At 62.2% G+C, this 52294-nt stretch carries 55 protein-coding genes and 4 pseudogenes; 35 read left to right on the top strand and 24 right to left on the bottom strand.

The window, feature by feature from the left end:
* Window positions 1–242: 242 nt before the first annotated feature.
* On the bottom strand, window positions 243–467 hold the full coding sequence (locus tag MKK60_RS19320; RefSeq protein WP_243988228.1) for a hypothetical protein: 225 nt from the start codon (window positions 465–467) through the stop codon (window positions 243–245).
* Between MKK60_RS19320 and MKK60_RS19315 the strand changes: the two genes are divergently transcribed.
* Together MKK60_RS19315 and MKK60_RS19310 are read left to right on the top strand one after the other, a co-directional pair.
* Entirely contained in the window at window positions 466–648 is a 183-nt protein-coding gene (locus tag MKK60_RS19315) for a hypothetical protein (RefSeq protein WP_243988227.1), read from the top strand. The genes MKK60_RS19320 and MKK60_RS19315 overlap by 2 nt on opposite strands.
* Window positions 649–673: 25 nt before the next feature.
* Complete coding sequence (locus MKK60_RS19310; RefSeq protein WP_243988226.1) at window positions 674–1204, top strand: MucR family transcriptional regulator; 531 nt, start codon at window positions 674–676, stop codon at window positions 1202–1204.
* 435 nt (window positions 1205–1639) lie between these two features.
* On the opposite strand, the pseudogene MKK60_RS19305 reads toward MKK60_RS19310, so the two are convergent.
* Together MKK60_RS19305 and MKK60_RS19300 are read right to left on the bottom strand one after the other, a co-directional pair.
* A pseudogene (locus MKK60_RS19305) lies at window positions 1640–1888 on the bottom strand (hypothetical protein); the annotation flags it as partial.
* Between the two features lie 11 nt (window positions 1889–1899).
* Entirely contained in the window at window positions 1900–2151 is a 252-nt protein-coding gene (locus MKK60_RS19300) for a DUF6894 family protein (protein ID WP_243988225.1), read from the bottom strand.
* 123 nt (window positions 2152–2274) lie between these two features.
* On the opposite strand from MKK60_RS19300, the gene MKK60_RS19295 reads away from it, so the two are divergent.
* The 6 genes from MKK60_RS19295 to MKK60_RS19270 all read left to right on the top strand — a co-directional run bounded on the left by MKK60_RS19295 (window position 2275) and on the right by MKK60_RS19270 (window position 6610).
* The gene (locus MKK60_RS19295) at window positions 2275–2502 is read left to right on the top strand and encodes a hypothetical protein (protein WP_243988224.1); all 228 of its coding nucleotides are present in this window, start codon (window positions 2275–2277) and stop codon (window positions 2500–2502) included.
* The gene (locus MKK60_RS19290) at window positions 2499–2951 is read left to right on the top strand and encodes a LexA family protein (RefSeq protein WP_243988223.1); all 453 of its coding nucleotides are present in this window, start codon (window positions 2499–2501) and stop codon (window positions 2949–2951) included. The genes MKK60_RS19295 and MKK60_RS19290 overlap by 4 nt, the downstream gene beginning before the upstream one ends.
* A gap of 223 nt (window positions 2952–3174) precedes the next feature.
* Entirely contained in the window at window positions 3175–3366 is a 192-nt protein-coding gene (locus tag MKK60_RS19285; protein WP_243988222.1) for a hypothetical protein, read from the top strand.
* Entirely contained in the window at window positions 3347–4036 is a 690-nt protein-coding gene (locus MKK60_RS19280) for a Fic family protein (RefSeq protein WP_243988221.1), read from the top strand. The genes MKK60_RS19285 and MKK60_RS19280 overlap by 20 nt, the downstream gene beginning before the upstream one ends.
* 966 nt (window positions 4037–5002) lie before the next feature.
* On the top strand, window positions 5003–5239 hold the full coding sequence (locus tag MKK60_RS19275) for a hypothetical protein (RefSeq protein WP_243988220.1): 237 nt from the start codon (window positions 5003–5005) through the stop codon (window positions 5237–5239).
* 1194 nt (window positions 5240–6433) lie between these two features.
* Window positions 6434–6610 carry a hypothetical protein gene (locus tag MKK60_RS19270; protein WP_243988219.1) on the top strand — a complete coding sequence of 59 codons (177 nt, stop codon included), beginning with the start codon at window positions 6434–6436 and terminating at the stop codon, window positions 6608–6610.
* 165 nt (window positions 6611–6775) lie between these two features.
* Here the strand turns inward: MKK60_RS19270 and MKK60_RS19265 are convergent, their stop codons facing one another.
* The 3 genes from MKK60_RS19265 to MKK60_RS19255 all read right to left on the bottom strand — a co-directional run bounded on the left by MKK60_RS19265 (window position 6776) and on the right by MKK60_RS19255 (window position 11304).
* The gene (locus MKK60_RS19265; protein WP_243988218.1) at window positions 6776–9364 is read right to left on the bottom strand and encodes an ATP-binding protein; all 2589 of its coding nucleotides are present in this window, start codon (window positions 9362–9364) and stop codon (window positions 6776–6778) included.
* Window positions 9351–9551 carry a type II toxin-antitoxin system ParD family antitoxin gene (locus MKK60_RS19260; protein WP_243933574.1) on the bottom strand — a complete coding sequence of 67 codons (201 nt, stop codon included), beginning with the start codon at window positions 9549–9551 and terminating at the stop codon, window positions 9351–9353. Before MKK60_RS19260 ends, MKK60_RS19265 begins: the two co-directional genes overlap by 14 nt.
* Window positions 9552–9921: 370 nt before the next feature.
* A complete protein-coding gene (locus MKK60_RS19255; RefSeq protein WP_243988217.1) occupies window positions 9922–11304 on the bottom strand; it encodes a pilus assembly protein TadG-related protein in 1383 nt (460 codons plus the stop codon).
* Between the two features lie 316 nt (window positions 11305–11620).
* Here MKK60_RS19255 and MKK60_RS19250 point away from each other — a divergent pair, with 316 nt between their 5' ends.
* Entirely contained in the window at window positions 11621–12772 is a 1152-nt protein-coding gene (locus tag MKK60_RS19250) for a TadE/TadG family type IV pilus assembly protein (RefSeq protein ID WP_243988216.1), read from the top strand.
* A 310-nt stretch (window positions 12773–13082) separates the two neighbouring features.
* Here MKK60_RS19250 and MKK60_RS19245 read toward each other — a convergent pair whose 3' ends face one another.
* Window positions 13083–13238: a hypothetical protein gene (locus tag MKK60_RS19245; protein ID WP_243988215.1), complete on the bottom strand. Its 156-nt coding sequence runs from the start codon at window positions 13236–13238 to the stop codon at window positions 13083–13085.
* 102 nt (window positions 13239–13340) lie between these two features.
* Here MKK60_RS19245 and MKK60_RS19240 point away from each other — a divergent pair, with 102 nt between their 5' ends.
* Window positions 13341–14144 (top strand): TIR domain-containing protein, encoded by an 804-nt coding sequence (locus MKK60_RS19240; protein WP_243988214.1) that lies wholly within the window; start codon window positions 13341–13343, stop codon window positions 14142–14144.
* Window positions 14145–14254: 110 nt separating this feature from the next.
* Here MKK60_RS19240 and MKK60_RS19235 read toward each other — a convergent pair whose 3' ends face one another.
* From MKK60_RS19235 to MKK60_RS19210, 6 genes are read right to left on the bottom strand one after another with little or no spacing between them, the layout of a single operon-like run.
* On the bottom strand, window positions 14255–14518 hold the full coding sequence (locus tag MKK60_RS19235) for a hypothetical protein (protein ID WP_243988213.1): 264 nt from the start codon (window positions 14516–14518) through the stop codon (window positions 14255–14257).
* Complete coding sequence (locus tag MKK60_RS19230) at window positions 14515–14766, bottom strand: hypothetical protein (protein ID WP_243988212.1); 252 nt, start codon at window positions 14764–14766, stop codon at window positions 14515–14517. The genes MKK60_RS19235 and MKK60_RS19230 overlap by 4 nt, the downstream gene beginning before the upstream one ends.
* Window positions 14763–15041, bottom strand: coding sequence for a hypothetical protein (locus MKK60_RS19225; RefSeq protein WP_243988211.1), 279 nt, complete (start codon window positions 15039–15041; stop codon window positions 14763–14765). The genes MKK60_RS19230 and MKK60_RS19225 overlap by 4 nt, the downstream gene beginning before the upstream one ends.
* A 2-nt stretch (window positions 15042–15043) precedes the next feature.
* Window positions 15044–16216 (bottom strand): DNA polymerase III subunit beta, encoded by a 1173-nt coding sequence (gene dnaN, locus MKK60_RS19220; protein WP_243988210.1) that lies wholly within the window; start codon window positions 16214–16216, stop codon window positions 15044–15046.
* 1 nt (window position 16217) lies between these two features.
* Window positions 16218–16580, bottom strand: coding sequence for a hypothetical protein (locus tag MKK60_RS19215; RefSeq protein WP_243988209.1), 363 nt, complete (start codon window positions 16578–16580; stop codon window positions 16218–16220).
* Between the two features lie 60 nt (window positions 16581–16640).
* Window positions 16641–17096 (bottom strand): hypothetical protein, encoded by a 456-nt coding sequence (locus MKK60_RS19210; protein ID WP_243988208.1) that lies wholly within the window; start codon window positions 17094–17096, stop codon window positions 16641–16643.
* Window positions 17097–17146: 50 nt separating this feature from the next.
* On the opposite strand from MKK60_RS19210, the pseudogene MKK60_RS19205 reads away from it, so the two are divergent.
* The 9 genes and pseudogenes from MKK60_RS19205 to MKK60_RS19165 form a co-directional block, all read left to right on the top strand.
* Window positions 17147–17647, top strand: a pseudogene (locus MKK60_RS19205) (DUF1833 family protein); the annotation flags it as partial.
* Window positions 17644–18054, top strand: a complete 411-nt coding sequence (locus tag MKK60_RS19200; RefSeq protein WP_243988206.1) for a glycoside hydrolase — start codon at window positions 17644–17646, stop codon at window positions 18052–18054. The pseudogene MKK60_RS19205 and the gene MKK60_RS19200, both read left to right, overlap by 4 nt.
* Window positions 18055–18123: 69 nt before the next feature.
* The gene (locus MKK60_RS19195) at window positions 18124–22158 is read left to right on the top strand and encodes a host specificity factor TipJ family phage tail protein (RefSeq protein WP_243988205.1); all 4035 of its coding nucleotides are present in this window, start codon (window positions 18124–18126) and stop codon (window positions 22156–22158) included.
* Window positions 22159–22165: 7 nt separating this feature from the next.
* Window positions 22166–22486, top strand: coding sequence for a hypothetical protein (locus MKK60_RS19190; RefSeq protein ID WP_243988204.1), 321 nt, complete (start codon window positions 22166–22168; stop codon window positions 22484–22486).
* Window positions 22483–22692 (top strand): hypothetical protein, encoded by a 210-nt coding sequence (locus MKK60_RS19185; RefSeq protein WP_243988203.1) that lies wholly within the window; start codon window positions 22483–22485, stop codon window positions 22690–22692. Before MKK60_RS19190 ends, MKK60_RS19185 begins: the two co-directional genes overlap by 4 nt.
* Before the next feature lie 123 nt (window positions 22693–22815).
* Window positions 22816–23649, top strand: coding sequence for a hypothetical protein (locus MKK60_RS19180; RefSeq protein ID WP_243988202.1), 834 nt, complete (start codon window positions 22816–22818; stop codon window positions 23647–23649).
* 13 nt (window positions 23650–23662) lie between these two features.
* Complete coding sequence (locus MKK60_RS19175) at window positions 23663–25198, top strand: hypothetical protein (protein ID WP_243988201.1); 1536 nt, start codon at window positions 23663–23665, stop codon at window positions 25196–25198.
* A gap of 145 nt (window positions 25199–25343) precedes the next feature.
* Complete coding sequence (locus MKK60_RS19170) at window positions 25344–25592, top strand: hypothetical protein (protein WP_243988200.1); 249 nt, start codon at window positions 25344–25346, stop codon at window positions 25590–25592.
* A 391-nt stretch (window positions 25593–25983) separates the two neighbouring features.
* The gene (locus tag MKK60_RS19165) at window positions 25984–26280 is read left to right on the top strand and encodes a hypothetical protein (protein WP_243988199.1); all 297 of its coding nucleotides are present in this window, start codon (window positions 25984–25986) and stop codon (window positions 26278–26280) included.
* A 207-nt stretch (window positions 26281–26487) separates the two neighbouring features.
* Here MKK60_RS19165 and MKK60_RS19160 read toward each other — a convergent pair whose 3' ends face one another.
* Both MKK60_RS19160 and MKK60_RS19155 read right to left on the bottom strand, forming a co-directional pair.
* Window positions 26488–26832 carry a hypothetical protein gene (locus MKK60_RS19160; protein WP_243988198.1) on the bottom strand — a complete coding sequence of 115 codons (345 nt, stop codon included), beginning with the start codon at window positions 26830–26832 and terminating at the stop codon, window positions 26488–26490.
* Window positions 26829–27461, bottom strand: a complete 633-nt coding sequence (locus tag MKK60_RS19155) for a plasmid partitioning-family protein (protein WP_243988197.1) — start codon at window positions 27459–27461, stop codon at window positions 26829–26831. The genes MKK60_RS19160 and MKK60_RS19155 overlap by 4 nt, the downstream gene beginning before the upstream one ends.
* Before the next feature lie 742 nt (window positions 27462–28203).
* Here MKK60_RS19155 and MKK60_RS19150 point away from each other — a divergent pair.
* Window positions 28204–28959: a hypothetical protein gene (locus MKK60_RS19150; RefSeq protein ID WP_243988196.1), complete on the top strand. Its 756-nt coding sequence runs from the start codon at window positions 28204–28206 to the stop codon at window positions 28957–28959.
* On the opposite strand, the gene MKK60_RS19145 is transcribed toward MKK60_RS19150, so the two are convergent.
* The gene (locus MKK60_RS19145) at window positions 28956–29384 is read right to left on the bottom strand and encodes a hypothetical protein (protein WP_243988195.1); all 429 of its coding nucleotides are present in this window, start codon (window positions 29382–29384) and stop codon (window positions 28956–28958) included. The two genes, MKK60_RS19150 and MKK60_RS19145, sit on opposite strands and share 4 nt — an antisense overlap.
* Before the next feature lie 203 nt (window positions 29385–29587).
* Entirely contained in the window at window positions 29588–29905 is a 318-nt protein-coding gene (locus tag MKK60_RS19140) for a hypothetical protein (RefSeq protein ID WP_243988194.1), read from the bottom strand.
* 208 nt (window positions 29906–30113) lie between these two features.
* Between MKK60_RS19140 and MKK60_RS19135 the strand changes: the two genes are divergently transcribed.
* Window positions 30114–30632: a hypothetical protein gene (locus tag MKK60_RS19135; RefSeq protein WP_243988193.1), complete on the top strand. Its 519-nt coding sequence runs from the start codon at window positions 30114–30116 to the stop codon at window positions 30630–30632.
* A 460-nt stretch (window positions 30633–31092) separates the two neighbouring features.
* On the opposite strand, the gene MKK60_RS19130 is transcribed toward MKK60_RS19135, so the two are convergent.
* The 3 genes from MKK60_RS19130 to MKK60_RS19120 all read right to left on the bottom strand — a co-directional run bounded on the left by MKK60_RS19130 (window position 31093) and on the right by MKK60_RS19120 (window position 35453).
* A complete protein-coding gene (locus MKK60_RS19130; RefSeq protein WP_243988192.1) occupies window positions 31093–33900 on the bottom strand; it encodes a PAS domain-containing protein in 2808 nt (935 codons plus the stop codon).
* Between the two features lie 427 nt (window positions 33901–34327).
* Window positions 34328–34810 (bottom strand): hypothetical protein, encoded by a 483-nt coding sequence (locus MKK60_RS19125; RefSeq protein ID WP_243988191.1) that lies wholly within the window; start codon window positions 34808–34810, stop codon window positions 34328–34330.
* A gap of 208 nt (window positions 34811–35018) precedes the next feature.
* Window positions 35019–35453 carry a winged helix-turn-helix transcriptional regulator gene (locus tag MKK60_RS19120; protein WP_243988190.1) on the bottom strand — a complete coding sequence of 145 codons (435 nt, stop codon included), beginning with the start codon at window positions 35451–35453 and terminating at the stop codon, window positions 35019–35021.
* A gap of 102 nt (window positions 35454–35555) precedes the next feature.
* Between MKK60_RS19120 and MKK60_RS19115 the strand changes: the two genes are divergently transcribed.
* Entirely contained in the window at window positions 35556–36326 is a 771-nt protein-coding gene (locus MKK60_RS19115) for an SDR family oxidoreductase (protein ID WP_243988189.1), read from the top strand.
* Window positions 36327–36654: 328 nt separating this feature from the next.
* Window positions 36655–36930 carry a hypothetical protein gene (locus tag MKK60_RS19110; protein ID WP_243988188.1) on the top strand — a complete coding sequence of 92 codons (276 nt, stop codon included), beginning with the start codon at window positions 36655–36657 and terminating at the stop codon, window positions 36928–36930.
* Between the two features lie 22 nt (window positions 36931–36952).
* Here the strand turns inward: MKK60_RS19110 and MKK60_RS19105 are convergent.
* Window positions 36953–37123, bottom strand: a pseudogene (locus MKK60_RS19105) (IS630 family transposase); the annotation flags it as partial.
* A gap of 266 nt (window positions 37124–37389) precedes the next feature.
* Here MKK60_RS19105 and MKK60_RS19100 point away from each other — a divergent pair.
* Together MKK60_RS19100 and MKK60_RS19095 are read left to right on the top strand one after the other, a co-directional pair.
* Window positions 37390–38865 carry a PAS domain S-box protein gene (locus tag MKK60_RS19100; RefSeq protein WP_243988187.1) on the top strand — a complete coding sequence of 492 codons (1476 nt, stop codon included), beginning with the start codon at window positions 37390–37392 and terminating at the stop codon, window positions 38863–38865.
* A gap of 25 nt (window positions 38866–38890) precedes the next feature.
* The gene (locus MKK60_RS19095; RefSeq protein WP_243988186.1) at window positions 38891–39226 is read left to right on the top strand and encodes a hypothetical protein; all 336 of its coding nucleotides are present in this window, start codon (window positions 38891–38893) and stop codon (window positions 39224–39226) included.
* Between the two features lie 94 nt (window positions 39227–39320).
* Here the strand turns inward: MKK60_RS19095 and MKK60_RS19090 are convergent, their stop codons facing one another.
* Entirely contained in the window at window positions 39321–39536 is a 216-nt protein-coding gene (locus MKK60_RS19090; protein WP_243988185.1) for a hypothetical protein, read from the bottom strand.
* A 543-nt stretch (window positions 39537–40079) separates the two neighbouring features.
* On the opposite strand from MKK60_RS19090, the gene MKK60_RS19085 reads away from it, so the two are divergent.
* From MKK60_RS19085 to MKK60_RS19075, 4 genes are all read left to right on the top strand, one after another.
* Window positions 40080–40379 (top strand): tyrosine-type recombinase/integrase, encoded by a 300-nt coding sequence (locus MKK60_RS19085; RefSeq protein ID WP_313901135.1) that lies wholly within the window; start codon window positions 40080–40082, stop codon window positions 40377–40379.
* Between the two features lie 542 nt (window positions 40380–40921).
* A complete protein-coding gene (locus MKK60_RS19080) occupies window positions 40922–41188 on the top strand; it encodes a hypothetical protein (RefSeq protein WP_243988184.1) in 267 nt (88 codons plus the stop codon).
* A gap of 30 nt (window positions 41189–41218) precedes the next feature.
* Window positions 41219–41764: a curlin repeat-containing protein gene (locus tag MKK60_RS28725; RefSeq protein ID WP_409567426.1), complete on the top strand. Its 546-nt coding sequence runs from the start codon at window positions 41219–41221 to the stop codon at window positions 41762–41764.
* Between the two features lie 225 nt (window positions 41765–41989).
* Entirely contained in the window at window positions 41990–42343 is a 354-nt protein-coding gene (locus MKK60_RS19075; protein WP_243988183.1) for a hypothetical protein, read from the top strand.
* 20 nt (window positions 42344–42363) lie between these two features.
* Here MKK60_RS19075 and MKK60_RS19070 read toward each other — a convergent pair whose 3' ends face one another.
* Window positions 42364–43530, bottom strand: a complete 1167-nt coding sequence (locus tag MKK60_RS19070) for a CsgG/HfaB family protein (RefSeq protein WP_243988182.1) — start codon at window positions 43528–43530, stop codon at window positions 42364–42366.
* A gap of 521 nt (window positions 43531–44051) precedes the next feature.
* Between MKK60_RS19070 and MKK60_RS19065 the strand changes: the two genes are divergently transcribed.
* The 6 genes and pseudogenes from MKK60_RS19065 to MKK60_RS19040 all read left to right on the top strand — a co-directional run bounded on the left by MKK60_RS19065 (window position 44052) and on the right by MKK60_RS19040 (window position 51684).
* Entirely contained in the window at window positions 44052–44471 is a 420-nt protein-coding gene (locus MKK60_RS19065) for a hypothetical protein (protein WP_243988181.1), read from the top strand.
* Between the two features lie 1141 nt (window positions 44472–45612).
* Window positions 45613–45957, top strand: a complete 345-nt coding sequence (locus tag MKK60_RS19060; RefSeq protein WP_243988180.1) for a PilZ domain-containing protein — start codon at window positions 45613–45615, stop codon at window positions 45955–45957.
* A complete protein-coding gene (locus tag MKK60_RS19055) occupies window positions 45954–48626 on the top strand; it encodes an EAL domain-containing protein (RefSeq protein WP_243988179.1) in 2673 nt (890 codons plus the stop codon). Before MKK60_RS19060 ends, MKK60_RS19055 begins: the two co-directional genes overlap by 4 nt.
* A complete protein-coding gene (locus MKK60_RS19050; protein WP_243988178.1) occupies window positions 48623–49234 on the top strand; it encodes a pilus assembly protein PilZ in 612 nt (203 codons plus the stop codon). Before MKK60_RS19055 ends, MKK60_RS19050 begins: the two co-directional genes overlap by 4 nt.
* Window positions 49235–49525: 291 nt before the next feature.
* Window positions 49526–49636 (top strand): annotated as a pseudogene (locus tag MKK60_RS19045) (IS6 family transposase); the annotation flags it as partial.
* Window positions 49637–51318: 1682 nt separating this feature from the next.
* Window positions 51319–51684, top strand: coding sequence for a response regulator (locus MKK60_RS19040; protein WP_243988177.1), 366 nt, complete (start codon window positions 51319–51321; stop codon window positions 51682–51684).
* A gap of 49 nt (window positions 51685–51733) precedes the next feature.
* Here MKK60_RS19040 and MKK60_RS19035 read toward each other — a convergent pair whose 3' ends face one another.
* Window positions 51734–52171, bottom strand: coding sequence for a MucR family transcriptional regulator (locus MKK60_RS19035; RefSeq protein ID WP_243988176.1), 438 nt, complete (start codon window positions 52169–52171; stop codon window positions 51734–51736).
* Window positions 52172–52294: the final 123 nt, after the last annotated feature.

Genomic DNA, 52294 nt, shown 5'->3' with positions numbered 1-52294 from the left:
CCGGTTTTCTTCAGTCACTTAGGTTGTCCTATGAATACCCCTCCCGCGTGAGATCTACCGATCCGTGATTTAAATCAACCCATGATCCACACAGGTTCGGACGTGCATGCCGTCCCTACATGCACGTCCGAAGAAGCTGCTTCTGAGCGCATACCGTTGCATAGGTACTGTGTGAACGGCCCCGGCCGCCCAAGCGGCCCGGGGCTCCTTGCTCGATTAGGCAGATCGATACACCCGTCCGCTCAGCGGTGATGCCGGCGGTGATGACGCCGCATCATCCGCATGCCACCGGTCCGACGGCTCATCATGCTGCCGGCGCGGGCATTGCGGTGCATGGCGGCCTGATTGCTGTTGCCGGTCGACGAGGCGTTGGGGTCGAGACCGTCACCCGGCGCTGCCACGCCGGCTGTGTTCGCGCTGAGCAGGAGGCCGAGTGTCAGGGTCGTGCCGAGGATGGGCTTGTTCATGGACAAAGCCTTCCACGGCGTGATGCCGTCGAACCGAGACAGAGACAGAGATAGAGTAGTCAAGTTCCTGCGTGAACGCGCCTTGGGGGTGTTCTCGCGGATTTATGAGGACACCAGATTGGCTTCAGTATTTTCCGCCAAGCTATCACTTGACGATCCGGCGGAACGCGTAGAGCAGTAGGCCTGCTCTTGTGGAGGAGACGACCTTGGACGAACAAGTCGAAACTCAATCGACCGATTTCATCGAACTCGCCGCCGACCTCGTGGCGGCCTACGTGTCGAACAACAACGTGCCGGTGTCCGAACTGCCGAACGTGATCGCTTCGGTTCACGCGGCCTTTGCCGGTCTTGCGAACGGGGTGCCTGCCGAGCCCGCTGGCCCGGAGAAGCCGACGCCGGCACAGGTCCGCAAGTCGATCACGCCGGACGCGCTGATCTCCTTCATCGACGGAAAGGGGTATAAGACTCTGAAGCGGCACGTTACCAAGGCCGGCCTGACGATGGAGACCTACCGCGCGCGCTACGGCCTGCCGTCGGACTACCCGTCGACTGCGGCGAGCTACTCCGCTCAACGGTCCGAGCTGGCGCGTTCGCTTGGTCTCGGCCAGCAGCGGCGCAAGGCGGCCCCCATGGCCTCGGCAGTGGACGAGACAGTCTCTGAGGCGCCGAAGACCGCCAAGGGTAAGCCGAAGGCCGCTAAGGCCTCCGAGGCAGCCCCTAAGGCGCGCGGGCGGTAAGAAGGCCGCTGAGACGGCCTGAGGCCGCTCAGCAGCCCGTTCCGGCACACTACGGCATCCGGTGCGGTGACATGTCCCTAACGCTGTCTTGCCATCCTGCATCCGAGCCAAGTTGCGTATCGGCCGAGCTGGTGAGATCCGGGGTTCCCCCGCCGCGTGAGCAGATCGCGGCGGGGCCGAACCGTGCGGGGTGCTAGGCCAGGTCGTTCTGCTCTTCGGGGTCTTCCGGCAAGCGTTCCGCCGGGTCGACGGTCTCCTGCGTGTGGCTTCCCTCGATCTTCGGGGTCGGAGCCTTCACCTCAGCGGTGCGGACGGTGGTGTGAGTGCCTTCGGCCTCTGGCTCGTTTTTGTCGGGCATGGGCGTTCCTCCGTGTCGCGGACCCGTCCATGTGGTGCCCAGGAGGAGCCGGGCAATGAGGCTCCCCACCCATAGGGGGCCCTCAACCGCCCTGCAAAATCGTCCGGCACCTCGCCGAACTGCCCGAGGATCGTCGCGCTTTCCAGCTCGCCGGTCTCATCGTCGGCGACGATCTTGAGCGCGGCAGTTCCGGGCATCCGACCGGCCATGGCTTCGGCCTTCTTCAGCGCACCATTCTCCGTCGGCGCTACCTCGCGGTCGCCGGGCACCAGGCGCTTCCGCTTGATGATGAAGGTCTGCACCACGAACGTCGTCTTCATGCCCATGGTGCGTCCCCTCAGCCTTGTTTCGCCGGTCGATTGTCGAGCACATCGGTGAACGGCTTTGACAGCACGTGCCGGCCCGTTCCGTCGTAGACCTCAACCGTCCAAGTCGACCAATCGCGTCGCGTGCTGCCAAACATCACGTCCAGGGCGACGCGCTCGGCGTGGGAGCGCATCAGCGCCCAGGTCGGCAGCCGCTTGCCCAGCCGATCGGCGATGAGGTCATGCCCGTCTGTGCAGTGGAAGCGGTAAAGCGGTGTCGGCATTGGCCTTCTACCCCGCCGTCCACACCATCTCACCGCTTCGCGCCTGGCTGTGGTCGCCATAGTTGAACCGTCGGCCTGCTTGCTATTTGTTCCTTGTATGTTCTTGGACAACTCGGAGCGCCGATGTACCCCCAGCCGCACGAACCGCTTGTGGAGATCCGGCCGATCGAGGCTGAGGCGATCGCATGGGCCTACCGGCTGGTCGCATGCGGCGACCCATGGGGCGCGCTCGTGCGGGCGATCGAGGATGCGCTTGCCGACCTGGCGGAGGCGGAGCGCCGGTCGCTGAGACGAGATCGCTTCGTCTCGTGTGGCTACGTCCGCGGCGGCCTACCTGGGGCGGATGCGTGAGCCCCTACGCCGTTGACGAATTGATCCTCGGCAGCACGGATGCCGTCCGCGTCCCGGTCATCGGGCAAGCGCTGTGCGCCGGCTTTCCGTCGCCGGCTGACGACTTCATGGAAGGCGCGCTCGAACTGCCGCGCTGGCTCGTGCCGAACCCGCCGGCCACCTTCTTGATGCAGATCCGGGGCGAGAGCATGCGCGGCGCCGGCATCCATGATCGCGACCTCGCCTGCATCGACCGCAGCCTCCGGGCGGAGGATGGCTCTGTCGTCGTCGCGGTGGTCGACGGGCAGCTCTCATGCAAGCGCTACCGGATAGCGGGCAACCGGGCCCGCCTCGACTTCGACAACCCGGAGATGCCGGCGTTCGCCATCGATGAGTACGGCGAGGTCGAGATCTGGGGCGTGCTGCGCTTCTCAATCCGCTGGCACCTCGCCCGCGGGCGGCTGTCATGAGCGGCCCGGCGCCGCGCCTGCGCGAGTGGATCGACGGCAACATCGCTACACGACCCAGTTCGGCGAGCTGCCGATCGCGCTGGCTGGGTAACCAGAGATATCTGTGTAAGGTTGAGGTATCTCGGGTATCGGTGGTGACGCACGGAGGCGTACGGTCCCTGCCCGCTTCCGCCGACCTGTGGGGTAGCGGACCGAGAGCGAATGGGTCTATCGAGGACTGGACATGACAGACGCTCTGCATCAGCTTCTAGAGGCCGCGAGGCACGCTCAGCCAACCCCGGAACACCGGGAGGAGCAGCGCCGCAGTTTTGCCTATGGCAACACGGCTTTCGAAAACCGGCTCATCACACGCGAGATGGTCGATCAAGAAGCCGAGAAGCTCGCTAAGGAGCAGGATGAGCGTCGAGGAGCCTGAGAAGCGCGACAGTCGAGCGCTTGACGCTGAACTCATCACTGACCCAGTAGAGCGGGCGGCCGCTGAGGCACGCAACGGTCTTCGTCAGATTGATGCGGGCCTTGGAGTAGTTCAGACAGCTCAGGATCGCAGTTGGGAGTTTAAGCTCCGCCCTTCTTTGATACTATCTCTCCACCGCGAGGCCCTGAGTGGTATCAGCATGTATGCTGGTAACTATAGGCCGGGCGGCGTAGAGATAGGCGGTAGTAGACATACTCCGCCCGGCGCACATCTTGTTCCAGAACACATAGAGGACATGTGCGAGTACGTAAACGAGAATTGGGATAGGTCTACGCCTCTCCATTTAGCATCGTATATAATGTGGCGCCTTAATTGGGTGCATCCGTTTGCAGACGGAAATGGTCGCACGTCAAGAGTAACCTCATACGTTGTGCTATCTATCAAAGCGAAAAGCCAATTGCCGGGCACGCCAACCATTCCCGATCAAATCGTTGACAATCGCAAGCCATATTTCGCAGCTCTCGATGCAGCGGATGCAGCTTGGGCAAATGGACAACTCGATCTTTCTGTGATGGACCAACTGCTTGGCCGCCTTTTGGCTAATCAGCTTGCTAAGTTCTATCAGCAAGTCGGAGGGCAACTACCAAGCGAGCCGGCAGGAACAGCGTAGATACTACGAAAATCTCCAGAAGCCGTTAGGTTGTGCCCCTACTTCGCATCAGCCACGCCGACCATCCGCACGGTCGCGCCAAGCCGGCTACGATCGAGCCCCCTTTCCGACGAAGCGCTCATCCACCCGGACAACCTGTACCGGCGCTGGGGCACGCTCTAGGAACGTCGGATCGCCCCGCACGGCCTGTTCGAGCTGAGACCGCACCGCGCCATCCGCCAGCACCGCAAGGCCTCCCACGGTCGCTACAACGAGGACGCTGCGGGTGATGATCGAGGTGAGGGTGAGCATTGGGAGGCACCTAAAGGATGCCTGATGGTAGCCGAAGGGCTCTAAGAAGGCTGCTACGCCTGCCCCTCAGCCGGCACAAAAAGCGAACAGGCTTACCGGATGGTGAGCCTGTTCGCGGGCTTCAATAGGCGCGCGACCGGGGCGGCGGAGGCGGACCATCATCGTCGTCATCGTCGGGCGGAGGCGGTCCACGGTGATGCGGCGGAGGTGGGGGCCTGTCGTCATCGAAGTCCGGCGGGGGCGGCCGGTAGCGGTGGGGTGGCGGCGGTGGCCTATCGAAGTCTCCATCCGGTGGGGGCGGAGGGCGCCGATCGTCATAGGGCTGAGCCGAAGCGCCAGCCGCCGCGAGGATGAACAAGGCAGCGCCGGCGAGAAGTACGCGCATGAGGTCTCCATAGACAAGCGCAGGGAGCGCTGTCGCGTATAAACGACCAGCCAAGCCGCTAGGTTCGCTCAGGAGGCGCCTTCAGCCGCGAGATCGTGCTGTGCGAGACGTTGTAGCTCCGACCGATCTCCGCGCAGCTCTCGCTGGCCTCTCGCCGTGCCAGGGCCTCCGTTGCTGGTTGAGCGTGAGCTTGTGCATTGGGCCGGAGCGGATGCATGCGTCGCGATAAATGCCATGCTACGACGAGCCGGGCGCAGTCGTTGGAGCCTGCACCGCAGCGGGGTGGAAGTGTGACGAACCAGAGCCACCCCTACGTCGTTCGAGGCGTTTCGAAGAACAATACCATCACCTACAACTGCCCGACGCCGGAATGGGCTGTGCGCAAGCATCGTGACCTGATCGAGAGCAAGCTGTCGGACGTGACAATCATGGGACCGGATAGACAGGCGCTGAGCCTCGCGGAACTCGAAGCCGTGTCGAATGAGGCGGCCGTTCCCAAGCGCAATGCTCAGGCCTCCCGAGGCTAACCAAGGCTGCCCCGTTTAATTCCACAGCACCGGTGCTCTCCTATACCAGCGTTCAGCTTGACCGGGGAACCTACGGTCGCCGACATACCGATTGTGCATAGCGGTCGTGCACGAATAATGAAGCGCAATCTCGGCAGCTTGGCTTGCGTGCACAATCCCTGGACCGTGCACACCATACTGGCGCTTATGTGAATGGCCGGCGCACGTAGACGGGCCGTCGCGACGCTCAATCTGGCTCCTGTGTCGTATCCAAGGAGTTTGACGGGTTCGCGCCACTGCGCAGAACGACCAGCGCCCGCATCCGGGTCGGCCTATCCTCGGTCGCCATCCAAAGCGTCAGGAGCTCAAGGGTCTCGCTCAGTTCGTGAGAACCTTGATTGAAGAATGCCTCAGGCGAACAGCCAAGCGACTCGGCAAGGCGGTTCATAAGGGGGAGCGGCCCTGGATCAGTCATTCGTTATGTCCGCTTAACCTATGTTATTGTGCGTTAATCTAAAGGTGCCCGATCTCATCAAATGATGATTTTAGATCAGAGCCTTGTATTCAAAATACATTAATACTTCGGGGCGGGGGCGTATGCGGGTGGGTGAGACTGATCAAATCGAAGTGATCGCACGAGCTTGATCGAGGCTAACGGCCTAATCCAGGAAAGCGGTACGGACATGATGAAGACGATCATGCGGGTGCTGCTGTTCGAGATCGGCCAAGAAATTGCCCGCCAGCAAGCTGACTTGCAGGAAGAATCTGACCGCGTCTGAGGCGGAGTTCCCGTAAAACGCCTTAGGCGAATGGATGGCGCACGCACATCAGGTTTTATGGAGCACGATCAGGCGGCCGCATCGCACGCGCCAAGCCCTTATCCGACGCACCAGTCCCGCTCACTCCCTCGCGCAGGACTTCGAGGATCCATCTCCGGTGTAGCTTATCCTTTGTCGCCATCCAGAGCGTGAGAAGCTCCAGCATTTCCGTCAACTCGTTCGGGCTTTGCCCGAAGAACACCTCGGGGGAGCAGCCGAGCGACGCGGCTAGGCGGTCGAGTAGCGATGACGGTGTGGCAGCAGACATTTCCACCTCATTCTATCATATGTTATTTTTTGCTACTTGTGATTGTGTACGTATTTGATAACCTATGATACACGCCATGCCCCGAATCGATCCTGGATAGTAATACAGTCTAGCAAGTGAGGCGTTCGCGTGACCGACTATGAAAAAATTGATGCGATCGCTGAAGACTGCTTAAAATTGAATAACTTAATTGAAGAGCACGGCACGGACATGATGAGGGCGGTCATGCGCGTGCTGCTCTTTGAAGTAGCCCAACAAATTGCGCACAAGCAAGCTGAGGCGGAGTCTTCGTCTGCTACTGAATGACGCCGGAGGGGGCTAGAACATCCCTTACGCAAATTTGCTTCGTGCGCAGGCGGGGTCCGTTATGGGTGGACAGCGGAAGTTGCAGGACGCCGAAAGGAGTGTCCGTTATGGAGTTTCAAACGGACGGACGATCGTGCCACCCGGGCGCTCCTCACGTGATGAGCCCTACCGCTTCGCTTCCTTGACTGCTTCGATCAGCGACCGGATGCGGGCAGCCATGGCGTCCATCGCGAACGGTTTGGTCAGCACCGACATGCCAGGTGCGAGATGGCCGTGGCCGAGCACCGCATTCTCCGCGTAACCGGTGATGAACAGCACCTTGAGGTCCGGGCGCTTCACCCGTCCGGCGTCTGCCATCTGCCGGCCGTTCATTCCGCCTGGCAGGCCTACATCCGTCACCAGGAGGTCGATGGGCACGTCCGATTGCAGGATCTTCAGCCCCGCCGCGCTGTCACCAGCCTCGATGGCAAGGTAGCCGAGGTCTTCGAGGATATCGCTGACGAGCATGCGCACGGTCGGCTCATCGTCCACGATCAGCACCGTTGCCTCCTGCTCCGAGCGGGGCAACGCATCGAGTTTGATCGTGTCGAATTCATCGGCTGCCTCGCCGTGGTGGCGGGGCAGGTAGATGCAGATGGTCGAACCCTGACCGACCTCGGAGTAGATCCGGACCTGCCCACCAGACTGCTTGGCGAAGCCGTAAATCATCGACAGGCCCAGGCCCGTGCCTTCTCCGGTGGGCTTCGTCGTGAAGAACGGCTCGAACACCCGCGCGATTACTTCCGGCGGCATGCCGGTACCAGTGTCGGTGACGCACATCGACAGGTACTGACCTTCCGGAAGGTCGAGCTTGCTGGAGGCGCGTTCGTCGATCCACTTGTTGTGGGTCTCGACCGTGATGCGTCCCCCGTTCGGCATCGCGTCGCGGGCGTTGATGCACAGGTTGAGCAGGGCGTTCTCAAGCTGCGACGGGTCCACCAGTGCGGGCCATAGGTCCGACGCCCCGACCACCTCGACCGGGATGCCTGGGCCGACCGTGCGCTGGATCATCTCATGCATGCCGCCAACCAGGCGGTTCACGTCGGTGGGCTTCGGGTCGAGGGTCTGGCGGCGGGAGAAGGCGAGGAGGCGGTGGGTCAGCGCCGCGGCGCGCTTCGAGGCTCCCTGTGCGGCCACCATGTACTTGTCCACGTCCTTGAGGCGGCCCTGCTGCATCCGGTTCTGCATCAGTTCCAGTGACCCGGAGATGCCCGCGAGCAGGTTGTTGAAGTCGTGCGCCAGCCCCCCGGTGAGTTGGCCCACCGCCTCCATCTTCTGGGATTGCCGAAGCGCCTCCTCGGCGCGCATCAGTTCAGTTGTCCGCTCGGCGACTCGCTGTTCCAGGGTCTCGTTGAGAGTGCGCAACGCTGCCGCTGCCCGGTCGCGCTCCTCCAGGATGGCGCGGCGCTCCTCCACGTCGATGAGTACGCCGGGGAAGCTCGATGGGGTGCCGTCCTCAGCGCGGTCAACGCGCCCGTTGGCCTCGATCCAGTAGTAGCGTCCGTCCGTCCGGCGCACGCGATACTGGTGCGCGTAGGCGCCGCCCCGCTGAATGGCGTCGTTGATCGCCTTGGCGAGTCCCGCTTGGTCGTCGGGGTGGACGGTCGCGACGATCTGAGCGAGCGGTATGCCGGTCGTGCCGAGGGCTGGGTCGAGGCCGAAGCTGCCGGCGAAGCCCTCGTCAACGGTGAACCGGTCGGTCGGTAGGTCCCAGTGCCACGTCCCGAGGATGGCACCCGCGCCAAGGGCAAGTTGCACGCGCTCGGCATCGGCGTGCGCCCTCACCTCCCGATGCCGTGCCTGATCCCGCTCGGCGCGTAACGCGGCCTCGGCACGCACGCGCGCCGTGACCTCATGACCACCCACAAGAATGCCATTGATCGGGCCATTCTGTTCGCGGATCGGCTGGAACAGGAAGTCGATGTACCGGTCCTCGTCCTCATCCACGAACCGGATCGGCGTGTCCTGAGCCGAGAACGGGACACCGGTGGCGTACACCTCGTCCAGCAGTTCGAAGAAACCCTGCCCTTCGAGTTCGGGGAATACGTCGCGCACAGTCCGGCCGAGGTAGCCGCGCGCACCGGCCGTCGCCACGTAAGCGTCATTGACGTACGCATAGACGAGGTCCGGCCCTTCGAGCACGGCGACGAAGCCCGGTATCTGCTGTAACAGGCTTCGCTGGCGCCGGTTGCTGGCGCGAAGGCTGTCCTCCAGCGCCTTGCGCTTCGTGGTCTCGGTCAAGATGGAGATGACCCCGCCGATGCCGTTGGGCGCGGTATCGTCATCGATTGGGCTGAGCCCATAGGTCCAGTAGGCATCCTCGACCCGGCCCTCGCGCAAGATCGGGACGTGCTGGTCCTCGTACCAGGTATGCCCGCCGCCGTTGCGGACCTTGGCGACCTCGAAGCCAATCACCGGCCAGATTTCACCCCAGCTTTCGGATGCCGGACGGCCGAGCGCGGAGGGATGGCGCTCCGGTCCCGCCGAGGGGACAAAGGGGTCGTTGTAGAAGAACGTCGCCTCCAGCCCCCAGAAGATGTGCATGGGGTGATGGCTGTTGAGTAGCAGGCGCACCGCCGTGCGCAGGCCGGAGGGCCAACCCTCGGGCTTGCCGAGCGGCGTCGTGGTCCAGTCGTAGGCGCGCATCAGCGTCGCCATCTCGCCCGCCCCGGCAAGGAAGTCGCAGCTACCCGACATCGGATCAGGCGCGGTCATGAGGGGGAGGAGACTGCTGCACCATCGCTTGCTGGGTGATCGGGGCCTTCCCCATCTCGGCCCTTTCAAACTCCCGTAGGGCGGCCCGCACGACCTCGCTGATGCTGCTGTAGCGGCCGGTGGCAACGCACCCTTGCAGGAACACCCGCAGTTCCGGGGGCACGGAGATGGTGATGGTTTCGCGCACAGCCATATCGGATCGGTAACACGTCCACACACTGTCTTACACGTGACACATGCGTGATCCGGTTGCGGTCCCTATGCCGTCTGCTTCCCGGCAGGATCGGACGTTGGACGGTGCCTACACCAACGTCCAAGTAGGGTCGATAGCAACCTGAACGACGTGTCGGCAGTCCGAACGTTTTCCGCACATAGGCAGTCGGTGGTTCTCGACCGAACCCCGTCGCTTGGTTCGCCACAGGCGCTTCCAGCAAGCGGCCATTCATCGACTGTTCAGCGACTTCAACTCGGGGAATAGGCCGAAGCGCGGGCGACGTCCGAAGGTGGACATCAAATTTCGCTTATTAACCAAACATTATATTTCGTTTCTGGAATTATCACTGGGTGAGTAGGAGCTTGCCTGAAATCGGACCAACGCCTTTAGGCACCGGCACGCTGGTAGCGTCGTAGTTTGCGTTGAGGTACAGGTTCGGTCCCTCATAGAGGTTGACTTGTGCGGCGACGATTACGGTGTAGGCGGACTGATCAGCCACAGGCTTGTCCGCGTCGATCACCAGCCGGCCAACCGGTAGGTAGATCGTCCCCAGCATGGTCCGCGCGTCGTTACTGATGATGCGGTAGGTACGCAGAGGGCGCGTCACACCTAGGGGCTGAGGTGTCGGCGACGGGGCCGGGGAAAGAGGAGAGAGCAAAGCGCCTACGAAGCTGATGATTGCGGTCGTCGGGTCGACAGGACTGCTGACAGTTCGATCTTCGGCCATCAACAGGCCGGCCATGATACCCGTGGTTGGAGCCGCTAAGCTGATTGTAGACTTTTTGTCGAACAGCAAACCAGCCTGATCTCCGGCAAAAAACAGGCCGACATCCGTACCTGTCAGTGAGCCCTTCTGATCCACCACGAGCGGCCCATCCTTCATAACGTAGATGCCAGATCGAAGAGTGACGTTCGCCTTCTTCGTGATGTGCAAGCCGCCGCAGTAAGTGCCGGGATCAAGGGTAATGCTCTGGTCGACAAGGTTCTGACTGGTATCACCCTTGCTGTTGGCCGAAGCCGGGATCGGCATGCAACTGCCCGGTACGGGTAGAGAGCGATCCTTGAGCGGATCACCCAGCGTCGGACAGCCCGTTTGCGGTGGGGGTGCGAAGTTAGCTCGCGCTCCACTGTAGCCGCCCGCCGAGCAGATGGTCTGAGCTTTTGCCATGGCGCTGTCGCCGCCAACCATGCCTTTGACGTTGGATGAATTTGAATAAAGCGAGCACCCATCTGCGGTGACCTCGGCCCTCTTCTGCAGGTTGAAGGCGCCGGGTGCGCTCTGGTCGAGGGTGAGCATGCACAGGCGCATTTTGCCAACGACGTTGGCTCGCGCTTGTACCGCCACCACCGTCGTACGAATGCCTACGAAGGCGCCGAAAGCCAGCCTCACCGTTTCCTCAGCCCGAGCGAACACACTTGTCTTATCGCTAGCTACAGTGACGGTGAGCGTGAATGGGCGATCCGGTAACAAATGGGCGCTGTCTCGAACCGTCTGTTCGGTCACGCCTTTGACTGACTCAACGGTCGACGATGCGAGCTTGAGGGTATTACCGCCAGCAAGGGTTCCCGCATCGATAGCACTCTGAAGTTGGGTGCGGCGGTACGAGAGGCGGGCATAGTCGACGCCGCCGCCGACGAGGCCAAGCAGTAAAGTTGCACTTAGACCGAAAATGATTGCGACACCGCCCCGGCAATCAACCCAGAAGCCATCTCGGCGACTTAGCATACTAGGTACTTCGAAGCACGGCTCACCGACCGCCTTTGCAAGAGGGACAACCTTCACCTTTGGTGGATGAAAGAGGGATCGCATGGCACTTTGAATGACTGAAGAAAATCAAAATAGTCTTAAAGACGCGCAGAGACTGATGAATGCGTCAAGCGATTGCCGGATAAGAAGCGTGTTGTGACGAGGCGTCTTAACCCTATTAAGCAAAAATTACTTTTTAGAAAATAATATAAATTATTTATTAGCAATAGAACGTCTGAATGTAAATTTCGGTGTTAGATGAATATAACTTATTATTAAGGCTGGTTGTATATGTATGCCTCGTATGCTGCACGGTTTGTCTGGTTTTAAGCGGCGGCTACGTTGGGAGGTGCCCATGCAGCGGGGTAGGCAGCGTCGATTGGCTTCCTTTGTCAGGTCCGAAAGCGGCAATGTCATAGTGATTTTTGGGCTCACCCTGCCCCTCCTCGTCGGTGCGAGCGGCCTCGCGATTGACTATGGCAATGCTGTGCGTATCCGCGCTGTCGAAGCCAGCGTGGCCGATGCGACCGCCCTGTTGGTTGCCAACGCTGACACCGTCGCCGCTGCCACCGAGGGCTTGCGCCTGGCCAGTGCTCAGCTCACCTCGCAACTGGGTTCGGTCAAAACGACCAACGGCTTCCAAGTTAATGGTACGTGGGTTGATGGCGCGAACTACCGGGTGACAATCTCGACGACGGTGAAGACGAGCCTCCTGCACCTTCTACCCGGCATGCCAAGGCAGATTACAGTCGGGACTGCTACGACCGTCAATCGAGTTGCCCCTGTCTACCAGACCAGCCCGCCAACGTTTAGCCAGCTGTCGCCTGAGGCTGCTGACTACAACCGTATCTACATGTACTGCTACTCGTCCGATCCAAAGCGACAAGCCCAGGCCGACAAGGGTCGCCGAGGCATAGTCGCCATTGCCGACAATGGCACGCCTTCGACAGATTACTCTAAGGCCACGTTGCCCACCTGTGGCGCCAACGAAGCGCCAAGCTATATGCTGCATAACGTTCGAAATGCTCGCAGCAACAAATCCGCATGGAACGATACGAATCAAGAAACTTACGAGTATTATACCGATATGACCATTGATACGGGAACACGCGTACAGTCGGTGAGTATGAAGGGTTATCGCGTGTACAACGGAACCACTCTGTCTCCGATTAACATGGTCTCAAATCCAATTTTGGAGACGATTGTCTGCGACACCCTGAGCCAATGCAAGAGTAAGTCGGACGGGGGCATCTTGCCGAATAGCCATACGACCCACAATCCCGCCACAGCGACCGCGAGTTGTAGCGATAACAAGTACATGTATTACGGCTGGGAAGATCGACCGCCGAACGCTGGTAGCGACATGGACTATGACGATATTCGAGTCATCGTATCCTGTCCGACATTGGTAAAGGTCTCTGACAAGAAATTACGAATCGTTGAATAGCTTGAATATATGTAGATTGGTCACGTTGCTTGTGCGGCCGCTTCTTATGATCTTTATCTCATGGAGGCCGGCTCGCCTATTGCATATTTGGGTACCTCCTGCTCGTCGCCTGGCTAGCGCCCCGGAAGGCGTTATCCGACCGTTTTCCAGGCACTCAAATCGTCTGCTTCGAAGTTAGTCACCAAGCCGGCGTTTCGTGTCGGGATTGCGTGCCTGGAAATCTAATGTCGCGATAACGGTTGAAACCAATCCCGACAGAGATTGCCTAACGGTCGTTGTAGAAGTCGCTGCGCTTGACCCGCTCCAGCGCCTAAGCGAGTGCGGTGGCCGGTGTCGCCGCATTGACGTAGACTTGCAGCTCGACCTCCGGTGTGTCGCCGCATTCCCAGATACGGGCCTGATAATCCTCGCCAGGGACGCACGCGAACAGGCTCAATGCCCATCCCAGCAGCTCGGCCTCAATCATGAGGACCCTCAGTCTATCGCATCACAGCGGATCCAGTTAGGGCTAAGCAAACGCTTGCCCGGTGGTCTGATTAAGCCTCACGGGAAATGAGGGCTAGAAGATATGAAAGTATTTATAAGCTGGTCGGGCGCAACAAGTAACAATATTGCGAAGGCACTTGCCGGATGGCTGCCAGATGTGATCCAGGGTACTGAAGTATTCCTATCTTCCCAGGATATAGCTAAAGGCGAGAGAAACGCCCAAAGTATGTGGGATGCCCTAGACGGATACGAGTTTGGCCTATCGATAATAACGGCTGATAATAAAAGGGCGCCCTGGATCATGTTCGAAGCGGGCGCGATGATGAGATTTATGAGTGGACGCGTAGTGCCCATATTATGTAATATTGATAGGCTTGACATATCAACGACGCCATTAAATTCCTTTCAGTGCTCCACTCTTGAGAAAGCGGAACTTCTTGAGGTGGTAAAATCAATAAATGATGCGTCAGGGGCCACCCTGTCCGACGCAAGATTAGCACGTTCCTTCGAACGATGCTGGTCAGATTTGGAGCATCAGCTTTCGCTCATCGAGTACAAGCAAAAGCCGCCGGACGACGCGAAGCAATTTGATCAGGCGGATCATTTTACGCGCATTGAAAACGGAATGACCTCCATTATGAGCATGATCGACAGCTTGCAAAAGGCCGTCAGCGCTGATCGATCTAGGAGAAATTACGCAGATCGGCAATCGCAAAAGGAAACGCCGGAAAATGCATCCTTCAGAGCATTTACCGACAAATTGATAAGACGATACGGGGTCGACTTACCGACCGAACGGGATGCATTCATTGTTAGAAATGAGCTTATGGACCTAGCAGGGAAAGCAAGGCAAGCAGATGAGGCGGACGACGGCACCGAGAACTAATGGTTATTGAGCGGGTATCATTTTTCCTAGATGCATTTGACCGGGCCAGCGATTGCCGGCTCGGTCAAAAGTCACATCTCACTCTCGCCGGACTGGCATCGCCGCTTCGTTCAGCCCCGACATGTACAGAATGGATAGCCCCCACAGGTGCATGATCGGGGTGCGGTCGCCGGCGGTGGTTCTGCTGAGGCGCAGGCGTCGGCGATGAGTTGGAAGGCGAGGCCGGCGGCCTCGTGCGTCTCGGCGATTGGCGCGAGGATGTCTTTCGCGCTCTGGAGCGTCGTCAGAAGCTCCGCCGCGAGCTGGAGCGCGTCGCGCGTGAGCTGCGGCATCAGATGGCGGACGGCCGCGGCTGCGGCCTGAGCGTTGCTCATTGCGCCTGGTCCGGCTCGGCCTCGATCACGGCCATTACGATGGCGCGGCCGAAGCTGTAGGGCCAGAACGTGGCGATCAGTGCCACGGTCGATGCCGGCGCGTCCGGCCGGGCTATGGTGGTGATCCCGCCGAACACGACAGCGGCGAGGACGTAGCAGGCGAGGAAGCCGTTGCGGAACCGATGCCATGGCCGGGTGGCCGGCGACGGCCTCCATTCGAGATCGAGGCGTTCGGTCTTGAGCTTCATGGTGCGAAACCTTGCGGGGCGGGGTCGATCGACCACCGCGGAGGGGAGGGGGCTCGGCCGAGGATGAGCCGGCGCGCGCCATCGAGGGCGAGCGCGCGGGCGGCCGGGTTGGGATCGGACAGACGGCGGCGCAGCTCGGCGGCGACGGCCGGAGTGACGGCGCGGTGGGTTGGGAAACCGCGCGACGTATCGAGACAGGCCCGCACCTCGCCGCCGAGGCGGCCGGCGAGGCGGGACAGGTCGGCGCGGCCGGGATGGGATGGCCGGGCGCGCACGATCAGATCCGCATTGGCATCAGGACATAGAGGCCATCGCCGCTCTTGTCGGAGATCACGGCCGGCTGTCCCTGGTCGGCGCCGAGCTGGATGCGGACAGTGTCGCCGCCGGCGTGCGACAGGATCTCGGCGAGGTAGTTGGAATTGAAGCCGATCGCGAGCGGTTCGCCCGTCAGCTCAATATCGACCTCGTCGGCCGCGGTGCCGCCCTCGCCGTTGTCCAGGGTGATGGCGACGTGCGCCGCCTGGAAATCCAGCTTGACCCGGCGGCCCCGCTCCAGGCTCAGGGCGGCCACGCGGCGGGCGGCCTGCGCCAGCGCGATCGTTGCCGTGTTCACCTCGCGGGCGAAGACAGTCGGGATCACGCGAACGTAGTCCGGGAACGTATGGTCGATCAGCTTGGAAATGATCGAGGCGCCGGGCGCCGCGATGCTGATCAGCGTCGGGCTGATCTCCAGCGTCACCTTTCCGTCGCCGGCGTCACGCGCCAAGCTGGCAATGAGCTGGATCGCCTTCGTCGGAATGATGACGCCGCGTTCCGAGAATTCGAGGCGGGTGGCGTGGGTCGTGTCCACCCGCGCGAGGCGGTGACCGTCCGTAGCGACGAAGCGTAGAACAGTCTCGCCGCCGCGATCGACAGTGTGCGCGTAGACGCCATTGAGATACCATCGCGTCTCCTCAGAGGAGATCGCGAAGTCCACGCGATCGATCAAATCGGCGAGTATCGAACCGACAATCTCGATCGTGTGGAGCGCGGCGCCATCCTTTGCCCGGACGCTGTAAAGCTCGGGGAAGTCCTCGACCGGAAGCGTCGGAAGGCTGAACCGCGAGCGGCCGGAGGTAACCACGGCCGCGTGCTTTCCCTCCTCGACCTTGAATTTCACCGGGGCATCGGGCGCGACCCGACGCGCCAGCTCGTGGAGGGCGGCGGCGTTGACCGTGAACGTGCCGCCTTGCTCGATGTCGGCCGGCACGGTGATCGTCAGTTGCTGATCGAGGTTCGTGCCAGCCACGAAAAGGTGGTCGCCCTCCGCCTTTAGCAGGACGTTCGTCAGGATCGGGATGGTGTTCTTGCTCGACACCGCCTTGGTTACGGCGCCGATCGCTTCGCCGAGGGTGGCGCGTTCGATCGTGAACGCGATGCCGGCGGCGGCCTCTTGCTTGGCGCGGCCCATGTCAGGCCACCGCGTCGGCGAAGGGGAGGGGCAGGTTCGCTGCCGACAATGCCGCCTCGGCCGCCTTGATCGCCGGCGCCAGAATGGTCGCCTTGACCGTGTGGCGGCCGAGCGCGGCAAAGCCGGACCTGGTCACCCGATACACGCGCATCCGGCCGTAATGCTCGGCGTGATCCTGAATGATGAGCCCGAAGCCCTCACACTCGCCGGCGGTGATGATGCCTTCGTTCTTCACGTTGAACGCGATGCGGTTGCGGTAGGGCGCGCGGCGATGATCGAGCCCGGTGGCGAGCTGGAGGAGATCCCGCATTGCGGGCGTGAGCTGGAAAGCGTCGTCGGCTTGTGCGGAGTGGTCCAAGAGCATGGCGGCTCCTCGCCGCCGATCGGCGGCTTGCTCGGGATCTGAGGGGACGGGCAGGCGGGCCTAGAATTCGGCCTCGGCCTGGAGTGCCGGCAGGTAGCGGTAGAAGCGCGCGGCGAGCTGGTCGGCGACCTTGTCCGGCGGCATGAACCGGCGGACGGTGCCGCGGCCGGCCTCGATCCCGTCCAGCTCGTGTTGCCACCGCCGCTCGGATGGCCGGTGGAAGTCGCGATGCTCGATCGCGAGGCACCGAAGGTCGATCGCCTTCAAGGCGTCACGCTCGGCCTTCGTCGGGAGGGCGATGCCGGCGGCGGCGTGGATCACCACGTCGTGCCGGCGTTTCAGCTCCGCCCACACGCCTTGGAAAATCGAGGAATTGCAGCCGGGAAATTGCTCGGCCTCGACCGCAACGGCGGCTTGGTGGACCGGAAATACCATGTCGCCGATCCGGGCTTCGTGCGCGTCGTGGATCAGCCACAACGGGCGCAGGCGTTCGGGCGCCAGATCGAGGCCGATCAACGTGTGATGGCCGACCGATACCTGTGTGAAGCCGTTACGCGTCGGGCGACGAGGACGGCATCGTCCTGATCGCGGCACAGATCGACCACGCGTCCATGGACACGCCGATCATGGTCGTGGCCGGTGTGGACGATCCGACCGGCGACCCGGACGGCAAGGTCTACCTGCCCCTGGAGGAGGGGGCCGAGCCCGTCGCGCACACGCCGTGCGATTTCGGGTTCACCCGGCCGGGCGCCGATCGTGACGGGCCGACAGATGGCAAGCTCCAGATCGACAACGCGAGCGATCTTCTGCAGGACGCCCTCAAGGCGGCGATGGGCTACAATGAGCCGATCCTGATCACGTTCCGGGTCTATTGCTTCCTGCCCGGCGAACTGGAGGCGGTGACTGGACCGGATGAGGTGATCGAGGGCTTGCGGCTCGACACTGTCGATCTCACGGCCGACTCGGCGGAGGGCGCCCTGTCCTACCTCGACGGGCGGACACAGAACGTCCCGACCGGCCCTGATGCGTTCTTCGATCGGGAGAACTATCCCGGCTTGTTCGCATGACGCCGGCGGATCGCCCCGCCTTCCTCGCCGGCCTGCGCGGGACGCCTTACGATCGGGCCGAGCGTCATTGCTGGTGGCTCGCCAGCCTGCTCCAGGCGGCCTTGTACGGCCGCGAGCTGCCGGGCGCGGAACGGCGCCTCGTGGACGACCCGCGCGCCCGTGCGGCGGCCCTGGCGTCCCATCCGGCCCGCTCCCGCTGGCAACGGGTGTCGCGGCCCGTGGATGGCGCCTTGGTCCTGATGGGCCGCGTGGCGGGACGGGAGACGCATTGCGGCGTCTACCTCGCCGAGGGAGGTGGCCGCATCTGGCATACCGATCGGCCGCACGGCGTCGTGGCCGATGCGCCTCTTGAGCTGGCCGCGGCGCGCGGCTGGCGCCTCGCCTACTTCGTGCCGGTTGAGACCTAGGCACTCCGAACCTTCGACACTCCTGACCTTAGAAGGTCCGCGCTCGCGCGGCCGAGGGATGCTGCGCGCATGACGACGATCCGCTTCGTGAACGTGCTCGGCGCGACGCGCGGCGAGGCCGTGCGCCTCGACGGCCGCCGGCGCCGGCTCGCCACGGTGATGCGCTCGGCCGAGCTGGCGGCGCACGCGTCCGGCCGGCCGTTCATCGTGTCCGTCCACCGCCTCGCGGAGGATGACCCGGCCTGTGCGCCGACCGATGCCACCGTGCGGATGCGCAAGGATTGGAGCCGCACGCTCGTCGGCCGCCGCGACGTGGTGCTGGTCACTTATCTGCCGCGGGGCGGCGGAGGGCGCGGTGGCGGCGGCGGCAAGGGGATCGGCTCGATCGCCCTCGGGCTCGCCTCGATCGCGCTGATCGCGCTGGCGCCCTACGCTGCGCCGGCGCTGTTCCCGTCGCTCGTGTTCGGCACGACGCCGGCCTTCGTACTCCAGGCCGGCATGGTGATCGGCGGCCTGGCGCTTGGCGCCGCGGCGCAGTCGTCCAGCGCGTCCAAGGCGAAGCAGCGCAGCCTCTACTCCGTCGCCGGCGGCGGCAACGTGCCGAAGGCTGGATCACGCAAGCCGCTGTTGTACGGCCGTTGCTGGAGCGCCCCGCCGCTCAGTCAGCAAGATTATTTCGGGTATGACGGTGACGTGAACGTGTTGGTCAAGCGTATGACGCTTGGTCTCGGCAAGTTTCAGATCCACACCGTCCGCGTTGGCGACAGTTTATTCTGGCAAGAGGGCGCCGGGATTGTGGCGCCATACAATGCCGTTGCAGGCGGACCGCTTGGGACGGCAATCGAATTCATCTATGGGACGCCGTCCACCATTGCGCCGGGCGATGTCATCTCATCGTCCGAAGTGGCCGGGCAGGAAATGCCCCGGCCGGGCGGCAATCCCGATTGGACCCCGTGGTTTCGCCTGACGCCGCCCGGCGTCGTGGCGGATGCCGCCCAGATGAATTGGACCTACCCGCAGATCTATCGCACCTCCTCCGCGGGGCGGCAGACGACGGCCTCGGCCGGCGTCGTGTTCCAGGGGCAGCGGATCGACCCGGATACCGGCGACCTGATCGGTGCTCCGTTCCAACTCTGGCGCTCGGAGGAAACCAACGTCCTCACGACGACGGCACTGCGGCGGACGGCCTATTTCCCGCTGCCGGAAAAGGGCGCCTACCGTGTGCGGGCGCAAAACCTCTACCCGGCGCCGGTCGGGTTCGTTCAAGAGAACCGGGCGTCGTGGGACTCGATGTCCGGGTTCAAGAACGATGTCCGCATCCGTCCGAACACGACGGAAATCGCCATGCGGGTGCGGGCCGGCGCCGGCATCATGGTCACGACGTTTAGCGATATCATGGTGGAGGCCAGCCGGATCATTCCGGTCTGGAGCGGCTCGGAGTGGGTGGAAACCACCACGTCGAAATCGGTTTGGGCCTATGCCGACCTCGTGCGGGCGGAATACGGCCTCGATCAGCCCAACGGGTTCGATGCCGACAAGGCGTTGCACTACGCTGAGGAGTTGAGCGCCCTCGACACCTTCGACGGCGCCTTGCCGGAGGTCTCGTCATTCTGGGAAGCGTCAGGCACGGTGCTGCATCCAATGCGGGCCGACCCGGTCAAGGTCGGCGCCGTGCATTCCTTCGTCCGGGATGAGAGCCGGAACGAACCCCGGCACATCATCACTCGCCGGCAAATCGTCCTCGACAGCTCGACCGCGACGTTCAACCTGACCGCGGACAGCGGCGACGTGATCGTGGAGTTTGATCGCGACGGCGACCCGAAGCGGCCGGATGAGGCCCGTTACTCCTATGGCCCGCGCTCGCGGACGCCCAAGCGCTACCGCGTGGACGGCATTCGCGACGGCGCGCACGCCATGAAGCACGCAACGTGGCTTGCCGCGGTCGGCGTGTTTCGGGGCTCCGAGCGCAAGATGACGACGGAGTGGGACGGCCGCCTGGTCTATCCCGGCGATCACGTCCTGTCGGATCTGTGGTTTCTGAAAGGGCCGCAGGTGTTCGGCGTCGCCTCCAGCCGGGGGCTTATCCTGCGCCTCGACGTGCGCGCCACCCTGTCGAGCGAATGGGGCTACGGCTCGATCCGCACGCGGGTCGGGCGGGAATGGGGCATTCTGCGGATGCGCGGGGCCGGCCCGGATCTTGTCGAGCTCGACGCTGCCGACGTGGCGACGTTGACGCAAAACACCGGGCGGACGCTTGCCGACGTTCTCGCGCGGGAAACGCAGGATCCGACCACGCTCGTGATCGGCGAGCTGGTGGAGCTGCAAGAGACGTACGTGGTCCGTTCGGCGATCCCGAGCGATCCCGACCACGTCCAGCTCGAAATGGTCAACGACGATCCGCGAGTCTGGCAGCTCCTGGATGAGGCGGTGCTAGGCCCGCTTCCTGTCAACGGTAGCGGCCTGGAGGAGCCGTTAGTTCCCGAAATCGCCATCGTCCATGCCCGGTGCGTCCAGATCGAGACCGGTATCGAAGTGACGTGGGGCACCTCGATTACGCGGGGAGCGCGCAGCTATGAGGCCGACCTGTCCTATGATGGGGGAGCTACCTGGGAAGTGCTCTCGCCACTTGGTCCGGCCTCTAGCGGCCGGGCACCGATGCGGCAATCCGATCTCCCGGTGACCGTCCGCGTTCGCGCCTACGGCCGCACCGGGCTCCACGGCGCCTATGCCACCGCAACGTTCACGACGATCGCGCCAGTGATCGACGGCAATCAAGTTGGTATCGTCAATCTCCCCAAGATCGACTATGCGGGCTTGACGGCTGATGTGCAGGCTAGGATTGCACATATCCTAGAGGTTGAGGCAACGGCCAAAGCAACGGCGACGGACTTGCTTGCTCGCGTTTTGGCGGCGGCGGCGGTCGGCGATGCCAACACGGCGGCGATCTATAGCGAAAGCCAATCGCGGCTCACGGGCGATACGGCTCTCGCAACGGACATCAGCGCTGCCGTCGTACGCATCGGCGCAACCGAAGCCGGCGTCATTACGGAGAGGACGGCACGGATCGACGGAGACACGGCGCAGGCCCGACGCACCGATGCGCTTATCGTCCAAACGAACTCGGATCGAGCCTATTTCCTCGATCAAGTTACGGTGCGGACAAATGCCGAAGGTGCGCTGAGTGACAGGATTACCAGCCTATCGGCTTCGGTCGGAGCGAATACATCAGCTATCGTATCGGAGCAAAACACGAGAGCAAGTGCGGATGGTGCTCAATCCGGTAGAACGGATGCCCTGATCGCTCAAACCGACAGTGACCGTTCTTACTTTCTCTCAACAACGCAGTCGTTGGCGAATACGGACGGGGCCTTGGTTTCGTATGCCAACGACCTTTACGCCCGCACAGACGCCGGTACGGCTGTGGGGCGCTTCTCAATGCAGGCAGTGTCTGGCCCTGCCGGCGTGAGCGCTCGGATACAGGCGCTCTTGGCGGCGCAGCGCGGCGGGCAAACTTACGGCGCCGGGTACTATCTCGACTTGCTGGACAATGGCACGAGTCGCTTCGTTATTGATGCGGACAAGTTCTACATCACACAAAACGGAGCAAGCGTTCCAACGTTTCAGTTTGACGGGCAAACGTTGCGGGTTCCATACTTACAGCTTACTGGCGCCAATGCACCTCCGGGGGTTGCCAACCAACCGGCGCGCTACGATGTCTCTAATTACGTGCTAATTGCTGGGGCTGGGACGCTAAACAACCGTGTCGATCCAAATATGGTTGCCAGCGTTCCAGTTGAAAATGGGATCTTCCCAACAATCATTGCCGTTCGGGGGCACTTGACGCTCGGAACGAATACAACAGTCAGTGGCTTGCAATTGCTGATTGATGGCGCCTTCGTCACAAACATATATTTCGGCGGAACAGGTGCGTTTCTGACCACACAGGGCGGCACTGCGGAGTCCGACTTTGCAGGCGTGGCCGTGCTCTTTCTGAGCCCCGGAAATCACTATGCACAATTCCGTTTTGGCTACCTCGGCCAGGACGGAAATTCGAAAGTCACGATCAATAGCCTCTCGATGGCCGCAAACACACCGCGCGCTTGAGCGCTAAATGAAAGAGAACGTTATGGCCGCACCGATCACACTGAGCAAAACCGTCGTGACCGAACATCAGCTTACTACGCCGGATGAGATCGTGGCCTATCTCGTGGACGACTACGCCGAGCGCGCGGCGAAGGCGCCATTCGCTCCCGGCGAGCGGGTTAAGCTCGTGGGTCGTGCTGGTCTCCCCGGTGATATGGCAGCGGGTGACGTAGCCGTCGTCATTTGGGCCGATACCACGTTCTGTTCCATCATGGCGGTGCATCGGACTGCCGGCGTCATGGTCATATCGATCATGACGGACAATCTCGCCAAGTGGGACGCGGCGTGAGCGACCAGCCTCAGCCTGCCCGAACCATCAGTCTGGCCGAGATGAACGGGCGGATCGAAGAAATCGAGCGCCAGAGGGATGGGGCGCAAAAGCAACTCGCCATCCTCGCCGGCGAACGCGCCCTGCTTCTCGCCGGCCTTACCGAAGCGCGGGCGGAGATCGCCCGGCTGACTGCCGTTCTGAGCGAGGCCGTTATCTCGGCCTAAGCTCCAGGCTGCTCCAGGCGGCCACTCTCAACCGAACCAACCCTCCACCGACGCGCACGCGGCGGGCCGCTTCCCGGCGGCCCGCCGCGTGCGTTCGGCCGCCTCGCATCGGACCCTCGCTCCATGGCCGAACCGCCCTCATTCGCCTTCACGTCTCAAGAGGACTGGTACGCAGAGCTTGTTTTTAACTCTGCGGACGACGGCTCTGCGCTCCCCCTCGATGGCCGCTCCTTTGAGATGCCAATCACGACGGCGGCGCTTTCGACCTCAGCCCTCCTCGTTCCCGTTGTCACATTGACGACGAACGCCGGCGGCGGCCTTTCGTTAAAGGTCGGCGCCAGTAACACGCTCATACTGCGCGTCTCAAGAGACTTCGCGCGCACGTTCCCCCGCGGCGAATATACCGCCGACATACTGGAAGTAATCGGACCAGAGCGGCGATTGTTCATGCCGGTGCGGGTTCAATACTATGATCCTTCGGCGTTTCGCTCATTCCTGAGCCGGTTTCTTGGCGTAGCTGTTTCCTTCTCAGCGCGTGTGCAACCGGTCATCTCGCCAGTCGCCTTAACCGGTCGCGAGGGTAGGCCGGGAGCTACGATCATCACGGGCCTTGTTCCCCCGGTGCCGTCCGATGGCCGAGACGACGACTTTTGGATTGAGGATCGGACGGCAACCGGCCGGGGGCGGCGCATGTACGGTCCGAAAGCCGGCGGCGTTTGGCCCGGGACTCCCTGGATTATTCAGGTCGCTGCAATTGGCGATGTGCCGGGCCTAACGGACGCACTGGCGGCGCTCCTACCGCAAGCCCCGCTCATTCTGAACCGTGACCCCGTTGTCGATGACATCGCCAACGGCACGTTCCGTGTCGCCAAAAATACCGCGGCCGATCGGTGGTCCCTTTGGGTCAACGACGGTGGGAAAATGGTCGACCTCCTCACCTTCGCGCCAACCCCCTGACGTAGGGCATCCGATGATCCGCTATCTAATTCCCCGCGCGCTCGCCCTCGCGATCCTCCTGCCGGCGGCTGGGCCGGCGTTCGCGCAGGTGCGCCCGGCGCAGGACGTTCCGTCCAAGAGCTACGTCGACACCGGGCTTGCCGCGAACTCGAACGCGATCGGCGCCAACGTCACGGCGCTGCTGGCCGAGGTGACGCGGGCCAAGGCGGCCGAGAGCGCCAGCGCGACGGCGATTGCCACCAACGCAACCAACATCACGGCCGAGATCGCTCGTGCGCAGGCGGCCGAGGGCGTCAATGCGAAGGCTATCGTCACGAATGCGACTAACATCGCCACCGAAGTTGCACGTGCGCAGGCCGCCGAAAGCCTACTAGCGCCATTGGCAAACCCAGCATTCTCGGGTGCGGTCTCCACGACGGGCGCCTTCCGCACGGCCTACACCAGCGCCGCCACCGGCTCGATCCTCTACGGCTACACTGCCAACGTGAAAGGGGCCGGCGCGGGCACCGATCTCATCGTTGGTGATCAGATTAACGCCTACAACATCGGCACTGGCACTCGGCTTGTCTTTGGGGGAGCCCGCGAGGCATGGTCTGGCGACCTCACGACGGCACCAAGCGCCACTTCTACGCTAATCGGGTTTGAGCCTGCCGTTATCTCGCAGCATGACGCCAACGACCAACCGCTTGTCGGGCTAGATACTGTATTCAAGAACCGCCGAGATGGAGCAACGTCTCCAATCAAAGGGCTCGGCGCTAATGGGTACAATCTTTACAGCCGAGGCATACAGATAAGTGCGCAAGCGCGTAGTAGTGCAGGAGAGTACAGCGGGTGGTCGTGCGGGGTGTGCTTCACCCCCAACAGTCTGGATCGCACCTCGGCCGGGCTCGCAGTTGGCATTGATATGTCGGCGGTGGACAGTACCCGGTTAGCCTCGGCCTTCCGCATGCCAGCAAACGGTAAGGTCACCTGGGACGGAGATGTGCGAAAGTTCGGCGTCTCCGATGGGGCGCTAGTTTACACCGTTGCTGGTGCTACGCCCTTTAGCGTCTCGTCAGCCGGTAACATAACGCTACCTGCCAACGCGCAGATCGCCGGACCCGGCGGCGGTTCGCTGACCCTCGGCAACGTTGCCTCGGCCGTGAACACGGTCCGCGTCACCCCGGCCGTCACCGGCGGTAACGCGACGATCGACGTCTACGGCGACACCAGCGCCAACCTGTTCGTGAAGGGCGCAGGCTCAGGCAGCGTCTACGTCCAGTCCACCCTCTCCGCCGGCTACAATTTCCCGCTTTTCTCGCAAATCGCGGGCGCGGGTGCGGGCGGGAGCCCAACGATTACTGCCGCGGGGTCCGATGCGAACATCGCTCAGACGGTGAAGGGCAAGGGCACGTCGGGCGTGCTCACCGGCGCGTTCGTCCGCACCGCCGATCCGACGACGACGGACATTCCGGCCGGTCAGTGCGCCGATTGGAATAACGTCACCGCCGCCACCTTCAAGCATGTCTGCAACTTCGGCGGCACGTTGCGCGCCGGCCCATTGAGCTGAGAGGTTGGCGGCCTCGTGATTGCCGGGCTCGTCTTTGTCGGAAAATACGCCGGCGGAGTGCTTCCGCACTTGCCATGATCGACCCGCCCGGCGGTCACGCCGGGCGGTACTTTCCCCTCCCCCGCTTTCGTCGGACCAACACGACATGCCCCCTGCCCTCTCGCCGGATCTGCCAGCGGCGGCCGACCCGGACCGTGACCGGCTCGACTATCTCCGGGAGCGGCCGTTGCTGCGCCCGTGGATCGTGGCGGAGCCGGTGCCGACGCTGGTCTACGTCGGCGCGGACGGCCGCCGCGTCGCCCTCACGCTGGACGATCGCGGCTTGATCGAGCTGCAATTGTCGATCGTCCAGGCGCACGGCGCGCGCCTGCGCCGCCTGCTCGAAAGCGTCTAGAGCACTAGACTTCGTGACTTCTAGCCTTAGGCACTCCTAAGGTTAGAAGTTCCGCGTCGCCGTAATTGCAGGGCGGACGCAACCTGTGACAAGTGATTCACGCCCTCAAATTTTTCGCGGCAACGTCAGATCCGACTCTTTACGCGCGTCAACAAACTGTTACCAAAACCCCGCCTGCGAAATTTCGCGGCCGGGGGAATAGGTTCGGAACCGGGCGACAGAGCGTCAGACCAATGGTCACGCTCCGCCGGCAGGCTGCTGACTACAGCCTGTTGGTTGACTGCATGGCTGGATCTTGTGAGCCCGTCATTCAGCCGTCTGAGAGGCGGCTAAGACAGGGGCGGTATCTGTGGTTGGGACAGACATTGCCAGCATTGGGCATCACCTGCCCGTGCTGATCGAAGCTGCGCACCTCCTCCGGCACATCATCGACAACATCCAGGGCGTCACCCCCCTGCCCGGCGGTAGCGTGGCGTTCGCCTTCGCCGGCGACGAAGCGTTCTTCGAGCACATGTGCGAGTGGGGCAGCTCGATCGAGGACATCGAGGACGATCCCGACATCGAGGCCGATGGGCGGGATCTGCCGAAGCTTGCAGCCGAGCCGGCGGACGGCACGTTCGGCGGAATTGAACAGCTCTACGCGGTGCCCGATGACATGGTGGCAACCGCTCTGCGGATCGCCGCCTGAGACGGGAACAGGGCGCGGCTGACTAGGCCGCGCCCCGCCGGCTCCGGGGGCTGAGTTGGGGCAGCTCCGTTCGCCTCCCCCGCGGCTCTGAGAGTGCCGGCGAGGTCTGAATGGCCGCGATGAGTCGCGAACCTTGGCCGGAGAATACGCCGCGCCCTCCTAAGGTTCAAACCTCCGACTCTCCTAAGTGTCGAATCTCCGTAGTCGCTACGTGCGCCGGCGTTGCCGTCCGCTCGGCCGGTTCGCCTCGGCCCAATTCAGGCCGTCTAAGCCGCGCTCCTCCAGCAACAGGTTCCACGCCATGTGCGTCAGCTTGTTGATCGACAGGCCGGTTTCCGTTTTCAGGTGGTGGATGCGCTTCCGATCCGCCTCCGTGACGAAGAACGTCACCGGCAGGGACAGCGTCTCATATTCCGGGAACAGCTTCGGGGCGGGGGCGGCTGGAGCCGATGGCGCCTGCGCCGGCGTTTCCGGCTCGGCCGGGGCGCTCGCGGCGACGGACCGCGCCAGGGCGGCCTGCAGAGACGTTGCGCTACGCTTCGGCTTGTTCATTCCGCGGCCTCCTTCATGATCCAGGTCCATACGCGCCGCAGCTCGGCGTCCGCCGCTACGGCCGCCGCGCCGCGCAGCTCGCCCACGCCGAGCCCTGCCACCGTCGCGTCGAGGTAGACGGCGCGATCCGCGAGGTGATGCGGGCACACAGCCGCGGTGTGGACCGACAAAGCCGCCCGCGCCTCGATCGCCCGGCGCTCGTTCTTAGCGGCGTTGATGATGATGATCGTGCGTGTCTTTACTCGGCGCAGCATGTCCAGCGTCGCGCCGATCGCCTCCAGATCGTCCAGGCTCGGCCGAACCGGCACAAGCGCCAGATCCGCAAGGCGTGCCGCTTCGGCCTCGGGCTCCGTCACGGCCGGCCGCGTGTCGATGAACAGCGTGCCCGGTTGCGCCTTGAGTGCCGCCACGGCGGCCGTCAGCGTCGTTCCGCCGAGATCGATAAGGCCGGGCTGTTCGGGTGGCGTGTCGCCGTCCTGACGCCGCTCGTGCCAGCGCGCCGACGTTTGCTGCGGGTCGCGATCGATAATCCAGCTCGGACCTTCTTCGCCGGCGAGAACCGAGAACTGGCGGGCCAGCGTGCTTTTGCCGGCCCCGCCTTTCTGGCTGATGAGAGCGATCGTTTTCACCTTCGCACCTTCTACGTTGCGGCACGCGCAGACTCAGAGACTCAGACCCTTATAAGGTCCAACGTCATGGAGTCCCGGCGCGCGACCCATCGCGGACAAACTAATCCGTTAGGCGGTCTTGCGCAAGATGGGCGTTGGTCACATCATGGCCCTCCGACCACGGGAGGTGTTATGAAACCGCGAGTCAGTGAGCATGCGTCCGAATCAATGCCACCCAAGCTGGATGCCAAAAGCGAAACAGAGCGTGTCCACATCGTCGCGCCGCGGTCGATGCTGGCTCGCGTGGCCGAATGGCGCGCGCATCAAAGGCCGATCCCAACTTTCTCACAAGCCATTAGGCGGCTTGTCGAAATTGGGCTTGATGCTGAGGGCGTGAAGTCGGAGCCGGAGACCGAGGACGCTTAAGGCGAGCCCATCTTGCGCACGATGGGTTTGACGCCCGGTGCGAATTCAGGACAAATGCGTCTTACGGCCGAAGCGCGGAAGCGAGTCGGCCACCGATTAAAGGAAGCTAGCCGCGACGGTGACCTAGACAAAGCAAAGCCCCCACGGCGCCAACCGCAGGGGCTTCGACCGATCGGAGATCGGCGGGGCAAGATATGCAGTCCCGACAATCTCATGAGGCTCCCCCCGGAGTCAAGGTGGATCGCCAAGTCCGCCAACGGTCCCGCTATGCCTGAATGCCCGCACCTTCATCACGAGGGCGCGAGCCCTGCCGCGCGCCTTCGAAGGTGCGGGATCGATGTTTCACGAGACGATGATGGCCGCGATCGACGCGGCGCGGACGCTGGCGCGGGCGGACGATCTCTCCAAGCTGATATGGCAGGGCCACGGTGCGGGCGCCCTGGACGACACCGCGGCGCAGACCTTGGCCGAGCTGATAGAGGTCAAGCGCGGCATGATCCGCGAGCGCATCGTGCCTGTCGGCATCCCGGCCGGCCGGGCGACCCTTTTCCCCCCTCGCCGGCCCGTCGCCTCGCCCGATCGCCTTGCCTCCCGTGATCGGCGGCGTCTCCTGGCCGCCTCCGGGCCGATGCCGCCGGCGCTCGCCGCCCGGTTCACGACGGGCCAGCTCGCGGCGCTCCGCATCGTGGGTGATGAGATCGCCGCCAAGGGTGTGTGCGGCCTCTGCATCGACGCAATCGCGGCCCGCGCCGGCGTGTGCCGCAGGCTGGCGCAAACGGCCATCAGGCTCGCAGCGGGGGATGGCCTGATCACGGTGCAGGAACGCCGGCATCAGGGCCGCAAGAGCGACCCGAACCTCATCCGCATGATCAGCCGCGAGTGGAGCGCTTGGCTTCGCCGTGCTCGGAGATCGGCCGAGCCGGCCACCGCGCAGCGCCCTATAGGGTGCAAGGATTTGCGCCCCTCGGATACACAGGTTCAGAAAAAGAACAGACGACCGCTCTCGCGGTCGAAAGAGTCCGCCGGGATAGAGGGGGCCGGCTCTTACAAAGCCCGATCTGCCGCCGGCAGAGCTGGGGACAGGCGGCGCTAGGACAGGGGATAGGGGCCGGAGAACAGGTCGCCGAGGGTTTTGCCGCGCAGGAACGTGAGGCGCCGCCTCCGCGCATGCTCCGGGGCGTCGTGGAGCATGTGGCAGCGCTGGCACCACGCCGCGAGGTCGCGGTCTCCGTTCCGGCTGGTGTCATGCTCTCGATGCGCCGTCGCGAGGAACACGCGCGTGATCCCCGGCCGCGCGTCTCCGATCAGGGTGTCACCTCGTAGGCGCCGGCCGTTCCCGTCGCGCCATGCCCCCGCATCGGAATCGTACCAACGCCCATCGCCAAGGTGGACGATCGTCGCGCCGTGCGGCCGGCGGCAGCGCTCGCACCGGCCGTCCGCTCGATCGAACCGGATCTGGTGCGAGAGCTGGCGCCAGTGGATGGGATAGAAAAAGCGGTGTTCCGGCCGGATCGGCATGGGCGGAAACTGCCACGCCGCCGATCGGCCGTCGAGAGTCGGCCTAAGAGCCTAAGTCTCTACACGTCGGAACGTAGCGACGTTGAGACTTAGAACCTTAGGAGTGCGAATGGTGGTCGGTTGCCGACCGGTCGTGCGAGCTGCGGTGGGTGCCCCTCCGCAACTCCGAAACTCATACCCTTAGGAGGAACTAAGGTCGCGCCTCAGTGAAGGCGTTGGCCGTAGTCCGCGAACACGGCGACTGCGTCTAGGACGCGCTCGATCAGCTCCTCCAGCTCGGGCTTGGATAGCGGCTCGTCGCCGTCCTCGCGGGCTCTGACGCCGGCGGCCGGCTGATCGCGGGCCATCTTCGGGTCGGCCGCCATCACGAACTCCAGCGCCGGGAACTCCGCCTCCAGATATTGCTCCAGCCGTGCCATGCGCAGCTCGTCGGCCATGATCGAGCGCGGCGGGATGACGAACATATCCCCTGGCCGGGGCGAGCCGAGCCCCTTGTGATTTTCGAACTGCTGATCAGGCACGATCGCCTCCCTGTGATATGTTCTCATTTTGTTCTCATCCGAATGCCGGTCAACGCGTTTTGGTTGCTTGTCCACACCCCTGGGTTGCCCCTGTGGATAACTCACCTAAAATAGAGTTATAGCGCCAAGTTGGCGGGTAAGGGACAAATGTAGAGTAGCAGCTATAACTCGCGTAACTTGAAAAGGATACAAATTGAGAAATTTATCGATGCCGCTCCCTGAGCCAGAGCTGTTTGAACAGATAGGTCGGCTTTGTTCATCATGGTCGCTTCTTGAGACTCTTTCAGAAGCAACAATATGGGGCCTTTTGAAAGTAAAACCAAATGTTGGCGAGGCAATAACCGGCCGTATGGATATGCGGGGACGTTGGCAGCTACTGCTTGACACTGCTAAAAATATACATAACGACACGGATATGGCTTGTTTAAAGGGGTTTGACCGCGATATCAAAGTTTTAAATCAGGATAGAAACGTTGTTGTTCATGGGGTAATGAGCGCTATTATCAACGAAGAGCAGAATGCCTATGAATTGGGGCCAGCTTGGTCAGTTCAACGAGGTGGCAACGCTGGGAAAAGGTATCCCGTATCGACAGAAGCGGTTACGATAATACGTGAGAACATAAGAACGACTGGTGATAAGCTAGCAGAATTTAATGGCCGATTTGGCTATGCTATTCAGTCGTTTCCATTGGGCGAAGTGGTGAAGGGCTGGCCTTTGCGGCTGTAAGACTTGAGATAGCTCCAGCGTCCGCAAGGGTATGCCGTAGCGGACAGGCCGGAGCCGGCCCGTTGCGCTGTCCGCATGGATGGGGTGACGCTCAACGGACGCGCCGCCATCGGACGCCGCCCTTACGGTCCCGTCACGATCGCCGGAGGCGAGGGGATTGCAGATCTTAGAATGGGTGACCGGTTGCGGAGCGGCGACCCTGGCACGCGGTGCTCGATCACTGTCCTGTCACGCAATCGGGCGTTTAGGTGACGGCTAGCCCCATACTGACACTTATGCGAATTGGCTTCACGCGCGGGCAGGGTCCGCCATGGGTGGAGAGCGGAACCTGACCCTTCGCCCTGAAGCGGGCGTGCCGCATCCGACCCATGGCAGCCCTTCATACCGTCGTCGGCGCATCCCGAAAGCGGTCATTTGGTGACCGTCCGGCACCTCTGCATCACAACCTACGTGATGAGTGCTAGCGATGGCGGCGCTTGCCAGTCGTAATGCGTCGCAGAACACGAGACAGCTGGTCTGCCGAGTAGGGTTTGTGCAGCAGTTCGAACCCATGCTCGCCGTTTTCGGCCAGCACATGGCTGTAGCCGGAGGCCAGCACCACCGGCAGTCGAGGTAGGCGGCGGCGCAACTCCTCGGCCAGGGCGATCCCGCCCATGCCAGGCATCACGACGTCCGAGAACACCACCTCGAACCCGTCGCCATCTGTACCAAGGCGAATGAGAGCGCTCTCGGCGTTGGCCGCCCACTCAGTTCGATAGCCCAGATCTTCGAGGATCTGGGTTGCGAACGTGCCGACCTCGATGTTGTCCTCAACCACGAGTACCTTCTGCCCGGTGCCACCGGGGGCCGGGCCGCTTTCTTCGTCAGGTATCTCGAGTTCTTCCTCCGCCGCAACCTCCGGCAGGTACAGCGTGAACGTGGTGCCTACGCCGATGACACTCTGCACCTCGACATCGCCGCCCGACTGCTTGGCGAAGCCGAACACCTGGGACAGGCCTAGGCCTGTGCCCTTGCCGACCTCCTTGGTCGTGAAGAATGGCTCGAAGATCCGCCCCATGTCCGCCTCGGCGATGCCGCTGCCCGTATCGCTGAGTTCGATCTTGGCGAAGGGGCCATCAGCGCCCGCGTGGTTTCGGATCACTGGCATGGCTGCGCCACAACCCAGCCGTAGGGTCAATGTCCCTTCCCCATCCATCGCGTCGCGGGCGTTGACCGCCATGTTGACCAAGGCGGTCTCAAACTGGCTCAGGTCGGCCTTGATGAAACAAGCGTGATCCGCCAGTTGGGTGATAACTCTGACCCGGGCGCCTGTCACCGTGTCGAGCATGTCGGCTACTGCCCGCAGCCGATCGCCGACGTTGAGTACCTCCGGCGTCAGCGCCTGACGGCGTGCGAAGGCCAGGAGCTGGCCGGTCAGCTTGGCGGCGCGTTCCACCGTATCCGACACGGCATCCATGTACCGCTTGCGCCGTTCTTCCGGCAGGTCCGGACGGCGTAGGAAGTCCACGGACGAGCGGATAATGGTAAGCAGGTTGTTGAAGTCGTGCGCCACACCACCGGTGAGCTGGCCCACCGCCTCCATCTTTTGCGACTGGCGCAGGGCCTCGGCGGTAGCTTCCAAGGCAAGCGCTTGCTCCTTTGCCGCCGTCACATCACGCGTCGTGGAAAAGATCCGATCACCGGTTGGCACGGCGTTCCAGGAGAGCCAGCGATAGCTGCCATCCTTGTGCTGGTAGCGGTTCTCAAACCCGGTGACCGTCTCTCCCCGCGCCAGCCCAGCTAGTCCGACGGTAGAGGGTTCCTGGTCGTCAGGGTGGATCAGGTCGAAAACCAAGCGACCAACTAGTTCGGCCTCGGACCATCCCAGAGCCGTCGTCCAGGCTGGGTTGCAGGTAACCATGCGACCGTCGATGCGCAGTACGGACAACAGGTCTGTAGCGAGGCGCCAGACCTCATCCCGCTCGGCGACCTCCTGCGCAAGCGTGTCGGCGCGCTGAGCCAGAACGGTCGAGGCCTCGCGTAGGGCGGTCACGTCCTGGACGAACACGTAGAACCCATCGACTGCACCGCTGGCGTCATACCGGGGCAGATAGCGGATATCGGCGATCCGCCGCCTCCCATCCTGTCGGGGCCAATCCAGGTCCATCTGCACGGACTCGCCCGCCAGGGCTCGCTCGATCTGCGCGCGACGCACTGCATAGCCATCCGCCCCGGCAATCTCGGGGATGGTTCGCCCCACGACCTCCTCCGGCGTCTTGCCAAACCAGTCCCGGTAAGCCGCGTTGGCGAACCGGTAGGTCAACGTGCGGTCCACGAACGAGACCAGGAACGGCAGTGCATCGGTGACCAGTCGAAGCTGGGTTTCGCTGGTGCGCAGGCCACTCTCCGCCATCCGCCGTGCGGTGGCGGTACGGGTCCGGGCGGCGACCTCGCGGATGAACTCCAGTTCGTCCTCGGTCCACGTTCGTGGGGTGGCGCTGCACACGAACAGCAAAGCTACGAAGCGTCCGTGTTCGAACACCGGGGTGTTGACCAACGCCCGCACGTTGACGGCTTCCAGCGCCGCGGCCTGAGCCGCCGTGCGCGGGTCGTTGCGGGCGTCGTCGATGACGACCATCTCCCCGCGCTTCAGATCGTCGATGTAGCTGCCGAAGGACCGGAACTGGAGCGTCCCAGCGATGGAGACGGCCCCACCGCTGGTCCAGTCCCGTTCGACGGTGATGGTTTCGGCGTCCGGGTCTACCAGCCCGTAGCCGACGAGTTGCACGCCGAGGACCTGCCCGAGGATGCGGCTGGCCACGTCGCTCAAGCTGGCGGTATCGTCATCGTGCTCGGCGAGTTGGTCACTGAGGTCCAACAGCGCCTTGCGCCGCACCTCGCCGTCCCGCAACGCCACCCCGGTCAGGTGCTCGGCTGTGCGGTCGCGGATGATCTTGACGAAGCCAATGTGCGTCTCGTTCTCGTCGCGCAGTGGCATCATCTCGCCCGAGGCCCAGAACCGTTCCTCACCCTTCTTTAGGTGCCAGCGTTCGTCCTGGGCGCGGCCTTCTTTGAGAGACGTGGCCATCTCATAGGCGACCCGACCGTTGGCCCGGTCCTCAGGCGTGAAGAAGCGTCCGGCATCCTGGCTGCGCATCTCATCGGCGGTCCAGCCCATGACGTGCTCGGAGCCGCTGTTCCAGCCGGTGATGGTACCATCGCGATCCGTGACGACGATCGCGAAATCGAGAGCGCTTTCGAACACCGCGTTCTGGCGGGCGGCATCCATGCTGCCGCTGCGGACCCTCTCCCGCAGTCGCCGCACCTCGGCCTCCAGCTCCTCCCGCGAGAGGGCTGCTAAATCACGTCCAGGCAAGCCAGCGTTTCCCTCTGAGGGCCTCCTCCCAGCGAAGGAAGGCCGACTTCATACCGATGCCGGTTTGTGAAGCCTATGGCCTTTCAGGTCCAGATTGAGTGAGGACGGGTGACCGGCAACGTAGGCGCATGCTTTAAATACGATGGCGCAGCAGGTCATTTGCTGAGCTGATCCCGCCATCCAGCAACATCTGCTAGTCCAACCTCGTGCACGAAAGCGGACTGTCTCAAATCCACCCAACCCAGTCTTAGGTCGCCGTCTATCACGCTGCCACAAAGCGGACCTTCCGAGGGTCTGCGAAGGGTCGGAAGCGGTTGCAGCTGCGAGTGTAGGCCGGAGATCAGCGGTACAGTTCCTCCGCCTGGAAGCGCGTGAGCAGCCCGCCTGCGTGCTCATGGGCTGCAACGCCGTCGTCCTGCTTCTCGGAGCCATGCTCGCACATCGGCCTCAGCTTTCGCGTTGCCCGATCCATCGCCGAGTCCTCCCACAGGATCAGAACCTCGCGGTTGGTGAGATCCTTGAGGAAGCACCAGAGCATCAGCATGAGGCTCAGTGCCGGGCGTTCGTGCCAGTCGGCCGTCATCAACCGCTTGAGGCGTTCGAGGGGACGTATGAGTGCCTGCCTTTTGGAGGGCGTCAGATCGGCAAACGGCTCCAGACAGGCAGTCCGCAGGTTCCTGCGCAGTTCGGCGACATCTGCCTCGGCTCTCGCGACGAGGTCCGGATCAGCTGGAACGAACACGTTCGGCGCCCCCGTGAGCGCATAGAGGAGATAGGCGGGAACTGCGAGTTCGATCCTTTGGCGGTCGGTCACGAGAAGCATCGGGGCATTTACCGAACCTACCAGCACGAGAAAAGGCCAGACTGGTTCGGAGACGTTACCGAAACCGTCTGAAATTGTCGGGAAAACAGTTGGATACCTGACACGTCATTCAGATCACTATCGACCCTTCACAGACCTTCGGAAGGTCCGCTTGCAAACTCCCTAATTCAAATTCGGGGGCTGCATTCAGCTTCTGGGTGAGATGGAGTCACGCCTGGATGGGTCGTCGGCACTCTCGCGACGCGAAAGCCTCGCGTGCCCGCTTGATCTCGGCATGGTGCGTCTCAGCCCAGATCCAAACACCACAGAATGCGGTACCGAGGCTCTCGCCGAGCGGTGTCAGCGCGTAGTCCACATGGGGCGGGATCACCGGGTGCACCGTCCGACGCACCAACCCGTCCTGTTCCATCTGGCGAACTGTCTGGGTCAGCATCTTTTGGCTAATGCGGCCGACCGCTTTGCCGAGTTGGGTGAAACGCAGCGTGCCGCGCTCGTGCAGGGCTTCGAGGATCAACATGGTCCACTTGTCGGCCACCTTGCCGATGATGTCCTGGACCAACGCCTCGATGGCCGGATCGGTCTCGGTTGGGACCGGTTCCTTCCGACGCGCCTCGATCCGTGGATCGGCTTCTGCCCGACGCATGCGACACTCTCCATTTAGTGCGTATAAATCTTTTCGGTGCCTACTTCGGTACGGAGAGCATGAGCCATAACCCTATGAGCGACAACAACGAAGGTCGCCCACATGAAGACGTCAGGAAACACCATCCTCATCACCGGCGGCGGCTCCGGCATCGGCCAAGCCCTCGCCCAACGCTTCCACGACCTTGGCAACATCGTCATCATCGCCGGCAGGCGGACGGAGGCGCTGCAGCGGACGATTGCCGGACGTCCGAACATGCATGCCATGGCGTTCGATGCCGACAGCGCTGAGGGCGTGGCCGACTTCGCACGACGCGTGACGGCCGAGCACCCGGCCCTCAACGTGGTCATCAACAACGCCGGGATCATGCGCTCCGAGGCGCTGGACCAGCCTCGCGACCTCTCCGCCGCGGAGGCAACGGTCATCACCAACCTACTCGGCCCCATCCGGCTGACCGACGCCCTGATCGAGCATCTCGGCCGGCAGCCCGATGCTGCCCTGGTGAACGTCACCTCCGGACTAGCCTTCGTGCCTCTCGTGTCTGCCCCGACCTACTCGGCGACCAAGGCCGCCTTGCACAGCTACACGGTCGCGCTGCGCGAGGCGCTCAAGGGCAAGGTCGAGGTCATCGAGCTGGTGCCGCCGGCAGTGCAGACCGACCTCACCCCGGGACAGGCGACACGCCAGGGATACCTGCCACTGGCCGACTTCATCGACGAGGTCATGTCGCTCTTCCAGCAGCATCCGACCCCGCGTGAAATCCTGGTGCAACGGGTCGGCTTCCAGCGTCAAGCCGAGGCGGAACACCGCTTCGACGAAGCGGTGACGACCCTCAACGAGATGGCCCGCAAGGCCCGTGAGGCGCAGCAGTAAGAACGAAGGGCGCGGTCGACGATCCATGCTCCGCCGTTTATCCCCGCAAAGCGAGGTCTTCTTTCGGCCGCGCCAGCAAGGACTGCTTCCCACCTTTCTCGGGCATTGCTGCACGCAGCCGTACAAGTCGGGAAAACGGTCGTTTATCCAACATAACATCGCGTCGGTGTCGGTCTTGCTGACGCTAACATTTGCTAACAGGCGCGGCCCCTGCTGATTACCTGACCGCAATTCGAGACGATGCGGACCGCCTGTGTCGCGAGGGTGAAGCCTCAGCCGTCGTGGCGGAGGGCAATCAACCGTCCAACACCGGTGGGGAGGTTTGATCATGAGCAATGTGCTCACGTTCACCCTGCGGCCCAAAGTGGCCGCTCCCGTCGAACCGGAGCCGATGGCGGAGGCTGAGATCCGCACCCGCCTCGGTGAGGCTCTACAAACCGCCCTTGATGCCGCCGACCACATTATCGCGGTCCTCGACCGCATGGACGGCGACACGGATATGGCCATGGGGTCGAGCTATGGGACGGGATGCGGTTTATGGAACGCTTCATGTCGATGGATCGATAGCTGGCGAGAAGTTGCCGCTTTGAAAGGCGGGCACTGAGAGGCCCCAGAGCGTTTTCGGTTTAATCTGGTTCGTATCCTGCGGCTTTGAAGAAGTTGGCGCACTCGTCTGGGGTGATGGTGTCGATGGGGCGTCCGATGACCGACCTCAGTCCCTTAATGGTGCGTTCGGAAGCTTTACTCAGCAGCGCCTTCAGCTTTGAGAACGCCATCTCGATGGGGTTGAAGTCGGGCTGTAGGGCGCTTCCTCCTCCACTCCACCCAGCGGTGGCCGGCTTACCAATCATCCTAGATAGTCTCGCAAGGGCCTCCAATTTGGGCGATGCGCAACTGAAGCCATCGAATGCAGTCTCCAAGCTTGTTATGATCAATTGATTGGTTTCTCGCAGAATTTTATGATGATAGCGATTCCGTGATTGAGCTATAGATTAGGGAATTATTGATTATAATCCGGCATGACAGGCGGAACAGGTCCAATCTATCCGCATGGAGCCCGCCGGTGCGCTTGTTCGACACCCCCTTACGCGCGTTGTTCGACAGCATCGACCGCTCACGCGCCCGCATCGCGTTCGCCCCCGATGGCACGATCCTCGATGCCAACGCCAACTTCCTCGGTCTCGTCGGCTACACGCTGGCCGAACTGAAGGGTCAGAACCACCGAACCCTCGTCACGTCGTTGGAGTGCGACGCACCGGCCTATCGCGCGTTCTGGGATGCACTACGCCGCGGTGAGCCGCAGACCCGTGAGTTCAAGCGTGTCGCCAAGGACGGTCACGAGGTGTGGATCCAGGCAACCTACAGTCCAGTCCTCGACCGCGCCGGTCGGGTCAGCAAGATCGTCAAATTCGCCTCCGACATCACGGCGCTGGTGCAGCGCGCGATTGACCAGGAAGGCCAGCTTGCCGCCCTCAACCGCTCGCAGGCGGTCATCGAGTTCACCCTCGACGGCACCATCCTGACCGCCAACGCCAACTTCCTCAACGCAGTCGGTTACCGGCTCGACGAGATCCGCGGTCAGCATCACAGCCTGTTCGTTGATGCGAACGAACGAACCGGAGAAGCCTATCGCAGTTTCTGGGGTCAACTCGGACGGGGCGAGTTCGCAGCTGGCGAGTTCCGCCGGATCGCCAAGGGCGGTCGAGAAGTGTGGATCCAGGCAACCTACAACCCGATCAGCGACCGGGACGGCGTCCCGTTCAAGGTGGTGAAGTTCGCGACCGACATCAGCGCCCAAGTGCACGAGCGGCAGCGCCGGATCGAAGCGCAGCACGCGATCGGCACCGACCTCGATGCGATCGGGCAAGCCGTCGAGAATGTCACCCGGCAAACGGCTGAGGCCGCCGGTACGGTGGGGCAGGTCTCGAACGACATCCAGTCCGTCGCCTCGGGCGCCGAAGAGCTCTCAGCCTCAGTCGGCGAGATCAGCCAGCAGGTAAGCCATGCTGCACGGATGGCCGGACAGGCGGTTGAGCAGGCGCAGCGCACGGGCAGCATCGTTGCGGGCTTGAGCACCCAGGCGGCGCAGATTGGCGAGGTGGTGACGATGATCCAGGGCATCGCCTCGCAGACCAACCTGCTGGCCCTCAACGCCACCATTGAAGCAGCGCGAGCTGGCGCCGCGGGCAAGGGTTTTGCCGTTGTCGCCTCCGAGGTGAAGGCGCTGGCCGAGCAGACCGCCAAGGCGACCGATCAGATCCGCGGACAGATCCAGGCGACGCAGACGGCTACGCGCGAGGCCGTGGACGCCATCGGCTCGATCCAGGCGACGATCCGATCGCTTGATGAGGTGTCGGGCGCCATCGCCGCTGCGGTCGAGGAACAGTCTGCGGTCACGCGAGAGATGTCGGGCAGCATGCAGACGGCCGCGCACGGCGTGACGACGATCGCCAGCAGCATGGAGGACATCGCCCGGGCGAGCGAGCAGGTCGATGTTGCGACCCGGCAGGTGCGCCAAGCCTCGCAAGCCGTGGCGTGACTCCACCGAGATACGAGAGGATCACATGAGCGCGACTGTCATTCCTCTCAAAGGCCGGTTCAAACCGCCGATGACGAACATCCGCTCCGACGCCGTCGAGAAGGTGCTGACAGCCAACGCTGCAAGCGCGTTCCATGACGGTACGCGGGTCCGGCTGCTGCTCGATGGTTTGCGTGCTCAGCAGGACACGTTGCTCTCGGCGATCGAGAACCTGCGTGCGCCCTCGTTGCGGGCGCATCCAGACCTAGGTCGCCCCACTGCTGCCCTCGAAGCGGCGTCCATCCAGGCGCTGGCGGAGATAGGGTTATTGATCCGGTGTGGTACAGAGCTACTGCGCCGAATGGAGAATACTGGCGTGTAGAAGATAAACTAAAATACTTTGTCATTTTGCATATTAAAGACGTTGTGCCGTCATGCCCCAACAACCTCGTGACCTTGCTGATGTACGCGAAAGTCTAGAGCGCATCGCTCGCGCCCTGGATCAGCCTGTAGTGGCTCTGTTTGATGCGGAAGAGCTGAACGGTCGGACAGCGGAAACACTCGCTCTCACGCGAGCCTTCGACACCATTGACGAAAGACAAGCCCGCGCCCGGTGCCTCGCGTTCGTAACTGCTGAGGCGGAGCGGGAAGCGCGCGCCTGACATCATCGAGTGGCTGACCAGTCGCTTCATACTGCACTTCATCCTGCGCTGGCTGGCCTGGCATGCCGAGATTGCCGCGCTGCTCGGGGAGCGTGAACGGGGCGACGTGGCCGAGGCTCGGACCATCCTGATGGGGCGTTGAATGCCAGTAAACTAATGTTCGCTAGAATGGCGGGCACCCCTGCCCTCTGCCAGCCCTTCAAGCGCTCACAGTGCCCCCTCCACTTCGATCCGCCCCCTCGGGGTGGTTGCGATACGGGGGGCATATGGCGGAAGGCCCTCAGCCTGGTTGGCCTGGATACGCTCTCGAAGCGCGACGGCACGTTGAGCGATCGCCCCGGCATCGCAGCGGCGGCAGGGTCCACCGCGGCCAACGGCCTCACAGTCGGTTGGGTTTTGGCAAGATAAGCGCGGCATCACGGCGAGGATAAGGCCACCAAAGGATGGGATCACCCCCCTTATTTTACATCCGACGCCCTCTTGCATCGCGTCGAATGTCGTCCGGGACAGGCGACGATATTCGGTAAGGGCGGCAAGACACGGGCGGTCCTGCTGTCGGCCGCGACGTAGAAGGTGCTTGTGACCCTGCGCGGCGAGGCCGGGCCGGATGCCCCCGTGTTCCTCTCACGTAAGGGAGGGGCGCTTGATCCAAGCGCGATGCATCGTGTTGTGAAGGCGGCTGTGACGCGGGCAGGGCTGCCGACCGAAGTCTCGGCACACTGGCTTCGGCACGCTCATGCCTCGCACAGCCTGGACCGCGGGGCGCCGATCCATCTTGTCCAAGCGACAGTCGAGCACGCCTCGGTGGCGACGACGGGACGCTACCTACATGCTCGGCCGTCGGAAAGCTCGGCTCGTTTCCTAGGGGTCTGAGGCGGACAAACGCCTTCAAAGGGCACTCGGGGAGCGGGTTCCTCTGAACTCCAGCCGCAAGCGATAAACCGAAGGTATCAAGCACACCTATCTTCCCTTGGTTCGCAAATCTCGAACTGTTGCCCTCGCTGCAAACTACGCAGTTCCGTCAGCACGGCTTACATCATTTGGCGGTCCTGGTGCGACGTCGGGCAGATCACAATGTATTCCGTCGCCATGCCTGGCAAAATTGGAGCATAAATGATCTTCATACGGCAACTAATGGTTAAATTATAGTATATCTGCAATATAAGATATATAAATTGCAATTATGCCGCGACTGCAGCGCATCCGATTTCTAATAGGCTGCGCAAATCAACGATCTCGCTTCACTCGACAGTCTTGCCGATAATCGCAATGTGAACGATTCAACTATGTATGAGGCCCATCTTAATTCAAAATATTAACAGTTGCGCAGCGGTTAAAAGATCCTTAAACATTCAGCCGTTGCTTGATGGCAGCAATAATAATTCCAAAAATACCCTTATGTGGAGGTTCAATCTATGTCGTTCCGTGCGCTCCTCGCCGCTGGTGTTGTTTCCCTGATCGCGTCTTCGACTGCTTTTGCTGGTAGCAACACGGCTATTATCAGCCAGAACGGTGTTTACAATGGCGCCTTTACCTCCCAGCGCGGCGGCTACAACACTTCGCTGACCACCCAGAGTGGCTACGTGAACCGTGCAACGGCTGTTCAGCGCGGCTACGACAATGCCGCCGGCATCGGCCAGAGCGGTGTGTTCAACGGTGCTCGCGTCATCCAGATGCCCTGATACGCGATGCGTTGATGCGAGCCTCTTGCAATGCCTTTGACAGCAAGGGGCTCGACGTCATCGTCTCAGCGCGAGATGGCTTGCGCTCGTCAAGCCGCATCGTTCAATGAAGCTCTTCAAGAGATCATTGAACGATGCGGCTTTGATCGGTTGTCGATCGAGTATCGAGCCATCGTCCCGAACGGCCATGACTCAGTACCAACGGCCCAAGCACTGGGCCTCATTCAAAGATTACGATCGGGCTCAGGTGCATCCCGACGCCAAGCACAAGGATCTGTCATGAGGGGAGCGACTGCCATCGCCGGTCTCGTAGCGGGGCTAACTGCAGCTTCGGCTTCCGCGCAATCGTTGACCGTCACGCAGATGCGACAGGCTAATGTCTATGGTGTCATCCAAGTTGGCCCCCAGGTCCGTCCGGTAACGGTCAGACAGACTGGTGAGGCGAACATGGCCGGCGTCTGGCAGGTTGGTCCGAGCACGAGTGCGACCATCAATCAGAGTGGTCGAACGAACTCGGCCTTCATCAACCAGTCCCCAAATATGCTGGCCCCAAACCTCCGTCAGCAGATGCCGTAAAGGCCTGTCATTATACGCTTTTTGGCTGACTAATGGTCCAGACGGTAGCGCACTCTTCAGCGGAGTACGAGTCGGTCGCTCACGCGTAGCGCACCTTTTCAGCACCAGCTCTCATATGGGTGTCGCTGCTGCATACCGACCCATTCAGACACATCGCCCGCAATAGTCTCTATCTGATCGTTTACGCGAGTGAGCGAGGCTTCCTACTTTCAGTGGGAGCAATCGATGACGCGCACGGTTCTGGGCGTTTGCCTTGCCTTCAACGTTCTGGCGGCGGCTGCCCCAACTACTGCCGCCGAGAGCCTTGTAGTCCAGCAGGCAAACGCGAAAAACGTTCTGTACGTTATCCAGGAACGAAGCCCGTTCCACACGCACTCTAGCACGCTCACAGCGACGACAGGCCGAACCACCGTGACCGAGATCGTCGCAATTGGCCCCGACCCCGTGCCCCTGAGTGCCACACAGACAGGTTTCAGCAACCGCGCCTCGATCTACCAACTCGGAACAGCGCCCAACCTCGACCTGCGCCAGCAGGGCTCGGTCAATGTCGCACGCAGCCAGCAGATCGCGATGCCTTGAGGGGCCGTCGTACTTCACACCTACTGGAGCATGGCAAGTTTTGCGGCCTCAGGTCTGGTGAAGATCGGCTTCGGAGGTTCTGCGAACGTATCAAGAGACCCTAGCAGCCCGACCGGCCGGCCTTCGAGAACGAATGGTGGCTTTGTCGAACGGGTCGTATCGGCAGAAGCTATGCGATCTGAAAGTTTCACGGGCGTCGCCGCTTCACGCTTCTCAGATCCGAGCAGCGTGTCTACCGTCGAAGGTTTTGAATTACTCTGAAGCGTTTCGGCAGGCGGGACAATCGACCCAGTCCGCACGGGTTGCGCGACCGTGTTCGGAACTCCGATCAGACCATGCACAGGAGATGACTTCTCTCGGGCGGCTGTCGGCGAGGGTACGATCTTGCGGAGCCAAATTCCCCGCTGGTCACCCTGTCGAACAAGTTCCAGGACACCCGCCTCAATCGCCTCGCGTACGGCCGTCTGGACCGCCTCCTGAACGCTGGCCGAGACCTGGGCGTCAAGGACGCGGCCACCGAGAAGGCGGGTTACGCTAGCATTACCCCCAGCGGTCACGATCGGCCGTGAGGCGTTGATCGAGGTGAGCACGACACCGTCGCGCACGCGGACTAGACGCAAATTGATCGTGACAAGATCCTTGCTATGGTTGACGCCACCACCATAGCCAGCAAACAGCACACTGCCGCTCGCAACCTGGGTGGGTGAGTCATAGGAAACCACGCCGCCGGTGACAATGTACTCGGCAAACTTCAGGGGATCGATCAAGTCCTTTGGATCACGCTTGAGGAAGGCGTAGGTGTCTTGGATGAGCTTGCGCTCGCGCAGCAGACTGTCGAGGTAGCCGCGCTCCACGACGTTGAACCAGCAGCCGTTGCCCGCCGTTTTCAGTGCATCCACTAAGATCGTCGATGAACCCTGCGTGATCGCCCGTGAGAATTCCGGGAAACCGACTTTGAAGGACGACTTATTCTGGCCGGTAAGGTCCTGGAAGTCGTAGACGGCAACGCTTAAAGGCGCAGACGGAGCGGGTGGCAGCGCTGCAAGCGCTTGACCCATATTGGTCAGGCTGCCGGTCACCGGTCGGATGCCCAGCGAGCCGGTATAATCGTATCGTGCACACCCCCCGAGACCGGAGGACAGTCCCAGGGCCAGCAAGCCGGCGGCCAACGCGCGTATGCGTTTCATACTGTTTGACCTCCGATGGTCGTCAGTGTTCTTATTCAACCCCATAAACCGTTAATCTCGAAGTAAGCTTAATTTATTATGAACCTCCATATAGACATGTGAACAATCATGCTCGCTGAAGATAGCCCTTCCAGAGGCGATCCCAACCCCATTAAGGCATGGTTAACTTATATGCCCAGATCGAAGTTCGTAACTATGCCGATCCGTCAGCTGGTCGCCTCCCCCTTGTTGGCTTTGTGGATTGGAAACGCTTCGGCGCAAGCTCCTGCAACAAACGATGTTGCAAGTTGCTCGCTCATCGCTGACCCAACTGCGCAGCGCTTATGTATCGAGAGTGCGCAGCAATCTCGGCCCGCCTCTACCTTTGATCCGACAGCACAGAAGCAGCGACAGGAGCGTCGTCCTCCTCAAGGACGTGACGCTATGAGCCCGGCGGCGAAGGCCACACCTACAACTAATACTGGCGTCAAGCCGCAGGGTGCATCTGAGCGTTCGACCTCGGACGCCTACCGCGATACGAAATGGCGCCTCCAGATACCTTAAATTTCTTGCTGGCAGCTATACTTTTGATCGAGAACCACGCGGCTTGGCTGATCGTCGGCGGCTTCACGCACGCAGGTGATTGGCGGCTCAAACCTGATAGTTCGCGGGCTGTCTTTTACGGCGATGCGTCGAAAGAGGCGGGCGTGACCGAATTTGCTCCAACTGAGGCGCGTGAAATCCCAGCGTACCGTGGGATCGAGAGGTTCATCCCGCCGCCGACCCACACAGCTACGCAGGCCGTGTCGCCCCTCGACACCATCGCGGATCACCTCCTCATCGTACACTCGCTAATGGAGCAGCACGATGCGACGTCAGGTTTGAGGGAGGTCAAAGCTGCCCTGTTCAAGGTTGGTCGAGCGTTGGCCCGGGGTGATGGATCGCGGCTGCAGCTCAACTGAATGGCCGCAGCCATACGACCGACGATGCACTAATTTTGAACCTTTAACCACCAAATGGGGCAGGCCAGAACCTCACATCTTAATTCCTACCCGAGAATGACAACCTCTTAATCTCGAGATGACGCAGTTATCGTGAACTATGAATTAATTGTCCACGGTATCATGCGTTCATTAATGAGATACCATATCTCGAGTTATGATGCGAAGATTTTCTAGGCCGTTGTCAGGACTGTTTTCATTTGAAATATAATCATTTGATTGGTTCTTTCACTATTTTACTATACGGATCCACGAGGGGTATAGAGCTATCTATGCGGCGTGATAGCTGGCAGCTGATGGCTGCAGCGCGTGTGGGCCGCCGTTCGGTAGCTAATTCAGCCTAAGGCGGCCGAATGTATCGTCGCCGAGCGGCTGACAGAGTCGAACCGGCCAGGCATTAAATTGTCTGAACGAGAGATTGCTTTGGCAGCTGCTAATGCCGAACTGCGAGCTGCAGCCTACTCACAAGAAAGCGATCGTTTTTCCAGTGGTATGTGCTGGGTCGCCCGGGGATGAGCAACTTAAGCGCATGCGCGATGGAGATGCGATGCCGAACCCACAGCCCCTTGGCTTCGTCGCCCTATTGCGACTACTTACTATTATACATCAACTATCACGATTTTTTGATTGGGTTCACCGCGGAGAATATTCTCTCTCTTTGGCGCTAGTCACGTTTGGCTGCGGTGAAGCCAATCTATGATTGCATTTACCTTTTAGAAATAAAATGGCAACATAAATCATATGTATTACAAGCTATAGGTACGCAGCTCGATTGCCCAAGCGTGCCTGTCATCAGCTTTCAATAGACAGGCGGGGGATGGCACAAGAAAGATCCGGGGCAGAGAAATCCCTCCCCATCGATTGCGCGCGATCGCATAACGCTCAAATGACGCAACCTAGTGAACCCATCACAGGACGCGCGCTGCTTCCTAACGGCGAGGAAGTTCCCTGTACCGTCGTGATGCGCTCCCCTTTGCGGGGAGAGATCAGTGTCCAGGCCAAACCCGTTCCGGGGCAGGTTGTCGTCTGTGTCCTCGACAACGTCGGCATTCTTGTTGGGAAGGTTGTAGAGCCAACTCTCCGAGGGATCATGTTAGAGTTCATGATCAAGCAGAGCCACCGGGACAAGTTTGCCGCGCAGCTGGAATCCTACACTGTTCAGGCAGCTCAGATCCGGAAGCTACGTAGTGCGCCCCGACTCGTTCCATTTCACCAGTCCGTCGAAGTTCGCCTTGCTGAGACTATCGTTCTGGCGGGGACGATCCTCAATATTTCGGTGTCCGGCGCTAAAATCACGTTGCGCCCCAATCCCGGGCTTTTTGTCGGCGCGCTTGTTCGCATCGGATCGCGTTTCGCCACCGTTGTACGGGCGATTGAGGGCGGCATCGCCGTCCAGTTCGTCGAGCCATTCACAGCGGACAATTTCGATGAACGGATACGGCCATGATCGCATCTCGTCTACGCATGCCATTCGGCCTTTGGATGTCTCGCCTCCTTGTACGCCGCTCGCTGCGCACGATCGGTCATAGCCGGCGTCTGCGTCTGTCGGCGCTTGCCGTCGGCATCATCATCCCCGCATTCTTCGGGCATACCCTATTGGCACATCGAGCTCATGAACTCGCTGACGCCGAGCGTGAAGTCGCCAACACTGCCCTCACTTTGAAACACCATGCCGCCCGCACCATCGAAATCACAGACGAACGCCTACGTATCATTGCCTCCCTCGTCGCAAGCCATGCTCGTGATTTGGGATCCGAGGCGATGCACATCGCCTTGCGTGAACAGCTTGCTCGATCGCGCGACCTCGGCAACATCAGCGTCATCGACAGCGAAGGCCGCGCGGTAGCCGAGGCCGCCGCGTTCCCAGTTCGAGCCCTCGACGTACACAAGCGGGACTACTTTCAGACCCTGCGTGATCAGATCGGGGACGGCGTGGCTGTCGGTCGCCCAATCGTTGGCAGTCTAAGCGACAAGCCCATGCTGCCGATCGCCCGCCGCTTGGTCGGACCGGATGGCAGCTTCGCCGGCGCGGTCCAGGCTATGCTCAATGTCGATACGTTCCAGGATGTCTACGACTCCGTCGACAATGAACCGGGTTCAATCCTCAGCCTGTGGCGCGCCGATGGCACCCTGCTCGTGCGTTCGCCGCACGCGTCCGAGTTCGTTGGGAGAAACTTCGGCACTTCGGACAACTACCGCCACCACGCCGCCATGAACGATACCAAGCCATTCTGGGCGACCGGCATCACGACTGCAAACGAGCGTGTCATCGCACATGGCTTTATGGATGGCTACCCGCTCTACGTGACGGCTTCGTTGTCAAAAAGCGAGGTGCTCGTTCCCTGGCGTAACATGGCACTCGTTCAGGGCGTGCTCGGCGGTGGCCTAGCACTGGTTCTCGTCAGCGCCCTCTTGCTTCTGGCCCGTGAGACCGAACGGCGTCAGGTCGCCGACAAGCAGATCCAGCTGCTTGCCGACAACGTCACGGACGTGTTCGTTCTCGGCAGTCTGGACAAGTCCCCCATGTATGTGTCCCCGGCCGCTCGAACCGTGCTTGGCTACGAGCCGGAGGAACTTATCGGGCTTGACCCGGTCGAGCACCTCCACCCTGACGATCGAGAGGTTTTCGCCGATCACTGGGCCAAGCTCGTGGATGGTCAGGCCCCCGGAACCTGCCGGGTGCGCCACAGCCATGCGGATGGGCGCTACATCTGGATCGAGGCATCGGTAAGCTTGATGCTCGATCCCAGCAGCGGTCGTGCAACGGGATACGTCGCCGCTTTGCGCGACGTTACGGCCCACCGCGAGACCGAGGAGCGGATGCGGCACATGGCGCTGCACGACGCACTCACCGGCTTGCCCAACCGGGCGCTGCTCCACGACCGCCTGAACCAAGCGCTCGGCTACGCCGCCCGCAACCACACTCCCTTCGCCATCTTGGCCTGTGATCTGGACCGGTTCAAGGCGGTCAACGACAGCTTCGGCCACCCGGCGGGCGACACCCTTCTCCGCGTCGTGGGCGAGCGGATGCAGGCGGTCCTGCGTTCCTACGACACCGTCGCTCGGCTGGGTGGCGACGAGTTCGCGATCGTCGTTCCACATCTCGCCGAGCCGTGTTCCGCCGACGCCATCGCCAACCGTCTGATCGCGGCGGTGAGCGAGCCGATCGACCTGGATGGACGAAGCGTCGAGATCGGCGTCAGCATCGGGTTCACGGTCTGCAGCGACGGTGACGTCGGATCCGACGAACTGTTCAAGCGCGCCGACATCGCGCTGTACGAGGCTAAGGCGGCAGGCCGGAACACGTACCGCGAGTTCTGTGCCGAAGCGGGCGCCCGCATCGCCACGCACGGCCAACTCGGCCTCGACATGAGGGATGCGATCAGGCGCGGGGAGTTCCGTCTCGTCTACCAACCGGTCGTGCAAGCTGACACGGGGGCCGTCGTCAGCTTCGAGGCTCTGATGCGTTGGCGTCATCCGACCCGGGGGGAGATCTCACCAGGCGTATTCATCCCGGTGTCCGAGGAGACCGGACTGATCGTGCCGCTCGGCGCCTGGGCGCTGCAGGAGGCGTGCCGGGAGGCGATGAACTGGCCGGCGCACGTTCGCGTCGCAGTCAACGTCTCGGCAGTGCAGCTGCGGCGCGAGGGTTTGGAGGTGGCGGTGCTGGCCGCTTTGGCCGCCAGCGGGCTATCACCCAATCGGCTCAAGCTGGAGGTGACTGAGAGCGTGCTGATGCAGGATGCCGACGCGGCTATCGTTTGCCTGCACCGGCTCCGCGACATGGGCGTACGCATCGCGCTCGACGACTTCGGCACCGGTTACTCGTCCCTGAGCTACCTGCGCCGCTTCCCGTTCGACAAGCTGAAGATTGACCGCGCATTCATCCGTGACATCGCCGACCCGGACGCAGCCGCGATCGTGCGGGCGGTGGTTAGCCTCGGTGAGCGCCTTGGCATGGGCATCGTCGCCGAAGGGGTAGAGACTGCCGAGCAGCTCGACCTGGTCCGCCGGGAGGGGTGCCACGAGGTACAGGGCTTCCTGTTCAGCAGACCGCTCCCCGCCGACGAGGCACTGGCGTACCTGCAGCTGCCGCGCGCGCTGGTGGCGGCATGAGCGGCTTGGGTAACAATGCGACGGTCGTTCAATCGACCGAGAACACAGATGCAGTCGACGCTTTGATCCTGTCCGGCCGCGTGATGGTTGAGGGCGGACCAGAGTACCTCTGCCAAGCGCGGATCGACGACCTCGACGCGGTTGCAATCCAGACGCCAGCGCCCGGTCGCCCGCGTGATGCTGCGGTATGCTACCTCGATAAACTCGGCGCCTTGCCTGGCCGGATTGGTATAACGGACACGCAGGGGTTCACCCTACATCCAACGCTTAGTGCCGAACGCCGAGCGCGCATCACCGTACGTTTGGCGTGGCATACGTCCCGAGCGGCATGGACAGCAGAACAACGGGCAGCACTGCGGATCGTACCCGAGTACCGCGACGTGATCGTGAGCTTGCCCGAGGAACGCGGTCTCCATGGATTGATCCTCGACGTATCGAGGACCGGGGCAAAAATCCAACTGCCGTTTTCCACCACTACGGAAGTTGGAGCGTCCGTGACGGTGGGGAAGCGCTACGCAAGCGTGGTGCGAGTCATGGATACGGTAATTGCAGTCAAGTTCCGGCTACCGTTCAGCGAGGGCACGTTCAATACGAGCATCCGGCTCTAGCTTGGAAGGGGCCTGCGTCTTCAGTTGCGACGTCAGCACAACGCTCGACCGATGGTGTGGGCTGCAAGTGGCAGCCCAAAGGCGAGAGCATCACACATTCGAGCGTGATCCATTCTTGCTGAGGGTGACCCACGAGGACGCCGGGGATTTAAGAGATGTTTGTTCTGAGCCCGGTATCTCGTCTCGGGAGCGTCACTCGCGGGCGGGGCTTGTCGCAAACGCGAACGTGCCTTCGTTCACGGATCGTTAGGCATCCCTGACCAGCTTGCCGCCTCCGCCCAGGAGTCGGCTATGATCCTGTCCGCCATCGCTGCGAAGCTGAAACAGCGCTCCAAGGCCGACTTCAAAGGCTGGCACTACGAGGCGACGCTCATCGTGCAGGCCGTCTCCTGGTACCTGCGCTAGCCGCGCTCGCAGGGCATCGGCATGCTCGCGTGCGGTTGAGCTACCGGTCTCGATGATCTGTTGCTTCGTAGAAGGACGCATGGGGATCTCCATGGGGGGTATGCGAGCCATCCGGTCCGCGAAGGTGGCGGGGTAGGTTCAGAGCAGGGAGGCGAAGCCGGTCAGGACGCAGCCGCCGCCGATGATGACGAGGGCGGCCAGCGCGCGCCCGACGCGTCTGGTCGGCGGCAGGGACGGGCGTAGATCTATCGTCGGTCCCGAGTAGGCGGCCGAACGGCAGGGCTATAGGGAGGCGCTGAACCGGCTCTACGCCGAGGCACCGGGATAGATCGCCCTCCCGAGCCTGCGTGACGGCCCAGGCATCGCCGTGGCCTCCGGCGTTCAGAGCCTCCTTAGCCAAGAACCAGCGCAAGTGCTGGATCAGGCAGAGCATGCCCCCGCGCGTCCCACAGGGCGTGCCAGGGAGAGCCATCAGGGCGCCGTCGGCATCGTCCTCGGCGCGGATAATTGCCTCGCCGTCGGTGGCGGCCTGGAAAACGCTCCACGCTTCGCTTTGGCGATCGATGGCCGCGAGAATGGGGTCGAGGTGGAAGGGCGTGCGGTCCGCATCCGGAGCGATGGAACCGAGCGGCTGACTGAAATCGGGGACACGGGCGTGCGGCATCGGTCGGGCTCCGTGGAGGGCTCGTGGCGGTGGTTTGGAGTCAGGGGCGTGGGGTGGAGTCCCGTTTGGGTGCCAATCAGGCCGGCGGCGCGTGGGACTGGCTCAGTTCGGCGGCCATCAGGCGCCAGCGCCGGGCGAGGCCGAGCGCCCAGGCGTGGGCCTCGCGCTAGTCGGTCTCGCCGGCCGCGATCCGGAGGCTGTAGGAAGCTGCGAGCCGAAGGCAGGTCGCGTGATCCTGCCGGGCGTGCAGAAGGCGGACGGCGGGGGAGCGGATCAGGTCGGCAGCCATCGGAGGCGAGGGCGTATAGAACCGTCGCGGGCAGACTTATCTCCATGATAAGTCGATCTCCCATGTTCTCCGCCGCTTGGATGAAGCGATAAGCGGTAGCCTGGCCTATGCCGAACTCGACCTCGATCCATACGAGAAACGCACCCGGCATAGATCCGCGAGTGGCGATCAGATCGCGGCTGATCTCGATGATGTCCTGCGCGGTGCGGGACATGCGGAGCCGGACGCGTTCAGTCGAGCCTCTTCCGTTTGTCGAGACGCAAGCTCTATATTCGACTCCAGGTCGCCTTTCGTGATGGGGGGGGCTCGTCCACTCGGCGGTGACGATGAACACCGAGAGCCGGCGGCCTGCTAACCTGTCGGGCGCGGCCGGCACCGTCCTCGAAGTGCAGAGACAGCGCCTATTGTCGGTCGAGCTGTATGATCTACATTTGTTGCCGGATCACGCCCGCCATTAGTGAGCCCGCCGTCTCGGAGGCGACATAAAAAGATCGAGAGCCGGCGGCCTACTTGCGCATGGGAGAGGCGCGGCCGGCACCCCGCGTAGGCGAAGGCGATCTGCCAGCGAGCCTAGATGCCGCTGCCACCTCCGCCTTGGTAACCCGAAGCAGGTTCGCACCTCGCATTCGTGAACCTCGCGGCAGAGGCGGGATCGGCCGCAAGCGCGTTCCGTTCTACTGGAACGTGAAGATGCGACGCATGGGAGAGGCTAACGCACGAGCTGCGGTGCTGGTCGTGGAGGACGAGCCTGTCCAGCTAATGACGATGACTGCCGCGCTGAGTGATGCCGGCTTCGAGTTCGCCGAGGCAGCAGGCGTCGAGGCTGCGGTCGCCCATCTCGACGCTCGACCCGACATCGTTGCAATGATCGCAGACGTAGATCTTGCCGGCGAGCCGTTGACCGGGTTCACGTTAGCGAAGGCGGTCGCGGCACGGTGGCCTGAGATCGCGGTTCTTGTCGTATCTGGACTCGCATCGCCGGCCGACGATCAACTGCCCATGGGGGCGCGTTTCATGCCGAAGCCATTCTCGGACGAGATGCTCGTCAAAGCCACGCGACGAATCATATCGGCGCGTGGCATGGGGCTGTGAAAGCCGCCTCGTCGGTCAGCTGATCGAGGCGACATCGAGCTACCCCTGCTCAGGCAGCTGAGCGACCGGGCCGGCCTAGGCCGATATTTTTTGCGAGAGCAGACCGGGCCTCCGAGTAGCTCGTGGCGACCATCGGATAGTCCGAAGGCAGGCCGAACTTCACCCTGTAGCTATGCGGGTCGAGACCGTGTCCGCTGAGATGACGCTTGAGCGTCTTGTACCGCTTGCCGTCAATGAAGCTGATGAGGGCGTCCGGCATGACGGACTTTTTGATCTGCGCCGCGGTCGGCTTCTCAACCTCTTCGGCCGGCGCATCGGCGCCCGCTGTCCCGGAGCCATTGCGGAGGTCCGATAGGGCCGCCTGGACGCTTCCAATCAGCTTCGGAAGTTCAGAGACCGGGATCGAGTTGTTCGCAACGTAGGCGGCTACGATTTCGCTGGCCAGCGCCAGCGTTCTGGGGTTCTGCCCCCGGTTTTCTTCAGTCACTTAGGTTGTCCTATGAATACCCCTCCCGCGTGAGATCTACCGATCCGTGATTTAAATCAACCCATGATCCACACAGGTTCGGACGTGCATGCCGTCCCTACATGCACGTCCGAAGAAGCTGCT

Source organism: Methylobacterium sp. J-092 (genome assembly GCF_022829325.1).
Classification (GTDB): Bacteria; Pseudomonadota; Alphaproteobacteria; order Rhizobiales; family Beijerinckiaceae; genus Methylobacterium.
This window is presented reverse-complemented; position numbering and strand designations above follow the sequence as displayed.

Coding starts and splice junctions, on each gene's coding strand:
- MKK60_RS19090 (WP_243988185.1), bottom strand. CDS start 39,536: ATGAAGCGACTGGTCAGCCACTCGATGATGTCAGGCGCGCGCTTCCCG.
- MKK60_RS19240 (WP_243988214.1), top strand. CDS start 13,341: ATGAAAGTATTTATAAGCTGGTCGGGCGCAACAAGTAACAATATTGCG.
- MKK60_RS19070 (WP_243988182.1), bottom strand. CDS start 43,530: ATGAAACGCATACGCGCGTTGGCCGCCGGCTTGCTGGCCCTGGGACTG.
- MKK60_RS28725 (WP_409567426.1), top strand. CDS start 41,219: ATGCCTTTGACAGCAAGGGGCTCGACGTCATCGTCTCAGCGCGAGATG.
- MKK60_RS19280 (WP_243988221.1), top strand. CDS start 3,347: ATGAGCGTCGAGGAGCCTGAGAAGCGCGACAGTCGAGCGCTTGACGCT.
- MKK60_RS19285 (WP_243988222.1), top strand. CDS start 3,175: ATGACAGACGCTCTGCATCAGCTTCTAGAGGCCGCGAGGCACGCTCAG.
- MKK60_RS19135 (WP_243988193.1), top strand. CDS start 30,114: ATGCCGCTCCCTGAGCCAGAGCTGTTTGAACAGATAGGTCGGCTTTGT.
- MKK60_RS19180 (WP_243988202.1), top strand. CDS start 22,816: ATGGCCGAACCGCCCTCATTCGCCTTCACGTCTCAAGAGGACTGGTAC.
- MKK60_RS19130 (WP_243988192.1), bottom strand. CDS start 33,900: ATGGATGCCGCCCGCCAGAACGCGGTGTTCGAAAGCGCTCTCGATTTC.
- MKK60_RS19115 (WP_243988189.1), top strand. CDS start 35,556: ATGAAGACGTCAGGAAACACCATCCTCATCACCGGCGGCGGCTCCGGC.
- MKK60_RS19195 (WP_243988205.1), top strand. CDS start 18,124: ATGACGACGATCCGCTTCGTGAACGTGCTCGGCGCGACGCGCGGCGAG.
- MKK60_RS19190 (WP_243988204.1), top strand. CDS start 22,166: ATGAAAGAGAACGTTATGGCCGCACCGATCACACTGAGCAAAACCGTC.
- MKK60_RS19215 (WP_243988209.1), bottom strand. CDS start 16,580: ATGCTCTTGGACCACTCCGCACAAGCCGACGACGCTTTCCAGCTCACG.
- MKK60_RS19250 (WP_243988216.1), top strand. CDS start 11,621: ATGCCTCGTATGCTGCACGGTTTGTCTGGTTTTAAGCGGCGGCTACGT.
- MKK60_RS19060 (WP_243988180.1), top strand. CDS start 45,613: ATGATCAAGCAGAGCCACCGGGACAAGTTTGCCGCGCAGCTGGAATCC.
- MKK60_RS19170 (WP_243988200.1), top strand. CDS start 25,344: ATGCCCCCTGCCCTCTCGCCGGATCTGCCAGCGGCGGCCGACCCGGAC.
- MKK60_RS19110 (WP_243988188.1), top strand. CDS start 36,655: ATGAGCAATGTGCTCACGTTCACCCTGCGGCCCAAAGTGGCCGCTCCC.
- MKK60_RS19235 (WP_243988213.1), bottom strand. CDS start 14,518: ATGAGCAACGCTCAGGCCGCAGCCGCGGCCGTCCGCCATCTGATGCCG.
- MKK60_RS19265 (WP_243988218.1), bottom strand. CDS start 9,364: ATGACCGCGCCTGATCCGATGTCGGGTAGCTGCGACTTCCTTGCCGGG.
- MKK60_RS19315 (WP_243988227.1), top strand. CDS start 466: ATGGACAAAGCCTTCCACGGCGTGATGCCGTCGAACCGAGACAGAGAC.
- MKK60_RS19295 (WP_243988224.1), top strand. CDS start 2,275: ATGTACCCCCAGCCGCACGAACCGCTTGTGGAGATCCGGCCGATCGAG.
- MKK60_RS19255 (WP_243988217.1), bottom strand. CDS start 11,304: ATGCTAAGTCGCCGAGATGGCTTCTGGGTTGATTGCCGGGGCGGTGTC.
- MKK60_RS19080 (WP_243988184.1), top strand. CDS start 40,922: ATGTCGTTCCGTGCGCTCCTCGCCGCTGGTGTTGTTTCCCTGATCGCG.
- MKK60_RS19320 (WP_243988228.1), bottom strand. CDS start 467: ATGAACAAGCCCATCCTCGGCACGACCCTGACACTCGGCCTCCTGCTC.
- MKK60_RS19065 (WP_243988181.1), top strand. CDS start 44,052: ATGGCGCCTCCAGATACCTTAAATTTCTTGCTGGCAGCTATACTTTTG.
- MKK60_RS19150 (WP_243988196.1), top strand. CDS start 28,204: ATGTTTCACGAGACGATGATGGCCGCGATCGACGCGGCGCGGACGCTG.
- MKK60_RS19075 (WP_243988183.1), top strand. CDS start 41,990: ATGACGCGCACGGTTCTGGGCGTTTGCCTTGCCTTCAACGTTCTGGCG.
- MKK60_RS19245 (WP_243988215.1), bottom strand. CDS start 13,238: ATGATTGAGGCCGAGCTGCTGGGATGGGCATTGAGCCTGTTCGCGTGC.
- MKK60_RS19095 (WP_243988186.1), top strand. CDS start 38,891: ATGAGCGCGACTGTCATTCCTCTCAAAGGCCGGTTCAAACCGCCGATG.
- MKK60_RS19145 (WP_243988195.1), bottom strand. CDS start 29,384: ATGCCGATCCGGCCGGAACACCGCTTTTTCTATCCCATCCACTGGCGC.
- MKK60_RS19055 (WP_243988179.1), top strand. CDS start 45,954: ATGATCGCATCTCGTCTACGCATGCCATTCGGCCTTTGGATGTCTCGC.
- MKK60_RS19050 (WP_243988178.1), top strand. CDS start 48,623: ATGAGCGGCTTGGGTAACAATGCGACGGTCGTTCAATCGACCGAGAAC.
- dnaN (WP_243988210.1), bottom strand. CDS start 16,216: ATGGGCCGCGCCAAGCAAGAGGCCGCCGCCGGCATCGCGTTCACGATC.
- MKK60_RS19200 (WP_243988206.1), top strand. CDS start 17,644: ATGACGCCGGCGGATCGCCCCGCCTTCCTCGCCGGCCTGCGCGGGACG.
- MKK60_RS19300 (WP_243988225.1), bottom strand. CDS start 2,151: ATGCCGACACCGCTTTACCGCTTCCACTGCACAGACGGGCATGACCTC.
- MKK60_RS19175 (WP_243988201.1), top strand. CDS start 23,663: ATGATCCGCTATCTAATTCCCCGCGCGCTCGCCCTCGCGATCCTCCTG.
- MKK60_RS19120 (WP_243988190.1), bottom strand. CDS start 35,453: ATGCGTCGGGCAGAAGCCGATCCACGGATCGAGGCGCGTCGGAAGGAA.
- MKK60_RS19125 (WP_243988191.1), bottom strand. CDS start 34,810: ATGCTTCTCGTGACCGACCGCCAAAGGATCGAACTCGCAGTTCCCGCC.
- MKK60_RS19160 (WP_243988198.1), bottom strand. CDS start 26,832: ATGAACAAGCCGAAGCGTAGCGCAACGTCTCTGCAGGCCGCCCTGGCG.
- MKK60_RS19230 (WP_243988212.1), bottom strand. CDS start 14,766: ATGAAGCTCAAGACCGAACGCCTCGATCTCGAATGGAGGCCGTCGCCG.